Source organism: Phocaeicola sp. ICN-14070 (genome assembly GCF_037892625.1).
In the GTDB taxonomy this organism is placed as follows: Bacteria; Bacteroidota; Bacteroidia; order Bacteroidales; family Bacteroidaceae; genus Phocaeicola; species Phocaeicola plebeius.
Window position 1 is genome coordinate 57,672 of record NZ_JBBKBF010000007.1, and the last position, 57,671, is coordinate 115,342.

The following is a 57,671-nucleotide window of genomic DNA, read 5'->3' on the forward strand; positions in this document are numbered from 1 at the left end:
TACACTCTTTAGCTATTACTGCCTCATTCAACACAGTTTGTATAGAAGCAATAGCCTCATTTAAATCTGTTTCTGCCACTCCGCTTTTTCCTCCCAACTCTCGAAAGAAATCAAGCACATCATACGAAAAATACTGAAAAGTACCCACTCCATACTGCTGTACGTTCTGCATGGACACAGAAGAAAGCGCATCCTGCCACTCAGAAAGCTTTGCTTTTACTGCACTGGCCAAATTTTCCATTTGACTACAGTCCATCACTGCACATGTCCCCCAGGCATTGTTTACTTTATTGAAAGAAATAAATTCATGGCACACAGCAGAATAATCTATATTCTCAGAATACAGATAAGAGAATACCTGCTTATAAGGAAATCCTAAGGCCGGAGTCTCCATTACGGAAGCAATACAATATGAAGTGACCTCTTTCAATTCATAGCCCACTTCTGCCGTACCCATCATGCAGGCATCGAACAATACGAAATCAAGTTTTTCCGAAAAACTATTCTTCAACACACCTACCAAGTCCGGAATATCTATATTGTAACCATCGTCATCACCAAAGGCTTTTGACTGCACAGAATTACCCTTCATCCAACCTGAAGCATGCGAACCTAGAATAAGACCATAACTGTCAGAAGGAGCAATCTTCTGCATGTCCTTAAGAACTTCTTCCATGACAACCGGATCAGTAGCTATCTGGCTGTTCATCGTATATTCTTTCTTCTGTGCTACCTGGCATACAGACTCAAACGTCAGCTCCGTCCCTGTCACGGCTGGAAGGTTATTGATATTGCCACGCCCATCCGTATCAAAACATAGCAACGTGGGTACATCCAAATAACTGCTATATTCCTGCGGACGATAAAATACCAGTAACGTACAGGAATCTTTTATTTCAGCCAATGCCATGTACATATCCACCACATTGTCTTGTAGATTCCCCTCCAAAGATTTAGGACTATTTGAAATCAGATATGCCAGCACCGTACGTCCGGAACGTTTCGCAGGCTGTTGTTCCGGAATTTCATTAGAACAAGCAGCCAGCACAACCACCAGCAGGGTGTAAAGCCATTTCTTCATCTGCATTATTCAAAATCAGGCTTCTCAAACTTAAATTCTGCATTCACATCCTGAAGGAACAATGAACCACCCTTGGTATATTTTTCCTTCAATTTCTTCAGTTCCTTCTGCACGTTTTTCTTTTTACGGCTGAAAAACATGAAGCAAGTACGGTTCTTCCCATTCTGCTTCTGCTCCAAATAGTCTTTCAACTGGATGCTGTACAGCGCACGGCCCACCAACAATCCTTTATCATCTACAGCAGCACTGTCCAGATACTGCACGTCAGTAAAATACACCAGTGAATCAGTAAATGAAGCAGAAACGCCTGCCAAATAAACTCCATATTTGTTCTTATCTTTTGGCCGCTTGCTGAATGCAGAAGCAGCAAATACCATCATTAACAGAAAACAGAAAAACTTTGTATAACGCATAATTCATCAATTTATGGGGCAAAAGTACACAATTATGCGTAAAAACCGAAAGAAGACATATAAATTAACAAAGAAAAAGCCTTTCTACATACAAAAAGAGATGTATCAAGGTCTGAGCTAACCTTCATACATCTCTTCTGTTTTTTTGGAAATCAATCTCTACCTTATCCCAAATAAGATTTGAGCAGCTTACTACGAGAATTTTGTCTTAATCTTCTAATTGCCTTTTCCTTAATCTGACGAACACGCTCACGTGTGAGCCCAAACTTGTCGCCGATTTCTTCCAACGTCATTTCCTGCGTGTTAATACCGAAAAACATCTGGATAATATCCTTCTCTCTTTCGGTTAGCGTAGAAAGTGCTCTGTCAATTTCCCTCGAAAGTGATTCATTTACTAAGGAGCGGTCGGCCATAGGAGAATCATCGTTCACCAGCACGTCCAGCAGACTGTTGTCCTCTCCTTCCACAAAAGGAGCATCCACTGAAATGTGACGACCGGAAACCTTCAGCGTATCCGAAATCTTGTCTACCGGGATTTCCAACTCGTCGGCCAGTTCTTCCGGTGAAGGACGACGCTCGTTTTCCTGCTCAAATTTGGAAAACGCCTTGCTGATTTTATTCAGTGAACCTACCTGGTTCAACGGCAAACGCACAATACGCGACTGTTCAGCCAGTGCCTGAAGAATAGACTGACGAATCCACCAAACGGCGTAACTGATAAACTTGAATCCACGAGTTTCATCAAACTTTTCAGCAGCTTTAATCAAACCCAGGTTACCTTCGTTAATCAAGTCAGGCAAGCTCAATCCCTGGTTCTGATACTGTTTGGCCACAGACACCACAAATCGCAAATTAGCACGCGTAAGCTTCTCCAAAGCAATACGGTCACCCTTACGGATACGTTGAGCGAGTTCTACCTCCTCTTCTACAGTAATCAAATCTTCACGACCGATTTCCTGCAAATACTTATCCAAAGAAGCACTCTCTCGGTTAGTGATACTTTTAGTAATCTTTAACTGTCTCATTCTATATAAAATGATTTGGGTACAAAAGTACAAAATTAATTTTATTTAGGCGGTAGATTTCCAAAGAAAGAATCTATAAATTTCTTAAACAGACAAACCTACTCTCTTTTTGTTAACCATCTGCCATAAAAGACAACAGACTAAACCGTCTGATTGTTCATCTTCATGAAAAATACAAGGCAAATAAACATCAAAAAGGCGCTTCGGCAATCGAAACGCCTTTTCTTTCCAATTCTTTTTACCTTAGTAATATCTTTTATTCAGCTTGTGACAAGTCTACCGCATAGTTGGCACGTCTTCCTGAAGGATAAACTCCCGTCATGAACAGTACCTGATCGGGTGACTGAGAAGCCTCTTTCATTACACTTTCCAAATCTTGTACGGTGCGCAACTGCTTGCCGTTGGCTTTCAGAATAATGAAACCTTTGCGAATACCGCTGTCTTTCATTCTTCCGTTATCAATGCCGGTCACTTCAACTCCATAGCCTAAGTTCAACTGTTTCTTCAGTTCATTAGGTACGGCACGGAAGGCTGCTCCCAGAAGTTCCATATCTGCCTGTTTTACCACCTTGGTTGTTCCCTGAGAGTTCTTCAACGTAATGGTAAAGGTCTTTTCTTTCTTGTCGCGCAATACGGTAACTTTCACCTTGTCACCCGGACGATACTTAGCCAGCAAGCCTTGAAGGTCGGCCATCGTCTTCACCTTACTGTCATTCAACTTCAGGATGACATCGTTCTTCTGCAAGATTCCGTCGGCAGAACCACCTTCGGTTACCTCTACTACCTGTACACCTTCGGTAGCTCCCAGTTCCTTCTGCTCTTTTCTGATTTCATCCGGATACCTTTCATCACCCATGTCACGACCGCCGATACCCAGCAAAGCACGCTGTACGGTACCATATTGTTTCAAGTCGGTTACTACCTTTGTCATGATACTTACCGGAATAGCGAAACCATATCCTGAATAAGCACCGGTCGGAGAATACAACATGGCATTGATACCTACCAGTTCACCTTTCGCATTAACCAACGCACCACCACTGTTACCCTGATTGATAGCCGCATCGGTCTGGATGAAAGATTCTACCTGATTAGCTCCCAGTCCACGAGACTTCGCACTTACCACACCGGCAGTCACTGTAGAACCCAAGTTGAACGGGTTACCTACTGCCAATACCCACTCACCGACTTTCAGGTTGTCAGAGTTACCTACCACGATAGCCGGGAAATCATCTCCTTCAATCTTTACAAGTGCCAGGTCAGTAGTCGGGTCAGTACCGATGACACGACCTTTCATTTCGCGTCCGTCGTGCAACTTCACATTGATTTCATCTGCTCCGTCAATCACGTGGTTGTTCGTTACGATGTAACCATCCTTTGAGATGATGACACCCGAACCGAAACCTCTCTGTTCCGGAGTCTGTACTTGCTGCTGACGTCCTCTACCGTCACCGAAGAAGAAGTCAAAAATATCCGGTTGTCCCTGAATAGTCTGTATCTTGCTGCGCTGGATAGACATGATATGTACGACGGAATTCAACGTACTCTCTGCCGCTTTGGTCAAGTCTACCGGCTGCATGCTGGAAGCATCGAACGCTGCGGTACGTAAAGGAGATGCTGTTTCAAAACTTTCATAAAAAGAAGTATTATCCTGATTTTTCTCCATCATGGCATACGCTGTAACCCCTGCCACTCCGGCACTCAAAGCAACGACTGCCACAGAACCAATCGCAAACTTAGTTATTGTTTTCATACCTTCTATTGTTTTAAATGTTAATTTCGGCGTTGTTTTAACTTTTCATTTGCTAAAGTAGAACAAAATCCATACGATTGTACTCTTACCCTATTCTTTTTTCCGTCTTTTAACAATGAAAACAAGGGTATTAACCGCAGTTAACTGGCATATCTGACAAATTTACATTCATTACCAGTGAAATAGTGACAACGCTGACAATTCGTCCGGCCCGTTCTGACAGCTCCCCAAACACCCGAATCAAAAGAATCCTGACAATTATAGCACAAATTCCGTTTATTTGCGTACCTTTGCACGAAGAAAGCAGTCGGTCGGTCTGTCGCTGGTACATTATTATATAGTAAAAGAGGAAAGTCCGGGCAACGCAGAGCATCCTACTTCCTAACAGAAAGCTGTCCGTAAGGGTAGAGTAATGCAGAAGAAAATAACCGCCTCCACCCGGAGGTAAGGGTGAGAAGGTAGGGTAAGAGCCTACCAGCCGTATAGCGATATGCGGGCTGTGCATCTTAGGAGTTGTAAGGTCATGTAAACCGGCATTAACGAGGGTTGCTCGCCCCACGTCGGAGGGTGGACCGCTAGAGCCTGTCGGTGACGGCAGGAGTAGATAAATGACAGACTCCCCTGCTTGCAGGGTGACAGAACCCGGCTTATAGACCGGCTGCTTTCTTTTTCATTAAAACCAATCCACCATGAACGCACGACTCAAATCACTGATTCACTTTCTGGACGACGGTATCTGGCGCATCCGGGAAGAGGAAGTTTCTCACCTCCAATGGAAAGTATACACCTGTCTTAAGATTATTTACTTATCCATCAACCAGTTTATCAATGACCGTATTGTGGTGCGTGCATCAGCGCTGACCTACAGCACCCTGCTTTCCATCATCCCCATCCTGGCCTTGCTTTTCGCCATAGCCAGAGGGTTCGGATTCGACACCTTGATTGAATCACAGTTCCGCAGCGGAGTAACAGGTGCGCAGGCTGAACTTGTTATCAGCTGGATTAATTCCTATCTGGAACATGCACAAAGCGGAGTTTTCATCGGTGTGGGGCTCATTATGTTATTAGGAACCGTCCTGCTGCTGATTGACAATATCGAACGCAGTTTCAATGCCATCTGGCAAGTAAAGAAGCCACGCGGTCTGTTCCGGCAGATCACCGACTATTCTTCTTTGATTCTGCTGCTACCGGTACTGCTCGTTATCTCCAGCGGTCTGTCCATCTTCATGAGCACCTATGTCAAAGAATTGCAGAACTTCATGGTACTGGCCCCGGTTCTGAAATTCTTCGTCCGCCTTATCCCCTATGCCCTCATCTGGGGAATGTTCATCGGACTTTACACATTCATGCCCAACACGAAAGTCAAGCTGGCACACGCCTGGCTACCGGGTATTCTGGCAGGAAGTGCTTTCCAAGCCTTTCAGTATTTCTACATCAATAGCCAGATATGGGTTTCTAACTACAATGCCATCTACGGAAGTTTTGCCGCCATTCCTCTGTTCCTTTTGTGGACACAAATATCCTGGAGCATCTGTCTGTTCGGAGCCGAAATGAGCTACATCAGCCAGAACATATCCACCTTCAACTTCGGAAAGGAAACAGCCAATATCAGCCGACGCTTCCACGACTTTTTCTGCACCATTATTTTGAGTTCTATCTGCAAACGGTTCGCCACTGGCGGCCGGCCTTACACGGCAGAAACCCTGAGCAAAGAACACAAGATTCCAATCCGTCTGACAAAAAGTATTCTGTATGAATTGCAGGATATGCGACTGATTTATGAAGCCGGTGTCGGCGGAGAAGAAAAATCCTGCGACCCTCAATATCTCCCTGGAATTGACATCCACCGGTTAAGCGTAGGCACCCTCCTCAGCCAGCTGGATGCCAACGGAGCGGAGGACTTCAAAATTGACCCGGGACATTATTCTACAGCCTGGCAAACCCTGATACAGGCCCGCAAAGAATTTACAGAAAAAAGCAGCGAGGTACTGCTCAAAGATCTATAAAAAAACGCAAGGCGCAGCTTTCGGAAATCGTTCCAAAAAGCTGCGCCTTGAAGTTATATAATTCGAAAGTATCACTCTGTAAGCTGCATCATGCGGCTCAGGTACTTACCGATAATATCAAATTCGATATTTACCACACTGCCCACCTTGATTGTATGGAAATTGGTATGCTCGTAAGTATAAGGAATAATCGCTACCTGGAACGTATCCGACGTAGGATTGCAGACTGTCAGGCTGACACCGTTCACCGTGACAGAACCTTTGTCTACCGTAAAGTATCCGCGTTTTGCCATCTCCTTGTCGAAGTTATACTTAAAGGTGAAATACCAGCTTCCCTGCGCATCATCAACCGCCGTACAGACTGCTGTCTGGTCCACATGTCCCTGCACGATATGACCGTCCAGCCGTCCGTTCATCATCATGCTGCGTTCCACATTCACCTTGTCGCCTACAGCCAGCAGACCGATATTGGAGCGTTCAATGGTTTCCTTCATGGCCGTTACCGTATAAGTACCGTCCTGGATGCTGACTACCGTCAGACATACCCCGTTATGTGATACACTCTGGTCAATATTCAGCTCATCCACAAACGAACATTTCAATGTCAGGTGCAGGTTTTCCTGATCCTTTACCACCTTCACGACTTCTGCATATTCCTCTACTATTCCAGAAAACATAATCTTATGGTTTTAAAAATATAAACTGTGTCATTTCTTTTTCGACTCGGGAATCGGGCTGCTCCATACGGTTTCTCCGCCGGAAGATACGACCGAAATCACTCCGCCTGCGTAATCTTCAATGTAGCTGTTGCCCTTCACCAACATGTCTTCCGCCATGTGAATGGCCTTTTCAGGAGTCTTGATAGAAAACCCCTTATTGTCGCTCGAACTGCCGTCCGAGAAATAAATATCATACGTTGTCATGTTTCTTCATTTTCTTAATTGCAGGCGCAAATATATCAAATTCCTCATAATACCCGCAACAGATATACAAAAAATTTCCTGCAAGAAAAATGCATAAAAAAAGAGAAAACAAACTGCGTTGCTTTCTCCTGCGAGCGGAAAACGAGACTCGAACTCGCGACCCTAACCTTGGCAAGGTTATGCTCTACCAACTGAGCTATTTCCGCAAAATTTCAAAACTAAATGGAGCGGAAAACGAGACTCGAACTCGCGACCCTAACCTTGGCAAGGTTATGCTCTACCAACTGAGCTATTTCCGCAAAATGTAGTGCCCAGAACAGGACTCGAACCTGCATGCCTCTCGACACACGCACCTGAAACGTGCGCGTCTACCATTCCGCCACCTGGGCATTAGGCCTTTCGACCTTCGCGCAACAAACGCTTGAGCGGAAAACGAGACTCGAACTCGCGACCCTAACCTTGGCAAGGTTATGCTCTACCAACTGAGCTATTTCCGCATTTTCGGTGAAGGAAATGAGACTCGAACTCACACGACATAACTGTCACCACCCCCTCAAAGTGGCGCGTCTACCAATTCCGCCATTCCTCCAAAAAGAAAAAGAAAAGAATTGTTTTCGTGGTGCCCAGAACAGGACTCGAACCTGCATGCCTCTCGACACACGCACCTGAAACGTGCGCGTCTACCATTCCGCCACCTGGGCATTGCTTTTTTCGCGCAACTCTTTTCTTTCACTGAGCGGAAAACGAGACTCGAACTCGCGACCCTAACCTTGGCAAGGTTATGCTCTACCAACTGAGCTATTTCCGCATTGTTTCTACAACCGTTCATCATTTTCCCGATTGCGAGTGCAAAGGTAGTCCTTTTTTCGAAACTACCAAAATTATCGACTATCTTTTTTTGAAAAAAGTGACAAATTTCTTTGGCTTCACAGGCCCCATTAAGGTATCTGCCTACCCTTTTTCCGATTAAAACTCCTTGTAAATGAACGTTTCAAAAGGCTCTTAGAACTGTTTCAAAAAGCATATTTCAACGGCCTAAAAACACAAGGACATTTGACTGAAAACGTACTTGCGTTTCAAATCAAACGTCCTTGTATTTTGACTCAAACGCACTTGCGTTTGAATCAAAACGCTTAGGCCTTTTTTCACGAATACCTAAGCGTTTAAAAAAAGACTATTTTACCATCCAAATTAGCACATCCGGTCACGATAATCCTCGTAATGGAAAGTGCGATATACTTCCAGTTCTCCATCGGCATGGAGCAGGGCTATCGAAGGATGATGGATACCGTTGAACATATTTGTCTTGACCATCGTATAATGAATCATGTCTTCAAATACGATTCGCTCTCCTACCTGCAATTCGTGGTCAAACTTCCAACTGCCCATATAATCACCACTCAGGCAACTGTTTCCTCCCAAGCGGTAGACATGGTCTTCCCGAGCCGCCGTTTTCACCGCCTCAGCCGGAAGAGATTCGGCATTACGCACCCGCGGCTGATAAGGCATCTCCAGACAGTCGGGCATGTGGCAGGTAAAGCTCACATCCAGAATGGCTGTCCGTATCCCCCGGCTTTCTACTACATCTACCACCGATGCCACCAGCGGACCAGTCTGCCAGGTGAAAGCCGAACCGGGTTCCAGAATAATCTGCAGATGCGGATAGCGTGATTTCAATCCCTGCAACAAGCGAATCAAATGGTCTACGTCATAATCGGCACGTGTCATCAGGTGACCTCCACCCAGATTCAACCATTTCAACTGAGGAAACCAGCGACTGAATTTTTCCTCGATATGCTGGAGCGTGCGTTCCAGCTCGTAGGAATTCGACTCACAATGACAATGACAGTGGAAACCTTCAATACCTTCGGGCAACTGCTCCGGAAGCAGGTCGGCCGTTACACCGAAACGTGTACCCGGCGCACAAGGGTTATAGAGCTCTACTTCCACCTCCGAATATTCGGGATTGACACGGATGCCGCATGACACATGCTCCGGATAAGCCTTTGCCATCGGATAAAAACGCTCAAACTGCGACAAGGAGTTGAATGTGATGTGACTGCTGTACTTCAGGAATGCAGGAAAGTTCTGCGCGGTATAGGCCGGCGAATAAGTATGCGCCTTGCTGCCGAACTCTTCGAAAGCCAACCGTGCTTCGTATTCCGAACTGGCCGTGGTGTAACGGATGTATTCCCGAAAAATAGGGAACGACTTCCACATGGCAAAGGCTTTAAATGCCAGAATAATTTCCACTCCCGCCGTATCGGCCACATGCTTAATCAGCGTCAGGTTCTTTCTCAATAAATCTTCTTCCATGACATAGCATGGAGAAGGTATCTTATCCCAGTCTTTTATCATTCTTTTTCTCTGTTATTTAGCGTTTGAATCAATTATCTTAAAACGGGCAAATTTCAGCAGCAACTGTTTCACGCCGGCGTGCTGGAACTGTACGGTGGCTTTGCAGTTGTCTCCGTTGCCTTCCACCCGAGTCACTTCCCCTTTGCCGAAGCGTTCATGCTCTATCCACATGCCGGCAGAAAGTCCCCCTGCCGACGGACCGGCCGGAGCTGCCGAAGGACTCGCATCAGGTATACGGCGAAGCGTACGAGGAGGTACAAAACGATGAGGTTCTTCCGGCATCGGTCCGCCATCAAACATAGACGGCCCCGTTTCGCGGGGTTCGCGTTCGTAAGATGCACGGCTGGCTTCTTTCCGGAAGCGGCTGGCCTTTTCTTCGATGCGCGTACCCATCAGTTCCTCCTGCGGCACCTGCAGGTAACGCACGTCAATATCTTTCAAGAAACGGCTTGGATTACAGAACTCCATCTTTCCGTATTTGAAACGGCTCTTGGCGTATGACAAATAGCAGTGGTCTTCAGCCCGTGTCACTGCCACATAAAACAGACGGCGCTCTTCCTCGAGTGCCCGATAGGAAGCAGATGACAGCGGACTCGGGAACAGATTTTCTTCCAGTCCCACCACAAACACATTCGGAAACTCCAGCCCCTTGGCGGAGTGAATGGTCATCAGTGTCACCTTCGGCTGTGCTTCTCCCTGATCTTCATCCTGATCGGTCAGCAAGGCAATCTCTGAAAGATAATCCGACAAAAGCACATGTGGGCTTCCTTCTTCCTGACGGCCGTCGCAGAAATCGCGCATACCGTTCACCAGTTCCTCTATATTTTCCTGACGGCTCATGTTCTCCGGCGAACGGTCCTGATAAATCTCAGCCATGATTCCCGAACGTTTCACCAGTTCCATACCCAACGTATAGGCATCCTGCTCACGAGCCAAAGTAACGAATTCCGAAATCAGGTCGCGGAATCCCTGCAACTTGGTATAGGTTCCTTTATTCAGTTCCACTCCGTAGCTCAGCGGTTCGCAAAGCACTTTCCACAAACTCACCTCACAACGTCCGGCTGCTTCGGTCAACTTGCCCAATGTGGTATTCCCAATTCCTCGTGCCGGATAGTTGATGACACGCTTGAAAGCCTCTTCATCGTGCGGATTCACCGCCAGGCGGAAATAAGCCACCACATCCTTCACTTCCTTCCGCTGATAAAACGAAAGTCCTCCATAAATACGGTAGGGTATACTGCGCTTGCGCAAAGCTTCCTCAAAAATACGGCTCTGTGCATTCGTACGATAAAGAATAGCAAAATCATGATAGGCATATCCCGACTTGGCATGCAACTGCGCAATCTTGTTGGTCACGATTTCTCCTTCTTCCACATCGCTATAAGCCGCAAACACGCCGATAGGTTCCCCCTTGTCTTTCTCGGAGAATACTTCCTTCTGAATCTGGTCGCGGTTTTTCGCAATCAGGCTGTTCGCCGCATTCACGATGGTCTGCGTGGAGCGGTAATTCTGCTCCAACTTAAACAACCGTGCATCTTTGTATGTACGGGTAAAATTCAGGATATTATCAATGTTGGCTCCACGGAAAGAATAGATACTCTGGGCATCATCACCTACCACACACACAAACTGGTGTTTCTGCGTAAGCTGGAGTACGATGCTGTGCTGTGCAAAATTCGTATCCTGATACTCATCTACTAAGATGTAACGGAAACGCGCCGCATATTTATCACATATATCCGGACGAGTGCGGAACAACAAATAGGTGTACAGCAGCAGGTCGTCAAAGTCCATCGCGTCACTCTGCCGGCAGCGGTTCCAGTAACGCAGGTAGATTTCATGCAACAGAGGCACCTTCGCAGCCCGGTCAGCTTCTATGAGTTCGGCATTTGCCGCGTATGCCTCCGGCAACACCAGGTGATTCTTGGCATTGCTGATGCGGCCCTGCACCATCCCCGGCTTGTAAACCTTATCGTCCAGGTTCATTTCTTTTATGATAGTTTTCACCAGACTTTTGGAATCCGTTGCATCGTAAATTGTAAAATTAGGAGTAAAACCCAGCGCCTCAGCCTCGGCCCGCAATATCCGTGAAAAAATAGAATGGAAAGTCCCCATCCAAAGATAACGGGCACGTTCCTGCCCTACCTGACGGGCGATACGCTCCTTCATTTCACGAGCAGCCTTATTGGTAAAGGTCAGTGCCAGAATGGACCACGGCTCATAACCGTTGTCCAGCAAATAGGCTATCTTGTATGTCAGCACGCGAGTCTTTCCGGAACCGGCTCCGGCAATCACCAGCGAAGGGCCTTCGTTGTACAATACCGCCTCGCGCTGACTTTCATTCAGTTCATTCAAATAGTCTGTCATACAGGTCAAAATAAATCCGCCACAAAGATAGCACAAATCCGTCAGTGTCCTAACACTTTTTTCGACTCTCCCCTTAAACAATTTTCCCCTTTGAGATGTTATAAGTTGGTACAGTAAAACAATTACCATCGTATTAAGGTTATAAAGAAAGGGAGGCTTACCGACTGTCAAATCCGGCAAAGCCTCCCTCTTTTATTTATGTATCTATAAAATCAATTCTTGAAACTATGAATCGGAGCAGGAATTCGTCCACCACGGTTCACAAAAGCTTCACAGCTGAAACGGTTGACCGGCATTACCGGTGCATAGCCCAGCAATCCACCGAACTCTACCGTATCGCCCACTTCCTTTCCTACTACCGGAATGATTCTCACCGCCGTCGTTTTCTGATTGACCATACCAATGGCCGATTCATCGGCAATCATTCCTGAAATGGTTGCAGCTGAAGTACTACCCGGAATGGCAATCATATCCAGCCCTACAGAGCATACACACGTCATGGCTTCCAGTTTTTCGATAGTCAAGGCCCCAGCCACAACCGCATCAATCATTCCCTGGTCTTCACTGACCGGAATAAACGCACCACTCAGTCCGCCCACATAAGAAGAAGCCATTACGCCACCCTTCTTCACCTGATCGTTCAGCAAGGCTAAGGCAGCCGTTGTTCCCGGTGCACCCGGATATTCTAATCCGATTTCCTGAAGAATCTCTGCCACACTGTCACCTACTGCCGGAGTTGGAGCCAACGAAAGGTCGATGATACCAAACGGCACATTCAAACGGCGAGAAGCTTCCTGTGCCACCAGCTGCCCCACACGCGTAATCTTGAACGCCGTGCGCTTAATGGTTTCACAAAGCACCTCAAAACTTTTGCCACGAATCTGTTCCAGGGCATATTTCACCACACCCGGACCGCTGACACCCACATTGATAACGGCATCCGGTTCTGAAACGCCGTGAAAAGCACCTGCCATAAACGGATTGTCATCCGGAGCATTGCAAAGCACCACCAGTTTGGCACAACCTAAAGAGTCGCGTTCTTTCGTCATTTCCGCCGTTTCCTTGATGATTTCACCCATCAGTTTCACTGCATCCATGTTGATACCGGTCTTAGTTGAGCCTACATTCACAGAACTACAAATACGTTCTGTACAAGCCAAAGCCTTCGGAATGGAACGAATCAGCAACTCATCGCTACGACTCATACCTTTCGATACGATAGCCGAATATCCTCCGATAAAGTTTACACCCAGTTCGCCCGCAGCCTTATCCAGCGTCTTGGCAATCTGCACGTAATCATCCGGAGTCTTGCAAGCCGTTCCTCCCACCAGTGCAATAGGCGTAATCGAGATACGCTTGTTTACGATAGGAATTCCAAATTCCTTGGAAATATCCTCACCCGTCTGCACCAGATTCTTTGCCAGACCGGTAATCTTATTATATATATTCTGACAAAGCACCTCCAGGTTACTGTCCGCACAATCCAGCAGGTTAATACCCATAGTAATGGTACGTACATCCAGGTTCTCCTGCTCTATCATCTTGTTGGTTTCAAGAACCTCAGTTATATTAATCATACCGTTTCCCGTTTTTATTAGATACGATGCATTTTGTCAAAGATTTCTTCACGCTGGCATTTGATCTGTACCCCAATGCCAGAACCGATATTCGCCAGTTCGCTCACTGCCTGTTCAAAAGGCTTTTCCAGCTTGGTCATATCCACAATCATCATCATTGTGAAATACTCCTGCACGATGGTCTGCGAAATATCCAGAATATTCACTTTATTTTCTGCCAGATAGGTACACACCTGAGCAATGATACCTACCGTATCCTTACCCACCACTGTAATAATAGCTTTGTTCACCATTGTTTCTAAAATAAATTGTTGTTTATGCCCCACAAAGGTAGACAATTCTTTCTATGTGTCACCTTTTCAAAAGAATTATTTTCAAGAAAGTTGTGTTTCCACAAAAAGCATGACACTTTGCAGACACTATTTCGATTTCTTTACAGGCCTTTTGCCTTTGCTTCGTTCCAGATGGCATCCATCTCTTCCAGCGACATATCCTTCAGATTCTTTCCTTCCTTAATGGTATGCGCTTCCAGGTAATTAAAGCGACGGATAAACTTCTGGTTTGTCCGCTCCAGCGCATTGTCCGGATTGATTTTATACAAGCGGGCCGCATTAATCAGGCTGAACATTACATCACCAAATTCGGCCTCTGCCTTTTCTTTGTCCATCTGACCTACCTCTGCTTCAAACTCGCCTATTTCTTCCTTCACCTTGCTCCATACCTGCTCACGCTCTTCCCAGTCAAACCCTACATTGCGGGCCTTGTCCTGAATGCGATACGCTTTAATCAATGAAGGAAGGGCATCGGGCACCCCGCTCAATACAGACTTATTGCCATCTTTTTCCTTCAACTTAATCTGCTCCCAGTTTTCAGACACTTTTTCTGCCGTATCCGCCTTCACTTCGCCAAATACATGCGGATGGCGGAAAATCAGTTTGTCGCACAACTTATCGCACACATCCTTGATGTCGAAATCACCTGTTTCACTGCCAATCTTGGCATAGAATACCACGTGAAGCAATACGTCGCCTAATTCCTTGCAAATATTTTTCTTGTCGTCCTTCATCAGGGCATCACAGAGTTCATACACTTCTTCAATCGTGTTCGGACGCAAACTTTCATTGGTCTGTTTACGGTCCCACGGACATTTCACCCGTAACTCGTCCAGCACGTCGAGCAGGCGTCCGAACGCTTCCATCTTTTCTTCTCTTGTATGCATGATTTTCTATTTTTCTGTTTTACCCTGCAAAGGTACAACAAAAAAGCAAATCCTATTTCACTTCCACCTGCCAGTTTATTTCCAGCGGGTTGTTTTTCATACGCCACACCACGGGCAGAGACGGATTGTCCCATATCCACATCTCACCCCCTTCATGACGGTCTACCACATGCAATAACGGACGTCCGGCATTCTTTTCCGATTCATCGGCTACACGGTCATACACCGTCCGGTTAAACTCCATACTTCCCTTTTCTTTCAACTGCTGCCATGCACTCTGAGGTAACACATACGCTGTTTCCAAAGATGAGAGCGTCAGGTGATTTCCATCCTTCGGCTGTAGGAAACACAACTGCTTTCCGTTTTTCAAGGCTTCCGGTGTCATGGTGTAACTGCCCGACTGCCAATGCAGGTTGCGTTCAATACCCCAGTTCATCTGTATATTCTCTCCCTGCTGACAGAAAACTACCTGATAACGGCGTGTCTGACCATGCAACTTGAACACAAACTTCAATGTATCCGATACGGCAGTCTGTGCAGACAGCATGCCCGTGCTCCACAGACATGCCGTTAAAAATCCAAGTAAATATCTTTTTTTCATACGCATCTTATTTATCCAATCCCAGTTCCTTTCCCCAGCTTCCGGGCTTCTTTCCCATTTTCAAAATCAGCTCACCTCCGGCCATTATATCCTTGTGACGCAAAACAGAATATGGATAGTCTTTTCCATTCAATGTCACACCCTGGATATAACAGTTTTTATCCGAAAGTCCTTCGGCCACGACCTTAAACTCTTTTCCTCCTTCCAGATGGAAAGTCGTAGAGGTCAGTAGCGGTGTATGAATCAGGTAATAATCCTGTCCGGCATTCGGATACAAGCCTATCATGTGGAATGCCAGCCAAGAAGACATGGCACCTGAGTCATCATTACCCGGCAAACCTACCGGACCGTCGTTATAGTTCTTTGCAATAATCTCACGGATACGGTCGCTTGAGCGCCAGGGTTTACCCAGCCAGTGATACAGACAAGGTGTCAGGAAAGACGGTTCGTTGTTCACATTGAAGAAACCTTTATCAAAGAAAATATCCAGTCGTTTTTCAAAATCGGCTGCCCCGCCACATTTCTCTATCAGCCCCGGCACATCGTGCGGAATGCTCAACGAATATTCCCATGAACTGGCTTCATAGAAGAACATGCTCCACCAAGGAGTGTACCATGGTCCTTCGAAGGTAACCGGTGTGTATTTAAACTTTGGCTGCATGCGAGTGGAATGACCGAAAGGAATAGAGTCCAACCAGTTTCCTTCCTTGTCGCGCGGCATGATAAAGCCTTTCGCCCCTTCATGTTCGTAGTCACCACGCCACAAGTTTTTCCAGTTTTCCGACTGCTTCAAATAACGCTGATACAGGTCTTCTTTACCCAAGCCTTTAGCCACCAATGCAATGGCATAATCACAATAAGAATATTCTACTGTGCGGTTACCTGCACGGTCAATGCCGTGAGGTATGTAGCCTAATTCCAGATAAGGAATCAGTCCGCCTCGGCCTTCTGCCTCTTCATTTCCACCGGGAGGCACCGTAGCGTCCTTCAGCATGGCTTCCAATGCTAGTTCATAATCAATTCCTTTTAATCCTTTCACAAAGGCATCGGCAATTACAATTTCCGCATTCGAACCACCCTGTGTACGACCGTTGCTGTTACCGCTACGCGCATCGGGCATATAACCATCACGTTTGTAAATATTTACCAGCGAACGTACAATGTCGGCCTCCCGTTTCGGGTCAATCAAGGTAATCAAAGGAGAAGAGCTACGATATGTATCCCAGATAGCATAAAAATCGTCGTAATAAGGTTCCGGATCACTCCACAGCGGATTCTCGCCCGTACGGTCTACTGGCATCAGCATGGTGTGATACAGTCCGGTATAGAACATGCGCTTCTTTGCAAGCGGAGTCGACGGATTGATTTCTATTTTCTGAAGAAGTTGCTCCCACTGTCCTAACAAATCCTGATGCACCTTTTCAAACGACCAGTGAGGAATTTCAGAATGCGCATTGATTTTTGCCTTCTGCATACTCAGGAAAGAAATACCCACCTTCAACTGCACCACTTTGTCATTCTTCGCAAAACGCAACAAGGCACCTGTCTTTTCTGCAGAGTCATACTGCGACTGTGCCTCCGTAATACGGTTTCCTTTCCAGGTAAGCGACTGCACAAACGGACGGTCTGTCTCCGCATAGAAATATACCGTATAAGCCTTTCCGTTGTTCCATCCGCCACGAATACGTGTATAACCAGCAACTTCATGGTCGGAAAGCACCTGAATTTCAGAACCAACAAACTGCTGAGCCTCGCGTGCATCCGGCACCGGATTTTCTCCCAAGAAGAAACCTGCATCCACTGCCAGCGATTTCAAAGAATCTTCCGGATACGTAAAACGATAGAAAGAAGCGCGATTGGCAGTAGTGATTTCCGTACGGATACCATTCTGCTTGAACTGCGTATCATAATATCCTAACCGGATGGTTTCATACTCACGGTAGTCATAATGGTTGACCCGGTCCATACCATTTCCAAACGGAGTAACCAGTACATTTCCATACTTGGGACCTCCCCCCGTACCACTGACATGCACCTGAGCAAATCCGTCTACCCGCTCCGGCATAGGTAACCATCCACTATTAGGAGAAGGTGTACAGTCAGGCGAAGGCTTTACCATGCCATACGGACACGACGGCCCGATAAACACACGTCCCAGTCCCTCGGAACCGATACGAGGGTCGACATAAGAAGAATACTCATAAGAATCTACGGAAGTTTGTCCTTCCACTGTTCCTACTCCAATGAACCCCAGTAGAAACAAGCATATTGATTTTGTGTTCCACATAAGTAATATAGTTTCAACAAAAGTTTAAGCAAACATTTAATTCTCATTTTAGGCAAAAGTTAAGAGAAACACCCAGCCTAAAGAGGAAAATAATGCAAACTAAGAGGGAAATAGTACACTTCAGGAAGTTAATCGCCTGTGATTGTATCTTTTTCCAGGTCAATCACAAAATTCTGACAAGGCTCTCCATTCAGAAAAGCAAGGAAAAGCGTACCCAAACCTTTCACCATCTCCACTTCGGCCGAACGGAACGTAGAAATACGCGCACGGTCAAACAGATAACGATAAACCGCCAAACGAGTCCTCGGAATATCTTCCAAAGCCAGACGTTCTGCATAACGCAGACGATATAAATCCAGAACCAAATCTTTCATACACCAGTCAGTCCAGTCGGCATCATCCGACTTCTCTTCTCCCGACACGGCTTCCAGCATCTGGGCACCGGTAAAATCCAGGCAGGCCCGCCAGGATTCCGGAAGGTCACGCGGAATGAATCGCAGACGAACCAAATCACGAAACTGATAATCGCAGAATTCTCCATACGTACGGGCAGAAAGAATTTCTTTATTCCATACAGGTGAATGTCCTTTCAGACTATCCGACTGGTATTCTGCCCGATACAAAGGAAACAGACTATCGAATCCTGGCACCGTGTCCAATGCTACCGTTTCCACCCGAAACACCTCATCGCTTTCAATGGTCAGAATCTTATAGGCCGGTACATAGGTCGCAATTGAAGGGACCTGTATATTATATAGGTGTTTCCCGTCTTTTCCTTCCCAGATACCAGTATCATTCACGTGCATGTGTCCGGCAAAATGCAGACGCAGTCCGGCTTGCAGAAAAGCCTCACTCACTTCGGCTTCCGGCACACGGTGCAGATCGAACCGGCGGTCGCCCCACATCTGACGTACAGACTCCGACACTCCGTCATTGAAGTCGACCAACGGATAATGTGAAAATGCCACCAGTGTCTTATGGCGCTTCTGTGCTTCCTCTACTACCTTTCGCACCCAAGGCAACAAAAACGGTTTGTGTTTCAGCACAAGGTTGCATCCAGCACTGGAACCTTGATAGCTCCACTTTCCATCCTTCATTTCTTTTGGAAGATAAACTCCCCCGTCAATGGCCAGCAGCCAGAGTCCGTCTACCGGTTCTACCAGGTAACTAGCATCCGTAGCCGTCAGCGAATCGCACAGTGTGTAGGTCCGCTTGCTCAATACACTTTCACGGCAAGCATCCTCGTAAGAATACTTGTCATACGTATAAGAAGTAAAAGGACTTTCCCAATAACAGTCGTCCTTCCGAGGGAAAAAGCCAAAATCGGCATAGCATTCCATCTGCGACACATAACCGGCACACGAATCCTCACGCGTCACACGGCTTCCGTCTGCTGCCAGAAAATGCGCATTCTTTTGCATCAGCCCCAAAGGAAGAGCCGGATCATGATTACCTGTAGTCACAAAAAAGCGCATACCTTTTCTTTGCGTGTACGAATGCAATATATTCTTTATTTTTTGTTGATTGAAGAACTGCCCGTTATCGGTTAAATCACCCGGCAACACAACCCAGCGAATATTCCTGCGAGCCACGTCATCAAGAGCCGCCAGAAGCGCATAATAATTTTCATTAAACAAACGGGTGGACTGTACCTGTACCTCCATGGAACGCACTCGTTCGGCATGACCGTCCACATCTTGAATATGTGCATCCGATATAAATGCAATCTGTGTCTGCGCATTTCCCAACAGCGTAATTCCCCACAAACATGCCACCAAGCACAGCTTTATCATTTTACTCATAAATACGTACTTAAGAATCTCTTACAAAGATAGTGATTTTATCAAAAAGGAGACTCTCCATTCTTCCTTTTAAAACAGCATCCTATTCTTGACATACCTTTGAAATATTTTCTTAACCACAAAGAATCTTTTACGTTTCTTACAGCAAAGCCTTATGTTTTCCCGACGGAAAACGTATAGCTCCACCCGGAAAAACATAAGGCTCTCACAAGGGAGACATAAAACACCCTGCTTCATTTCTCCCTACATACAAAGGGGATTATAAATCAATGATTCGGACACTGATGTTCTCCACCCTCATGATGATGATCGCAACCTACGCCAGAATCCTGTATCTTTCCAGCCAGATAGGCCTCAGCCACTTCCATCACTGAACCATGGCATCCTCTGATTACCTCTATGCCACAAGCTGAAAGTTTGGCCAGCGCACCGGCTCCCATATTGCCGGCCAACATCACGGTCACCCCGTCAGCCTGTAATTTAGAAGCAATATCCGACTTACATCCACAACCCTGCGGAGAAGGGAGCACTTGCGTACGAGCTATACGGTTCTCTTCGTCTACCGTAAAAATGGTGTAAAACTCACAATGACCGAAATGGTCGTCTATCAGACCGTTTCTTGTAGGTAAAGCTATCTTTTTCATACGCGCTTAATTTGATAATTTATTGGTGCAAAGGTAAAGAAAAAATGCCTGTACTTACACTATCGGGCCAGAACAAATGAAGTTTTCGGGCAAAGCCCCCTAAAATCCAAGTAGTTTTATTATTTTTGCAGCCGATTATACGATAAACATAAATAATAAAGATATTATAACCATGGAATTAGCAAGTAAGTACAATCCCGCTGACGTGGAGGGAAAATGGTATCAGTATTGGCTGGATCACAAACTTTTCAGTTCTAAACCCGACGAACGTGAACCTTACACCGTCGTCATTCCTCCCCCTAACGTGACGGGAGTGCTCCACATGGGACACATGCTGAACAATACCATCCAGGATATTCTTGTAAGACGTGCCCGCATGATGGGAAAGAATGCGTGCTGGGTACCGGGTACAGACCATGCATCCATCGCTACTGAAGCAAAGGTGGTAAATCGTCTGGCTCAACAAGGCATCAAGAAAACAGACCTTACACGTGAAGAGTTCTTGAAACATGCATGGGCGTGGACAGAAGAACACGGAGGCATCATTCTGAAGCAGCTCCGCAAACTGGGCGCATCATGCGACTGGGACCGTACGGCTTTCACCATGGACGAGGCCCGTAGCAAGAGCGTAATCAAAGTGTTCGTAGACCTTTATAACAAGGGACTGATTTACCGTGGCGTACGTATGGTAAACTGGGACCCGAAAGCACTGACTGCCTTGTCTGACGAAGAAGTAATCTACAAAGAAGAGCATAGCAAACTGTATTACCTGCGTTATTACGTAGCTGATGACGACATGAGCGGTGAAACAGGAGCTGAAGGTGAAATCGTACACCGCGACGCACAAGGTCGCCGTTATGCCGTAGTAGCTACTACGCGTCCGGAAACCATCATGGGTGATACGGCGATGTGTATCAACCCGGCAGACCCGAAGAACCAGTGGCTGAAAGGCAAGAAAGTTATCGTTCCGCTGGTAGGACGTGTGATTCCGGTTATTGAAGACAGCTATGTAGACATTGAATTCGGTACAGGTTGTTTGAAAGTTACTCCGGCACACGACGTGAACGACTACATGCTGGGAGAAAAATACAACCTTCCTTCTATTGATATTTTCAATGACAACGGTACACTGAGTGAAGCTGCCGGATTGTATGTAGGTATGGATCGCTTCGACGTACGTGCGCAGATTGAAAAAGACCTGGATGCAGCAGGATTGCTGGAAAAGGTAGAAGCTTATACGAATAAGGTAGGTTTCTCTGAACGTACCAACGTAGCCATCGAACCGAAACTGTCTATGCAGTGGTTCCTCAAGATGCAGCACTTTGCCGACATGGCATTGCCGCCGGTAATGAACGACGAGTTGAAGTTCTACCCTGCCAAATATAAGAATACATACCGCAACTGGCTGGAAAACATTAAAGACTGGTGTATCAGCCGTCAGCTGTGGTGGGGACACCGTATTCCGGCTTACTACTTGCCGAAAGGTGGTTTCGTAGTAGCTGAAACTCCGGAACAGGCATTGGAACTGGCTAAGGAAAAAACCGGAGATGCAAACCTGAAGATGGAAGACTTGCGTCAGGAAGATGACTGCCTCGACACCTGGTTCTCTTCATGGTTGTGGCCGATTTCATTGTTCGACGGTATCAATAACCCGGGCAACGAAGAAATCAAGTACTACTACCCGACTGCCGACCTAGTAACCGGACCGGACATCATTTTCTTCTGGGTAGCACGTATGATTATGGCTGGCTACGAATACATGGGCGACATGCCGTTCCGCAACGTATACTTCACCGGTATCGTACGCGACAAGATTGGCCGTAAGATGTCAAAATCACTCGGTAACTCACCCGACCCGCTGGAACTGATTGAACAGTTCGGTGCCGACGGAGTGCGTATGGGAATGATGCTGGCTGCTCCTGCCGGAAACGATATTCTTTTCGATGAAGCACTTTGCGAACAAGGACGTAACTTCAACAACAAGATATGGAATGCCTTCCGTCTGGTAAAAGGCTGGCAGGTAGCCGACATCGAACAGCCGGAATATGCCAAACTGGCCACTGAATGGTTTGACTCTATGCTGGCCAAGACCGCAGAAGAAGCAAACGACCTCTTCGGTAAATACCGTCTGAGCGAAGCGTTGATGGCTGTATATAAGTTGTTCTGGGACGAATTCTCAAGCTGGTATCTGGAAATGGTGAAACCTGCATACGGACAGCCTATCGACAAGGTAACCTACGAAAAGACATTAGCATTCTTTGAAACCTTGCTGAAACTGCTCCATCCGTTCATGCCGTTCATCACAGAGGAGTTGTGGCAGCACATTTACGACCGTCAGCCGGGCGAAAGCATCATGACCCAGACGCTCGTAAAAGACATGCCTTACAACGAAGCACTGATTGCACAGTTTGAAGCTGTGAAAGAAGTAATCAGTGGCATCCGTACCATCCGCCTGCAGAAGAACATCGCACAGAAAGAAGCGTTGGCACTTGAAGTAACTGGAGAAAATCCGGTAGCCGGCTTTGGTTCTGTAATAGCCAAACTCTGCAACTTGTCAGAAATCAAGCAGGTAGAAACCAAGTCAGAAGGAGCTGCTGCCTTCATGGTGGGTACTACAGAATATGCCGTACCATTAGGTAACCTGATTAACGTAGAAGAAGAGCTAAAAAAACTGGAAGCTGACCTGAAATATCAGGAAGGATTCTTGCAAAGCGTAATGAAAAAGCTGAGCAACGAAAAGTTTGTCAGCAAGGCTCCGGCCAATGTCATTGAAATGGAACGCAAGAAACAGGCTGATGCAGAAACGAAGATTGCAGCATTGAAAGAAAGCATTGCTGCATTGAAGCGTTAAGCTACTTGTTTCCCTAAAAATAAAACCCTTCCTAAATAGCTGACAGTTATTTAGGAAGGGTTATCTTTTAATAAATCAGAACAATACAAGACCTACAGACAGGGCGCTGAACTCAGGACCGTACGCCGTATCAAGTATCTTACAAGGACTATATTTTACGTAAAATCCAATCGTCTTATAACCTATAGATGCCTGAATATCTATTGTCACCGGAGTTTGATGGATGTTGCTATCGGTCAGCTTAAATTCCTGTCCATCCAATTTATACCTCGTTTTCAGACTGGCATGTGTATTGAAATTGACAATTGCTCCCAGACTGAAGTTGAAATTATTCTTTGTTTCATGAGTAAGCATGACAGGAACAGCCCAACTGAAAACTTTGATACGTGAAAACTGAATGTCGGCTTCTTCTGGATAACTACCGATGTACATATCACTACCCGCATCTTTTATAAAACGCTGCCTGCTGGTCATCCGGTAATTGCGCCAGCTGCATGCCACTCCGATAGAAAGAGAAGTTTCCGTAGCCCACGGATAACACTGCCATCCGAGAGTAGGAGTAGTAACCTCCCATGATGATCCCATGCTGACATCCATATTTTCAGGAGCTCCCTGCACGCAGGAAAGTCCTATCTTAAAATCTTTCAGCACAAACTCATTACGCTTATGCCTTTTTTCCGACGTGCGTTTTCTAAAAGGAATATTAAAATCCCAGTTGCCGCTGCGCTCCTTTGTTACCGAAACATCCGAAGGAGATATTTCCACTTCACGAGCATAACGGAAACCCGGATTATCTTTCTTTCCATTGATTTCCACAAGGAAGCGATTTCCAGACTCAGTGATTGTCACCCGTTCGGGATTCTCCACACTCATGACATTTTCCACCTTCAGTGAATCTCTACTTTCGGCATATCCGCCAGTTGCAGTCAGCAGAGTGACTGCAAGCAAAATCATTTTCTTCATATCTTATCGTATCTTGTTTGTTTGCATTTCATTTGAACATCTGTTTCAGTTCTTCCAGAGTAACTTCTCCTTCCATGTATACCACCGTCACTTCAGCCTTCTTTTTGCTGCCAGGCGCGACCAAAGTATTCCGATAGAATAAATACCTGTAATTGTCATCCCGTGGCGGAAAACAGTAAAAACCGTAATATAATTTCTTACCCACTCTGCCCTCCTCCTTATCAACTGCCGCTAGAGCATCCCGACTGACAAACTCCTCTATTTCTTCCGACACAGCCGGAGCATCAGTGACTGTCAAGCTGCGAAACAAGGTCAGATGATACTTTTTCAATTCTTTCCCTTTGATAAGCACCTCTACGGCACGTTTGTCATGCTTAAAGCGACTTTCAAACAAGGCGTCTACATGCATACCTTTCTGTGCATACCCAGACAACACAGACAGCATGATTATCCATAATATAACCCATCGTTTCATATCATCTTGTCATTAATTATCCATTGATATAGTATCATTTTCTTCCAACGTCTGAAACAAATCCGACAACTGCATTTCGACAGTTTCCTCCGGTGAATAGTGACGAACCTTTTCCACAGACTTCAAAGCCTCGGAAAATACAATTTCCTTGTCGGTACAACGTTCCCCGTTAATATAAGCCACACACACATTGGTTCTTTCCGTCAGCTGCCAAGTTGTAATCAGAACAATGATTCCCATAACCGCAGCTGCTACATAATGCCACATTCGTACACTGCGTGTATGCGGTCGATTGTATATGGAACGTCTTGTAACAAAATATCCCATCACAGCACGAAGTTCATCGAACTCCTTGCCTTGTGCAGCAGGAGTAGCTAAAAAACGTGCCAGTGCTTCTTCTTCAGCCTCACTCGTTTCAGCCTCAAAGTAGCGGTTTGCCAGCTCTTTCCACTGTTGAAAAGTTCGTTCGTTGTTTTTCATCGCTCCATTTGTTTTAAGTAACATTCTCTAATTTCTTTTCTCGCTCTCGATAGTTGCATACGTACTGCTGCCTCCTGCATACCCAATATGCCGGCTATTTCATTATATTTCTTTCCTTCATATTCTTTCATGTGCAGAATCTGCTTCTGAAGTGGCGTCAATCTAGATTCAATAATACGCTCAACCATACGGAACTGCTCTTCCTTTTCCAACACCTCGGCTGCTGAATCGGAAATAGATTCATCTCGATTTTCGTCCAGCTCCACCGTAAGCAAATGATTCTTTTTACGCAAAGTATCGATACACAGATTCTTTACCGTAACAACTGTAAGCGCCTCTGCCTCTTCACGCGAATCGATTCGGTCTGCATGCTTCCACAGACGGAAGAAAGCCTCCTGCAACGCATCGTCAGCATCCTCTCTGCTAGGAAGGAGGCGCATTGCCAACTGGAGAAAACTTTTTCTCAAATCGGTGAAAGTTGATATCAATGTTTCTTTACTCATGCTTATTAGAATCGTCGTAGAAGTCATTTCTCAAAAAGGTAAACGTAAAACTATATCTTTTGTAACAAAAAAAGACACAAAAATCTTATCTTTTATTCTCAGGACAAATAAAAGACAAGACAAAATGAGTACACAATCATCTACAACAGAATCTGGTCAAACAATTGATTACCCCCAAAAGTCCACCATATTTCCGAACTGACATATTTTCCTTTGAGGAATATAAATGAAATTCTGTCAGCTAAAACTGACAAATGAAGCAGACGATTTGTCAGTCTTTGCCAAAGCAATTGATTTACATCAACAAAACAACAGAAAAATAAAATTACATGCTATAAAACATGTTTTTCAAAAAAAAGGCATTACCTTTGCAGTGTAATAAAACGAACGAAGGAACCTGAAAGGGTTCTGGAGGAAAGGATAAAAAGATTAAGGATAACAACAATAGGTAACAAAGATTTGAAAGGTCCTCTGCGAAGAGCACCTCGAAGAACAATAACTAAACTAGAGATTAAGATACAATAGGTACTAACAAAAAGCAAATGAAAGGATAACAGTTATGAAAAAGGTAACAAAGATTTTCAAGAAGATTGCAAATGCAGATCCTATGATCTGGGGGTACGTCATGTTGAGTGAAAACGCTCACACGAAGTAACCCGCTGCCGATGACCGGCGGATTTATTATGATTAGAAAACGAAACAATTGACAATAGAAAGTCCGGAAATCTATTTTCTGACCATGTGCAGAAGGTAAGATTTCCGGACTTTTTTTATTTCTTGACGATATAATCTCTATCGAATCGGTTGTAACTTGATAATCTCCCCTAATTCAGGAATTATGACCGGCATACCGCGCTTCTTGGCTTCTGCCGCAAACACATGAGGAGGATCGAACAAAGGTTCATCCGAAAGGTCAAAAGTGCCATAGTGCATTGGAATTGTAACCTTTGCATGCAAATCTGCCGAAGCAGTCAATGCATCGTATGGAGATATATGATTCGGCTTCATAAACCAGCGAGGCTTGTAGGCTCCAATTCCTACCATGCAATAATCTATATGAGAAAAAAATCCTGCAATTTCTTCAAAATGCCGGGCATATCCAGTATCTCCACTATTATAGATGGTAATACCATCTCCCTGAATCATAAATGAGCCCCACAAACGCTCTCCTCCATCGCTTACACCACGCTTGCTCCAATGCTGGGCAGGCAAAAAGGTCAAGCGGAAATCGCCATCGACATACTGTTCATACCATGCAGCTTCTATCACTTCCAGATTAGGGAACCAGCTTTTTATCAAAGCCCCCGTATTCAAGCCACAAAAGAACTTAAGTTGAGGATTATCTGCTACCAGACGTGCTACACTCGGTTTATCCAGATGGTCAAAATGATCATGACTAATAAGCAGATAGTCTATCTGACGAAAAATAGACGGATCGGCAGGGAATTGACTTCGGCGTTTGACAAACGGAATACTTCCATATACAGGATCAATCATCAAACGCTTTCCACTCAATTGAAGAAAAAAAGAGTTATGCCCCAACCAAATCAATGAATTACCCACCACTTTCTCCAGAGAGGTGAGATAATGCACTTTAGGATTCCATTTGATTGTACGCTTTTCTTTCCGCTGGGGATTAGGAGAGAACCGCCATTTCAGGACACTTCCCATCCCCGGTTTCCAACGGTGCTGACGGTTAAAAAATTTGCCATTCACAGTCGGATTCCCTCTCCAATGAGGGTGTATGCTTCGCAACCCCTCATTGCGGCGGAATGTGATTCGCTCTCCCATTCTAGCGGAATTTAACGTTCCAACAAGTCCTTCAAAAAGGCATCCAATTCTTCATCCAACCCTTTTAGCAGCTCATCATTCAGCAACAAGGTCTCATCTTCGTCCACAAGAAGCAGTTCGGCTACCGTTTCTTTGTCTTCGTCAACCAGCACAAAAGAGTAAGGCTTCATCAGACAAAGCTTCTCCAGTTTTCCGCTCTCTTTCAGCGCCTCAACCTCAGCACGAAGAATCGGTTCTACTACAGTATAGAAGTCATCACTCTCATATTCTACCCACTCATTGATGATTGTACGCGACAATTCCTGATCGTCATCGTCGAAAATAATCAGCTCACCACTTTCTGAGTTTGGTTGCAAATGAATATCTGTAACGACCGTTTCATCTCCTTCTGATGCATACCGGCAAAGGGCAGTTTTCAGAGCCGAGACTATTGAAGCACGTGATTGTTCACTCATTTTCATAGGCTATATTCTTTTTATGTACTCAAATGTACAAAAAAAATGAATCGGACAAGATATTATTAATTGATTTTGTTTCCAAAACGAGCCATTTGAAGGTTCAGCAACTGAAAATCTTTGGCGCGTTCCTGCAATACTGTAGAATAAAAGAGTGCAGCACGTTCTTCTTCCGAACCTTTAGATGCACAACTTTTTGCTTTTTCAATCCAAGAAACAGCCTCATCCATCACCCCCTGTACCTCACAGGCTAAAGCCATATTGAAAGCAGCGCGTGATTTCAATTTTCCCTTTTTCAATGAGTCGTATAAATTCTTCCACAAACGGCCTGCTTCCTGCCAGTCTCCTTCTCGTAGTGAAACTGCTGCATCACGCATGTCGGGATTTCCTCCATCAAAATAAATTCGTTCTACATTCTTCCAATGAGGAACTAACTGGTTAACAAGCGTAATACCGGTATGTTGAGAAGCTTCTTTCACTACATCATGGTCAGATAACATAGGAGTTAAATCCCATAACATACTATCCACCTTACTGATAGTTACCACAGGCATTACCCTAGAAGGAATGTATGCACGCACTACCGGACGGATTTTCAAATCAAAAGCAGCAAAAGGGGAGATTAAACCCGGATAGTAGATTTCTTTCTTTCCGGTCAACAATTGAATTCTGTCCACTGAAAGAATCATATCGACCCCAAGTACTTGAGTTAAACTGTCTACTACCGGTTGAGGGAGAATTTCTCCTCCTGTCAATTCCTGCGTAATTGCTGAATCTGAAATAACTACCTGATAGAAATAATGACTATCAGCCAGTCCTCCAGCCAAACTTTCCGACAAAACCTTCCCATCTCCTTCCAATCGGCCCAATGTCAATAAATCCTTTTTAGGGAAAGGTATAGCAGGAGCATGGTTCACTACTGCCACCGTACGAACCTGCTCAGGAAAAGTAACCTCTGCGGGATATAACTGATCAAACGTAAAAGGCTGAAGTCCTCCACAAGAAACCAGCATAGTAGCTGCTAAAAGGATTCCGGCCATAATGTATTTCTTCATAATTCACTACTTTTTTGTTCGCAAACAAAAATAATAAATAAAAAAGACACGGATTCCATCGTTTTCACAGATTATTCTAAATTAAGAAATAAAAATCTGCAAACGGTGAAAACCGTGTCTTAAATATCTCAATCAAGTGCTTAATCAGGCATTTTTCCCGTGACAGTTTTTATATTTTAATCCGCTGCCACAAGGACATGGGTCATTGCGACCGACTGTCTTTTCTGAGCGATAAGGCTCTTGCTTCTGTTCACGAGTATCACGACCTGCTGCTTCACGCTGGTCTGGGTCAGTCAAATCCTGCTTTTCTTCACGATACTGCTGGCGGGGAGCCTGAGGTTCAGGAGCGGCTTCACGCACTTGTTCCGGCTCCTGCACCGGTATCTGACCACGCATCAATACAGAAATAGTGTTGTTGTTAATCTTGTTGACCATGTTATCAAACAGATTCACAGATTCCAGTTTGAAAATCAATAGTGGATCTTTCTGCTCATAACTTGCGTTCTGCACAGAATGCTTCAGTTCATCCAGTTCACGCAGGTTTTCTTTCCATGCATCATCAATTGTATGCAACAAGATGGCTTTTTCGAACGACTTCACAATTTCTTTTGACTCGCTTTCGTATGCAGCTTTCAAGTTTACTGAAATGTTGTACATACGCTTACCATCAGTAATAGGTATCATGATATTTTCATACATGTGTCCCTGAGCCTCATATACCTGTTTGATAACCGGATTAGCAATCTGAGCCATACGTTCAGTCTTACGTTTGAACAATGCCATAGCTTCCTGGAAAGTCTGTTCTGCCAGATCGTCTTTCTTCTTGGAACGGAAATCTTCTTCAGTAAACGGAGCTTCCATAGCCAGAACCTGAAGAATTTCCATCTTGGCATCATCATAAGTCGGCTGCTGTACGGCATTGTAGCAACGTTCCCAAATCATATCTACAATATCCATTCCGATACGTTCTCCCATAAGCGCATGACGACGTTTGGTGTAAACCACTGTACGCTGCTTGTTCATCACGTCATCGTATTCCAACAGACGTTTACGGATACCAAAGTTGTTTTCTTCCACCTTCTTCTGTGCACGTTCAATGGAGTTAGAAATCATCTTGTGTTCAATCATTTCTCCTTCCTTAAATCCTAACTTATCCATCACAGTAGCAATACGGTCGGATGAGAACAGACGCATCAAATCGTCTTCCAAAGAAACAAAGAATACAGAAGAACCCGGGTCACCCTGACGTCCGGCACGACCACGCAACTGGCGGTCTACACGACGTGATTCGTGGCGTTCTGTACCAATAATAGCCAGACCACCGGCAGCTTTCACTTCTGCACTCAGCTTAATATCGGTACCACGACCGGCCATGTTCGTAGCAATAGTTACCGTAGAACTCTGACCTGCCTTCGCTACAATTTCAGCCTCCTTCTGGTGTAACTTCGCATTCAATACATTATGCTCAATCTTACGCAGGGTAAGCATCTTGCTCAACATTTCAGAAATTTCTACTGAAGTAGTACCTACCAGCACCGGACGACCAGCCTGTACCATCTTCTCAATTTCTTCGATTACGGCTTTATATTTCTCACGTTTCGTTTTATAAACGCGGTCGTTCATATCAATACGGGCAATCGGACGGTTTGTAGGTATCACCACTACATCCAGCTTATAGATATCCCAGAACTCTCCTGCTTCTGTTTCTGCAGTACCGGTCATACCGGACAATTTATGGTACATACGGAAGTAGTTCTGTAAAGTGATAGTTGCAAAAGTCTGTGTAGCAGCTTCTACCTTCACACCTTCCTTCGCTTCTACAGCCTGATGCAGACCATCACTCCAACGACGGCCATCCATGATACGTCCTGTCTGTTCGTCGACAATCTTTACCTGACCATCCATTACCACATAGTCCGTATCTTTTTCGAACATGGTATATGCCTTCAACAGCTGGTTGATAGTATGTACACGCTCTGCTTTAATGGCGTAATTGGTCATCAGCTCATCTTTCTTAGCCAGACGTTCTTCATCAGAGAGCCCTTTCTGATTTTCAAGTTCAGACAGCTGAGCTGCAATATCAGGAAGTACGAACAAGGTAGGATCCTGTGAGTTACCAGTAATCAGATCTACACCTTTATCAGTCAAATCTACACTCTTCAGTTTTTCATCGATCACAAAATACAAAGGTTCTACCGCTTCCGGCATACGCTTGTTATTCTGTTCCATGTAGATTTCTTCTGTCTTCAGCATACCAGCCTTGATACCCGGTTCACTCAAGAACTTAATCAACGGCTTGTTTTTAGGCAATGCCTTGTGGCTACGAAAAAGGGCGAGGGAACCAGCTTCCTGATCTTCCTTCTTATCTGAAGCAATCAAACGTTTGGCATCGGCCAAATACTGGGTAGCCAGTTTACGCTGCGCTTCTACCAGACGTTCTACCAACGGACGAAGCACTTCAAATAATTGCTGGTCGCCTTTAGGCACCGGACCTGAAATAATCAACGGCGTACGTGCATCATCAATTAAAACAGAGTCCACCTCATCGACAATGGCATAATTATGCTTGCGCTGTACCAAATCCTTCGGAGAAACGGCCATATTATCACGCAAATAATCGAAACCGAATTCATTGTTGGTACCAAAAGTAATATCTGCCATATAGGCACGACGACGAGCTTCAGAGTTAGGCTGATGCTTGTCAATACAATCTACACTCAGTCCATGGAACATATAGAGCGGGCCCATCCACTCAGAGTCACGCTTTGCCAAATAATCGTTGACAGTTACCACGTGTACTCCATTACCCGTCAAGGCATTCAGGAACACCGGAAGCGTTGCTACCAAGGTTTTACCTTCACCGGTTGCCATTTCCGCAATCTTACCCTGATGTAATACCACACCACCAAACAACTGTACATCGTAATGTACCATGTTCCAGGTCATTTCGTTCCCACCCGCTTTCCAATGGTTTTTCCAAATAGCTTTGTCACCTTCAATGCGGACAAAGTCACGTCCCTGGGCAGCAAGTTCACGATCAAAATCGCTAGCTGTTACTTCCAGTTCTTCATTTTCTGATAAACGGCGAGCTGTATCTTTTACAATAGAAAAAGCAGTCGGCAACACTTCACTAAGTGCTTTCTCGTATTTTTCCAGGACTTCTTTCTCCAACTTATCAATTTGAGAGAAAATAGCCTCACGTTTTTCAAGGTCAGTAGATTCAATTGTTGCTTTCAGTTCTTCAATCTTTTTATTCTCCTCTGCGGCTGAATCCTTGATAAACTTCTTCAATTCTTCTGTTTTCGCACGTAGTTCATCGTTCGTCAACTTGGAAATTTCCGGATAAACGGCTTTTACCTTTTCTACCCACGGCTGAATTTCCTTCATGTCACGAGTCGCCTTGTTTCCGAACAGCTTGCTTATAAATTCATTAAATCCCATTGTATATTTCTTTTTATTATTTACTAATTAATTATTTTTTAATCCTACCGCTACAAAGATAGGTAAATTACGAATTATTCGCATAATATTTATTTACGAATATTAATCATTGGAGCATCTGAGCAAGCATTTGGCGCCCGTATGCGCATAAAATGAGCTAAAGTAGGTACAATTGAAGTAATTTTCACCGGAGAATAAAGCTTTTCAGGCTTTACATCAAACCCCATAAACACAAGAGGAGCCGCAGTATATGCTTCACGAACGACCTCTATTTTCTGAGAATATTCGTTGACTACGGACCATCCAGGCATTACTTCTACATAAATATCACCCGAGCAATTTGGATTATATGTATTTCGAATTTTTCCAATCTTCGGAGTCCATGCCCCCAAAAGTAAACGCTGTGCTGAATAAGCATTCTGTACCCCGCTCATTTGCACCACAAACTCCGAAGAACGGGTCATAACTTCCACCAAATTCAGTTTACGTTCTTCTATCAACTTATGATTCAAATAAATCTGTCGGTCATAATAGGTCTCCACATATTGACCTTGCCCATAAAGAGCCATTAAATACATGTTCAGCAAAGCTACACAGCGCTTAATATGAAATTCTCCACCAGGAATCCTGTATTTAACCGGATCCACAGGTTCCGGATCGGTATAACCCGTAGAAGTGATGAAGAACAAAGTATTACGAAGCCCGATTTTACGGTCTATCAAATCCAACAAATCTCCAATACTATTATCCAGACGGACATACATATCCTGTATTTCCATCGCATATTCCGTATTGGGTTTGTGATCATAATTTCCTGCATAATAAGACAAGGTCAATAAATCCGGAGCTGCGTCCTGACCAATTTGTGTATTGCTTAAACATGCATTCACCAAACGATTTACCTCGTCATTTATATATGGGCTTGTTTTAAACTTCTTATATTTATCCAAACGCTCATCAGAGAAATTATGCTTAAAGCTAAGTTGCTTGGTTTCAGTAGTGATATACTGATAAGAAGTTACCGGCAAATAAGGAAGCCATTCCAAGTTGTTGATACGAAAATCAAGCCCCTCCTTGTCATTATAATTGCTCACCCACAACGGGCAATCACCATAGTAAGTCGTGCCAGCCCATTTCCCTGTTTCATCATTCAACCAAAAAGCGCCATTTGCTGCATGCCCGGCAGCTAAAACAGCCATTTCACGAGTCGGTGCAATAGAATAGACTTCAGCCCGCCCCTGAGTAGCAACCTTCAATTCATCCGACAAAGTAGAGCAACGTAACAACTTAGCCGAAGAATTTTCAGAGGTGTATACTCCCATAAAGTCCTGGTCATCTACAGATTTTATAATCCGTAAAGACCCGCGGTCCATCCACCGGTTAGAAGGTATACCATTATAATAAGGTGTAGTGCCTGTATAAATCGAAGCCGTCGCCGACGAACGGTCCACATTAATAAAATCATATTCCGCATTGGTATATATACGCCCTTCTTTTAAAAGGCGTTTAAACCCTCTTTCCCCATACAATGCAGAAAAAGCTTCTATGTAATCTGCCCTCAACTGATCAATCGTCAACCCCACCACCAATCTTGGGACCGGAGAAGGAGCTTGCGCCTGAATTCCAGAGATGACAAATACAGTCAATAAAGATGTCAGTATACGTTCTTTCATTACTTTTTATTCAATACTAATACATGGCTTGCAGCATTTACCAGCAAACCGAGTGCCAAAGGTAATACTGTTAAATTAAAATCTTGCGGTAAAAACGGGAATAGCACCATAAAAAGTGTTAAATACACCAGATTGCAAGTATGATACAGGTCTTTTTTATGTTTTAACTCACGATAAATCATAAAAGGCAGATAAAACAATGGCAACGGATTAAACAAGAGCAGCAACCAATTTGAACCTACAGTCGGATGAGAAGAAATGAAAAACAAGAAAGCAATAATACAGCCGGCCATTCCTTGAACTGCATACAATAATATATCCCACCCCCAGAAGATCATTTGCTTCCTCCACTGGAAGAATCCGATAATTACATTCAAAAGCAAGAATAAAGCAGCGGCTATCATCGGGGTTATCTTCCTGGATGATTCTGTGTCCAATTCTGCATCTACAATTTTTTCCTCACGCAAAACCAAAGGCCGCCTGACACCATCAGGAGTTTGAATATATGCATCCTGAGCAAAATAACGCATATAAAACGGAGCAAACATTTGCTGCCTTATATCTATCGGCTTATCAGCTTCCGCTCCAAGACACAAATCTATAGCTAATTCATCCCACGGAGACCCTTTGGTAAATTCATGCACAATTCCTCTGAACGTTTTATGCCAACTTACGGAAGGATACACGACTTGTCCCTGAATGCTTTTTTCTATCTGATCACGAGCACGGGTCGTACAATTATCATAGAAATAATTATAACGATAAATTCTGTTTTCCGGAAGATAATTGTCCTGAAGCAATTTCAGCAACGACATTTTCTCCGAATATGTCAAATTCAGGATCTGCTGATAAACCGAAGAGCCCCTGAATGCATATTCCGATTCAAAATAAGGATAAGGTGTAATTCCTAACTGGTAGTCTGTTTCACCTTTTACAAAGCGATATACAAAATGCGGCGTATTGAAACTAAACATTCCATAATTAAACACCAAATCCACGCCTCTGGAAAAATTCTGATAACGAATAGCTGTATGACCAAAAAGTGCATAGATTTCATTACCCGGCGCACAAGTCAGCAAACTGAACTGAATGCTATCAGCTTGCGGCATTTTTTCCACATTATCCGAGATTTCTCCCCTAACCCTTACCGGAGAGAAAAGGCAACTTATCAAGACCACCCAACACAGAAAAACAAGCTTCTTTTTCATAAACAAATACAAATATCACCAGACACCGGTATATCCTGAAGTATCTGAATAATTCATAATATTTTTTTTCGCATGCAAAAATACACGGATTCTACCATAAGAGCGAAATAAATAATCAGTTTTATTGATGTGCATATCCAAAATTTTATCTTACTTTGCAGGCGAAACAAAGAAAGAAAACGTGAATCTAGTAATTGATATTGGTAATACTGTAGCAAAACTGGCAGTATTTGATGGTGATAAAGTGGTGGAGGTTTTAAGAGGGTCCAATCATTCGCTGGACTGGCTGTCAATGTTATGCAACAAATATCCAATCGAAAGAGGTATCATAGCATCGGTTATCACACTCAGTAACACCATACGACGCCAATTGGCGGGAGTGCCATTTGAAATCATTGAGCTGAACCACCTGACTCCTATTCCCATCCGTAATTTATACAAAACGCCCGAAACTTTGGGCATGGACCGACTGGCAGCCGTAGTGGGTGCCAACTACCTTTCACCCGGAAGAAATCTGCTGGTAGTAGATGCAGGAACTGCACTGACCTACGAGTTTATAGATGCAGAAGGGAATTACTGGGGAGGAAATATTTCACCCGGAATATACACTCGTTTTAAAACACTGAACGCCTGTTGCGATAAACTTCCTTTAATTGAAAGAAAAGGCGAGACACCCGAATTTGGATTTGACACGGAGACTGCAATCCGTGCCGGAGTCATCAGGGGAATAGAATTCGAAATCATTGGCTACATCACCCTGCTGCAAAAGAAATATCCCGACCTTTTGGTTTTTTTAACTGGAGGAGATAAATTTTCTTTTGATACAAATTTAAAAAGTATCATCTTTGCAGATAGATTTTTAGTATTGAAAGGTTTAAACAGAATATTGAATTATAATGTTAAGTAAGAAAATACTTGTTGGTTCATGGCTTTTAGCTAGCTCTACAGTGGTGTGTGCGCAAATAAGCACTAACTCACCTTATACACGTTATGGACTTGGGGACTTGTTCGACCAGAGCTTTACAAACAATGCAGCAATGGGAGGAGTAGGTTATGCACTCCGGACACCCGAGCATATAAATGCCATGAATCCAGCTTCTTATACGGCTGTCGATTCTCTTTCTTTTATTTTTGATGCCGGAATGTCTTTAAAAAGTTCCAACTTTCAGGAAGGGAAATACAAAGCCAATGCCAAGAACTCCAGCTTCGACTATATCGGAATGCAGTTTCGCTTGCATCCTAGACTGGGCATGACGATTGGATACACTCCTTTTTCTACAGTGGGGTATAACTTTACCCGTTCAAAAGAAATAGAGAATAGCAGCGATGTTACCATATCCAATAATTTTTACGGAGATGGAGGATTGCAGCAAATTTTTGGAGGTGTTGGATTCAAGATTCTGGATAATTTATCTATCGGTGCTAATATCGGTTATTTATATGGTAAGCTCAATTACCAGACGACAGCCAGTCTCAGCAACGGTGGCGACCAGACCATAACCTACAATACGGTATCTATCAGCAGTTATAATGCAAGCTTTGGTCTTCAATATACCCAGCCGATAAACAAACAAAATGAATTGACTTTAGGTCTTACCTATAGTTTAGGACATACCCTAAACGGACATGATACCCAAGGAACACAGATTACTAACGGAACTAATTATTCTGTCGTAAACCAGCAACAAATAGATGACTCTTACGGAATACCTCATATATATGGAGGAGGTTTAGCCTGGAAACATAAAAAGAATCTGACAGTAGAAGTGGATTATACGTTGCAAAAATGGAGCGGAGTAAAATACAACAATCGGACAGATTTATACCAAAACCGCTCTAAAGTAGCCATCGGAGCTGAATTTTTACCCAAGGAGTTTGGAAGAAGCTATTTTAGCCGTATACGCTATAGAGCGGGTGCCTATTATGCGAACTCTAATCTCCAAATTCCAGTGTCACAAAATATGACAGACGGTCCTAAAGAATACGGTGTCAGTGTCGGATTGGGCTTGCCTTTAAAGCTATACCAACGAAACAGTGTATTAAGCATTACCGGACAGTACATTCATGCCAATCCTTCTGTAAGCGACATGCTATCAGAAAATCGATTTGTCTTAAAGATTGGATTGACATTCAACGAACACTGGTTCATGAAATGGAGAGTAAATTAATATGAAAATAAACACAATGAACAACTAATCTTACATACGATGAAAATGAAAATGTTTACAATGCTGTGTGCTTTATCTTTGGGTACCACAGCAGCTTTCGCTCAGAAAGGTGTAGAAGACGGATCTCGTTTCGGACATGGAGAAGACAGTATCCGTTGTTTGCAGAACATCAGTATTTACAGTGAATACGTAAAGACTGACAACTTTACAGATGCATACAAGCCTTGGATGGCTGTATTTACAGAAGCACCTTTAGCTCAGGTTAGTACTTATACAAACGGAGCTAAGATTTTGCGTGCTTTAATTGCCAGTTCTAAAGATGCTGCTCAGCAGAAAAAGTATCTGGATGAATTGATGGCTGTACATGACCAACGTATCAAGTACCTTGACGGATTGAACCAGTTGGTAAGAACTCCGACCACAAAAGGCTCTATCCTCGGAATGAAAGCCCACGATTACATTGCGTTCTCCGGAGCAAACATAGATATAAATAAGGCTTATCAGATGGTCAAAGAAGCTGTTGACCTGGAAAAGGCAGCCTCAGATTATTTCATGTTCCAGGATTTGATGGATATTTCTGCCCGCAAATTGAAGAGCGATGACACTCACAAGGAACAGTTCATCCAAGACTACCTGACTGCTTCAGGCTATGCCGATGAAGCTTTGAAAGCTGCGACAAAAGAAAGAGACAAAAAGTTGTTGAAAACAGCAAAAGACAATGTGGATGCATATTTCATCAACAGTGGTGCAGCAAGTTGTGAAAACCTGCAGGCTATCTATGGTCCGAAAGTAAGCCAGAACAAGACAAATCTGGATTACTTGAAACAGGTTATCAACGTTATGCAGATGTTGAAATGTACAGAAGAAGAAGCTTATTTCGTTGCTTCCGAAGCTGCTCATGCCATTGAACCTACAGCCGCTACCGCAGCAGGATGCGGATACATGTATTACAAGAAAGGTGACATGGATAAGAGTGTGCAATATTTTGACCAGGCCATTGAACTGGAACAGGAAGCAGACAAAAAAGCGGACTATGCATATAGCGCAGCAGTAGTATTGTTCAGCAAAAAACAGTTGAGCAAGGCTAAACAATATGCAAACAAAGCTATCTCTTTCAACGGAAGCTACGGAAAAGCTTATATCCTGATTGCACAGATGTATGCATCAAGCCCGAACTGGAGCGACGAAGCAGCTTTGAACAAATGTACTTACTTTGCAGCCATCGATAAATTGCAGCGCGCAAAGAGCGTAGATCCTAGCGTAGCAGAAGAAGCTCAGAAGCTGATCAATACATACGCCGGACATACTCCGAAAGACGAAGACCTCTTCTTCCTTGGCTTGAAGAAAGGTAACTCGGTAACAATCGGTGGATGGATTGGTGAAACAACAACCATCAGATAAGTATATGTCAACCAGACTAAAAAAGCACATATATAAATTATTTATCAACATAACAGTTGCCACATGGGCAACTGTTATGTTTCTTTTTGTTCCTGCATGCGGAAACAAAGAGAAACCTACTGCTGCAGCCGTAAAAGAAGGAGATTCTCTTCCCGACATGCGTACTACAGGAGTAACCACCCTCGTGTCTGACTCAGGAATGATCAGATACAAGATTATTACAGCTGAATGGCTTATCTACAGCCACCGGAATCCTCCGTTCTGGGCGTTTGAAAAAGGAATCTATCTGGAGAAATTCGACAGTCTTTTCCATGTAGATGCAAGTATCAAAGCCGACACAGCTTATTACTACGAGCCCAAGAAACTATGGGAACTACGTGGAAACGTCCATATTCAAAGCCAAAGAGGCGACAAATTCGACACGGAACTAATGTTCTGGGATCAGGACAAAGAGAAAATCTATTCTGATAAATTTATCCGAATCGAACAGGTTGACAAGGTACTGACTGGATACGGTTTTGAATCCAATCAGCAAATGACCGAATACCAAATCTATAACAACACGGGAATCTTTACCGTTGAAGACAATGCTGTCCAGGCAGACAGCACACAAACTTCCAAATAAAACTATTAGTATGGAGCTTATCATCCAACTACTTATATCTATGGTGTTTTCAGCCTATTTTTCTGGTATGGAAATCGCCTTTGTTTCTTCCAACAAATTACGTTTTGAAATGGAAAAGACGAACAATGTATCGTCTTACATCCTTTCCGTATTCTACCGGCACTCTAATAATTTCATTTCCACCATGTTGGTAGGAAACAACATTGCATTGGTCATCTATGGTATTTTGATGGCTCAACTTATTGAACATTATATACTGGCAGATGTGATTTCAAATCAGGCACTGCTTGTTCCTATAGAAACCGTAATTTCCACATTGATTATTCTTGTCACCGGAGAGTTTCTTCCCAAAACGCTCTTCAAGATTAATCCCAACGCTACTCTGAAATTTTTCAGCGTGCCTACATTTGCATGCTACATCATACTCTACCCCATCAGTCGTTTTTCATCGTTGCTTTCAAGCGGTATTCTTCATCTTGTGGGGGTAAAGACAAACAAAGAAGACCGGGAAAAAGCATTTACCAAGGTCGATTTGGATTACTTTATTCAAAGCAGTATCGAAGAAGGCAAAGAAGGAGAAGAAATAGACAATGAAATTAAAATATTCCGCAACGCACTTGATTTCTCCAATGTCAAAATACGTGACTGCATGATTCCACGAACGGAAATCATAGCTGTGGATTTTGATACTCCGCTCACTGAACTCAAAAAGGTATTTATTGAAAATGGTATCAGCAAGATAATCGTTTATAAAGAAAATATCGACAACATTGTGGGATACATTCATTCATCTGAAATGTTCCGCAGCAACGACGAATGGCAAAACGGTATTCGTAGCATCCCCTTTGTGCCTGAAACAATGGCTGCCCACAAACTGATGCGAATTTTCAAACAGCAAAAGCGTTCACTAGCTGTAGTAGTAGACGAGTTTGGAGGCGTTTCAGGTATCGTGGCACTGGAAGATTTGATTGAAGAAATCCTAGGCGACATTGAAGATGAACATGATACCACATCCATCGTCGCCAAGCAGATATCGGATAACGAATACATTTTCTCCGGAAGAATAGATATAGAAAAAGCCAATGAAACCTTTGGCCTGAATCTGCCTGAGAGCGAAAACTACCAGACCATCGGTGGACTTATTCTGAATGAATGTCAAAGCATACCCAAAGTAAACGACGTCATTCAGACTGAGAATTTTACCTTCAAAATTATCAAAGTAAGCGCCAATAAAATAGAATTGGTCAAACTGTTTACCACGAAATAAGCATTTTTTTGAGAGAAAATAGTGACTAAACAGTATTTTTTGTATCTTCGTGCGCTAATAACAGAACTATAAAAACAATAAACAAAAAAATAATAACTTTAAATGGCAACTTTACAAAAAATTCGAAGCAAAGGACCTTTGTTGGTCATCGTAATCGGTCTTGCCCTTTTTGCATTTATTGCCGGTGACGCATGGAAAGTACTCCAGCCGCACCAAGGTAAACAAGACGTAGGAGAAGTGAACGGGGAAGTTCTCAGTGCACAAGATTATCAGAAAATGGTGGACGAACTCAGTGAAGTCATCAAACTGACCAATGGATTGAATTCGCTGACAGAAGACCAGTTGAACAATGTGAAAGATCAGGTATGGCAAAGTTATGTCAACAACAAGCTGATTGCTGAACAGGCAGAAAAATTAGGCTTGAAAGTGACAGACGCTGAAATACAAAGCATCATTGACCAAGGTACCCACCCGCTGCTGATGCAGACTCCTTTCCGCAACCCGCAGACTGGTATGTTCGATAAAGATATGCTAAAGAAATTCCTGGTAGATTATGCAAACCTGAATGCAAGCCAAATGCCTGCACAGTATGTAGAATACTATCAGAAAATGGGTGCTTTCTGGCAGTTTGTAGAAAAGACTTTGGCACAAAGCACTTTGGCTGAAAAATACCAGAACCTGGTAACAAAATCTTTAATCTCTAACCCTGTAGCTGCTGAAGATGCATTCAACTCACGCACAGAACAGAGCGACCTGTTGTTAGCTGGTGTTCCCTACAGCTCTATCAATGATTCTACAGTTCAGGTTTCTGACAGTGAAATCAAAGACCGCTACAACGAAAAGAAAGAACAGTTCAAGCAGCTTGTAGAAACACGCGACATCCGTTACATTGACGTAAAAGTAGTTCCGTCTGATGCAGACCGTAAGGCTGTAGAAAAAGAAGTAACTGAGTACAGCAACCAATTGGCTAGCACAACAGCTGATTTTGGTACTTTCGTTCGTTCTACAGGTTCTTCAGTAAACTACTCTGATGTTCCGGTAAGCAAATCCGTATTCCCTGCAGACGTAGCTTCACGCCTTGACTCTACAAATGTAAACGAAGTATACGGTCCTTACTACAATCAGACAGACGATTCATTCAATGCATTCAAGTTGCTTGCAAAAGTTTCTTCTCCTGACTCAATCCAGTTCCGTCAGATTCAGGTATATGCTGACACTGAAGAAAAGACAAAAACACTGGCCGACAGTATTTACAATGCATTGAAAGGTGGTGCTGACTTCGCAGCCGTAGCTAAGATTTACGGACAGACAGGTGAAGCAACTTGGGTAAATGCACAGAGCTGGGAAGGTTCTGAACTGGATGCAGACAACAGCAAGTTCATCAACACATTGTTGAACCAGCCTGTAAACGAACTGGCTAACCTCAACATGGGACAAGCTAACCTGATTCTGCAGGTAATGAACAAAAAGAGCATGCAGACTAAATACAAAGTAGCTGTCGTTAAACGTGAAGTAGAATTCAGCAAAGAAACTTACAATGCAGCATACAACAAATTCAGCCAGTTTGTAGCACAGAACACTACTATCGACTCAATGGTGAAGAATGCAGAAGAAAGCGGTTATACACTGATGCCTCGCACAGACCTTTCAAGCGCAGAACACTATGTAGGTGGCGTACGTTCTACTCGTGAAGCACTGAAATGGATTTTTGCTGCGAAACCAGGTGAAGTTTCTCCGCTGTATGAATGTGGTGAAAATGACCATCTGATGGTAGTTGCTCTTGACAAGATTCATGAAGCCGGTTATCGCGACATCAACTCAGTAGCTGAAATGCTGAGAGCTGAAATCCGCCGCGATAAGAAAGCTGAAAAGATTATGGAAGAAATGAAGAAGTATAACTCCATTGCTCAGGTGAAGGGAATGAAGGATGCTGTAAGTGATTCTGTAAAACACGTTACATTCAGTGCTCCTGCTTACATTTCAGTTACGCGCAGCAGCGAACCGGTTATCGGTGCTGTAGCTGCTAAGACAGCTGCCAACAAGGTAAGCGCACCTATCAAAGGTAATGGTGGAGTATACATGATTCAGGTATACGCAAAAGAAAAAGGAAGCGAGAAGTTTGATGCAAAACAAGAAGAAACTACATTGACTAACATGGCTGTGCGTATTGCAGGTAACCAGTTAATCAATGACTTGTATCAGAAAGCAAAAGTTGCAGACCAGCGCTACCTCTTCTTCTAATACTTAGTTGAATAAGAATCCTAAATAAAAACAGACCGTTTTGATGCTTTCACATTCAAAACGGTCTGTTTTTTATTTTAAAAAGCGAATGATTCTCTTTACACTCCCGCATCACTCAACACCACATACACCTGATAATGCGTGGTTGCCTGTACCGGAGTCAGTGGCAAATACCCTTGAAGGATACGCCCATCTTGAGCAATCTTTAACGGATAGGCAGATAAACACCTGTGATGATTTTCCAAAGCCTCCCCCTCAGCCCCGTAATGTTCCACCACGTATTGCCCCGAAGAAGAAGGAGAAACATAACGATCAAAAAACAGGCGAGACACCACTCCCATATTCATGCGAAGATTGATTTCCACACACGGATGCACCACATACCCTCCTGCAACGCGGCAAATCATCATATCTACTCCCAAATACCCTTCATAATCATCCTTCAGCAACCGTTGAAGCGCGGAAAGCAGACAGCTTCTTACTTCATGTAAAATCTCCCGAGATACATACGCTGACAACCGATGCTCAATTTCTGTATTCGATAACAAAAGATTAAGCTTGTAATTTCCATGGGCATCTGTTTCAAACAAAGAATAACCAGCAAAACGGACTCCATTCTGCTTCTCCACATAAAACTCCATCGCAAAATCAACCGCTTTATCATAAATGGGTTCCGCCATCACAGCTCCCTGTACCCTCAGAATACGTGCGGCCCACCCAGCCAGTTGCGTATTCCAACTGGCAGAAGATACTTTCAGCAGTCCTCTCCCACTTCCCGACCATGGAGCTTTCAATACCAATTCTCCTCTTTCCTGCAGAAACGCTTCCAGTTCAGACAGAGATACACAGGCTTTCATCTCCCCGCAAGTCCCGTCTATTTTCAGTAATTCAGGCAATACCTCCAGACAACGCTGACGAGACGAGAGAAAACGGAAACGCCTGACAGCTTCCTCCGAAGGCAAAAAGCATTCTTCTACTCCTTCCTGTCTGAGCCGATGCACCAAGGCAGGTGTCCATCCCCAAGGAATATAACGAACTGAAGGCCATTCTGCCGTCCAAGCAGCACGTGGCAATAACTCATCGAGCCTTCTTTCCACCTCCATGCTTCCTCCACACACCTCTCTCAACTGCTTCTGCAAAAGAGATACAAGAGCCATATTCTCCACCTTCACACAATTTCCTTCTTCAGCAAACCACCATGGAAGAACAGATAAATCCGCAATCATACGCATAATCTCTGCAGGAGACTTATAATAAGGAGTGAAAGCGGCCATCGCCATATCATAATCCGGATTAAACAAATATACGTTCGGAAACATGCTTTTTCAATTAAAACCCTACAAAAATACGAAAAAACAGCTCCGTATTTCCAACTTCCTCCTCTTCATCGTCGAAAGAAGAATATTTTTTCTCTGAGAGTTTTCTCCCGGAAAAACAAATTCGCAAAAAATCAATGAAAAATATTTCAAACTTAAACCTAAAATAGGGTAAAAACAAGTAATTTTGCACTACGGAAAATATAAAAGAAGAAAGCACACCTTTTTGTGCTTAAGAACAGCTAAAAGAAAGTATATTTGCATATCGATAAAACAAAAAGAAAGACAATACAGCTAAATACAATACAAAAAGACACTACAACTAAAAGTAAAGAGTTTTAAACATTAACTAAAAACACGAAAGCAATGAAAAGAATGCAACTTACCGGAATCGCACTGCTTTTAATGACAGGCATTCCAGTCATTTCAATGGCACAAAACAAAGTAGAAGCTGATATTGGAGCTGACCTTGTAAGCGGATACATCTGGCGTGGACAGGATTTAGGAAATGTGAGCATCCAACCTTCTGCTTCCGTATCCTACAAAGGCTTCTCCCTTTCAGGCTGGGGTTCTGTAGGACTGGATAAAGAAGATACCAAGGAATTCGACCTTACTTTTGGATACAGTACAGGAGGATTCAGCGTATCTGTCACTGATTATTGGTTTGATGGCGGTCCTGAGTATTTTCACTATGGTGCCCACAACACTTCACATGTGTTCGAAGCACAAGTAGGTTACGATTTCGGTCCCTTAGCCGTGAACTGGTATACAAACTTTGCAGGAGCTGATGGCGTAAAAGCAAACGGTGACCGTGCTTATTCTTCCTACTTCAGCATCGCAGCCCCCTTCAAGTTAGGTGGTCTGGACTGGTCGGCAGAAATAGGTGCTACCCCATGGGAAACCAGTTTCTACAACAATGGGGCAAGCGGATTTGAAGTTTCAAATATATGCCTCGGAGCCAGCAAGGAAATCAAAATCACAGATTCCTACTCGCTTCCCGTATTTGCACAGGCCATTTGGAATCCAGCCACAGAAGGAGCCTACTTTGTGTTTGGCATAAGTTTCTAACCCAAAAGATATACTACAATACAAATACAATACAACATCAATAGGATTAGTGATTTCAAGAGGCAAAAAAGATTATATAGGATAACAAACAATACAAAATACAAATACAATTTATTATGAAAAAGATTGAGGCAATCATCCGTAGAACCAAATTCGAAGAAGTAAAGGAGGCATTATTGGCCGCCGACATCGAATGGTTCTCCTACTATGAAGTAAGAGGTGTCGGAAAGACCCGTGAAGGTCGTATCTACCGGGGAGTGGTGTATGACACCAGTTCCATAGAACGCATCCTGATTTCCATTGTAGTACGTGACAAAAATGTGGAGAAGACCGTACAAGCTGTCATGAAATCGGCCCGTACCGGAGAAATCGGCGACGGACGTATCTTTATCATCCCCGTGGAAGACTCCATCCGCATCCGCACCGGAGAACGGGGCGACATCGCCCTCTACAATGCCGAACAGGAGAAATAAAAGTTTTACAAGCTACTATACAATACATTTACAACTAAAACGAATTGATATATGGATACAACTATGATACTGGATTCAGGGAATACGGCCTGGATAATCGTGGCCACCCTGCTCGTTCTATTGATGACTATTCCGGGCATTGCCTTGTTCTATGGCGGACTGGTCAGACAGAAAAATGTCTTGAGCATCATCATGCAGAGTCTGCTCATCGTAGGAGCAGTCAGCATACTCTGGGTAGCGTTCGGCTACAGTTTCGTATTTGGCAGCAGCCTGATGGAGACTGACAGCGTCTGGAGACATTTCATCGGTGGTTTCGACAAGCTCTTCCTGCAAGGAATCACTACTTCCAGCCTGACTACAGGCCGGATTCCGGAACTGATGTTCGTACTCTTCCAGTGTATGTTTGCCGTCATTACTCCCGCCTTGATTCTGGGAGCTTTTGCGGAACGGGTCAAGTTTGCCGGTTTCCTGATGTTTACAGTGCTTTGGAGCATCCTGGTGTACATACCGATGGCCCACTGGGTATGGGGAGGAGGTTTTCTCCAGCAGATGGGTGCCATCGACTTTGCCGGTGGAACCGTGGTACACATCAATGCCGGCATCGCAGCCCTGGTCATGGCCATACTGATAGGGAAACGGCGCGATTATAAGATTGGACATCCCATGGCTCCGCACAACATCACCTTCGTCTTTATGGGAACCGCCTTTCTGTGGCTGGGATGGTTTGGCTTCAATGCCGGAAGCGGCCTTTGTGCCGACGGTATCGCCGCCAATGCCTTTCTGGTGACACACCTGGCTACCTGTGTGGCTGCGCTTACCTGGATGGCTATCGACTGGATTTACAACAAGAAGCCGACTACCGTAGGTGCCTGTACGGGTGCAGTATCAGGACTGGTAGCCATCACACCCGCTGCCGGAAGCACCGGTATTCTGGGAGCCTTCTTCATCGGACTGATAACCCCGATAGTCTGTTTCTACATGGTAGCCGTCATCAAGCCAAAGCTGAAATACGATGACACTCTCGATGCTTTCGGTGTGCACGGAGTGGGCGGTATCATCGGTTCTATCCTGACCGGTGTCTTCGCCACCCGTTTCATTACAGGCGAAGAAGGGGCGGAAGGAGCCCTTTACGGTGACTGGCACCAGCTGTGGATACAAGTGGCAGCTACTTTGATTTCCATCGTATTCAGCGCAGTCATGACTTATCTGCTGTTCAAGGTCACAGACAGGATGATAGGCATCCGGGTAGACAAACGGGTAGAGGAAGAAGGGCTGGATATTTATGAGCATGGGGAATCAGCCTACAACCGATAATGATTCTTTGCTGCCGGAAAAGCAACTGTCAGGCTTTTCCGGCAACACAAAAAGACAAATAACAGAATAACTGAATAACAACTAACGAAAAAATTGAAGTATGATGACAAGTTTAAGATTCAATGTCGTTGAAAAAGCGTTTCAGGCCAAGCCGCAACCCGTGGCTGTACCTGACGGCCGTCCGAGTGAATATTTCGGGAAATACGTGTTCAACCGTGAAAAAATGTTCAAGTATCTGCCCAGCACCGTTTATGCCCGACTGGTGGATGCCATGGACAACGGGGCACCAATGGACAGGGACATTGCCGATGAAGTGGCCGCCGGAATGAAACGATGGGCTGGAGAACTGGGAGCCACCCATTATACCCACTGGTTCCAGCCGTTGACAGAAGGAACTGCCGAAAAGCACGATGCATTCGTGGAACACGATGGGAAAGGCGGCATGATGGAAGAATTTTCCGGAAAGCTGCTCGTGCAGCAGGAGCCGGATGCCTCTTCCTTTCCGAACGGTGGAATCCGTAACACCTTCGAGGCTCGCGGATATAGCGCATGGGATCCTTCATCACCTGTGTTCGTAGTAGACGACACCTTGTGCATTCCAACCATCTTCATTGCCTATACTGGTGAATCACTCGACTACAAAGCTCCGCTTCTGAAAGCCCTCCGTGCAGTCAACAAAGCAGCAGTAGACGTTTGCCACTATTTCGACCCGAATGTAAAAAAAGTGATGGCTTACTTAGGATGGGAACAGGAATACTTCCTGGTAGACGAAGGTTTGTATGCCGCACGTCCGGACCTGTTGCTGACAGGACGTACGCTGATGGGACACGAAGCCTCCAAGAACCAGCAGTTGGAAGACCATTACTTCGGTGCTATTCCCACCCGTGTGGCAGCTTTCATGAAAGACCTTGAAATCCAGGCACTCGAATTAGGTATTCCGGTGAAGACACGCCATAACGAGGTAGCTCCTAACCAGTTTGAATTGGCTCCGATTTTTGAGGAGTGTAACTTGGCCGTAGACCATAACATGCTCATCATGTCATTGATGCGGAAAGTAGCCCGCACACACGGCTTCCGTGTACTGCTGCACGAAAAACCGTTCAAGGGTGTCAATGGTTCCGGTAAGCACAACAACTGGTCACTCGGTACAGATACCGGTACCCTGCTGATGGCTCCGGGAAAGACTCCGGAAGAGAACCTGCGTTTCATCACGTTCATCGTCAACACCCTGATGGCTGTGTACCGCCACAACGGATTGCTGAAAGCTTCCATCATGAGCGCTACCAACGCACACCGTCTGGGAGCCAACGAAGCACCTCCCGCCATCATCTCTTCCTTCTTAGGCAGCCAGTTGAGCAAAGTACTCGACCACATGGAAGACAGTTCAACCGACGAACTGATTGCCTTAGGAGGTAAACACGGTATGAAACTCGACATTCCGCAGATTCCGGAACTGTTGATTGACAATACCGACCGTAACCGTACTTCACCATTTGCCTTCACCGGCAACCGCTTTGAATTCCGTGCCGTAGGTTCTGAAGCCAACTGTGCCAGTGCCATGATTGCCCTGAACACGGCCGTGGCCGAACAACTCACCGAATTCAAGAAGGAAGTGGACGAACTGATAGAAAAAGGCGAACCGAAGATTTCGGCCATCATTCAGGTAATCCGTAAATACATCAAGATTAGCAAACCTATCCGTTTCGACGGCAACGGATACAGCGACGAATGGAAAGAAGAAGCAGCACGCCGTGGTCTGGATTGCGAAACCAGCTGTCCGGTCATCTTCGACCAGTATCTGACAGAAGACAGCGTACGCATGTTCGAATCTGCCGGTGTCATGACCCGCAAGGAACTCGAAGCACGCAACGAAGTGAAATGGGAAACCTATACCAAGAAAATCCAGATTGAGGCTCGCGTTTTGGGCGACCTGGTAATGAACCACGTAGTTCCAGTAGCCATTGAATATCAGAGCAAACTGATTGACAATGTCTACAAGATGAAGCAAATCTTCCCTACAGAAGAGGCCGAAAAGCTGTCTGCTGAAAACATGGCCATCATCCGTAAGATTGCAGAACACACTTCTTACATCAAAGAACACGTAGATACTATGGTAGAAGCCCGAAAAGTAGCCAACAAGATTGTAGACGAACGTGCAAAAGCCATCGAATATCACGACAAGATTACTCCGATGCTGGAACAGATTCGCTACCACATCGACAAGCTGGAACTGATTGTGGATGATCAGATGTGGACATTACCCAAATACAGAGAACTGCTGTTCATCAGATAATCCATCCCCTAAAGGATTATCTCTTATTTCTTATTGGTTGTTTGAGAAAGAGGCTGCGACCGTGAAGGTCGTGGCCTCTGTGTTTTCTTTTTGGATTGTTAGCTGAAAAGGCTTATCTTTCCACAATCATAGCCTGACAATCCTTTTGAGTTAAGAAACCCCAAATTTAATTTATTCAGTTGATTAATTCGGCTTTCTTTCCTTCCTTTAAAAATCTTTTTATGAGTACACTGTTCAGTTAACCAATGGTGTACTTTTCTATTGGTATTTACAAATATATGGAACATAATTATGAGTAAACTGTACAAACCCGGCAGTTTGAAAGAACTGAGGGAGCTAGTGAACAATGAGACTGTTTGCCTCGGCGACATCGATACATCTCTAATAACGGATATGAGTTGGCTGTTCTGCGATTCAAAACGTACCGACTTCGACGGACTGGAAACGTGGGACACATCGCACGTCACTACGATGGAGCGAATGTTCCTCAGGGCGAAATATTTCAACCATCCCATAGGAAACTGGGACGTTTCGTCCGTAACGAACATGGAATGCATCTTTTGCGGCTGCAGCAATTTTAATCAGCCGTTAGAGGATTGGGACGTATCGTCCGTAACAAATATGGAGTCGATGTTCGGCTGCTGCAGCAGCTTTAATCAGCCGCTTAATGATTGGGACGTCTCAAAGGTCCAAAAAATTTCATGTATGTTCTGCGAAGCCGAGAAGTTTAACCAGCCGCTCGACAAATGGGATACATCGGAAGTCCGTGAAATGGCGTGGATGTTCGCCGGCTGCACCAAATTTAATCAGAATATCGGCATGTGGGATACATCGAACGTAATAAGGATGGAAGGGATGTTTGAGGGGGCGGTCTGTTTCAACCAGCCGCTGAATGATTGGGACGTCTCGAACGTGCGGTATATGTTACGCATGTTCGACGGTGCAAAAAGCTTCAATCAGCCGCTCGACCGCTGGAACGTGAGCCGCGTAGAAGATGCCGAACGTATGTTTAAAAACGCACGCAGTTTCAGCCAGTCGCTCGATATGTGGCTGATACCGCGGTTCTGCGACATAAGCAATATGTTCCTGTACGCTCCGAAATTCACCGACGTCAAGACGTTGACGCTTTGCTTCCACCTTGCTACCAAAAAGAACTGCCGCGCAAGGCTGAAAGAAAAACTGGACAAGCTCCACCCGGCGGAAGTATACACGGAACTCTCACGCTACGGCAGCGAACACACCGCGGAATATATGCGCGAACTTGAAGCGGCCCATCCGGAGCTGATAGGTTCCGTCCGCACCAATGTGGGAGACGTGAAGTGCAAGCCCCGCTCCAAACGCGAGCTGATAGAACTTCTGGACATGGGTGCAAAAATGCCGCTCGCCAATATCGACACATCTCTGATAACCGACATGGAAGGCCTCTTCCGAAAGTCTAAACGCAGTAACTTCGCCGGTATCGAGACATGGGATACATCAAATATAGTAACGATGAAGCACATGTTTGCCAGCGCAATCTACTTCAACCACGACATAAGCAGCTGGGATGTCTCTAACGTACGGGATATGTCCCACATGTTCGAAGGAGCACACAGATTTAATAAGCCACTTGAAGCCTGGGACGTGTCATCTGTTACGGATATGAGTTTCATGTTCAACGAAGCCGAACGCTTTAACCAGCCTTTACGGAAATGGAACGTGGTCAGCGTAACAGACATGAGCAACATGTTCTCCTGCGCAGAGCACTTCAACCAGCCGCTCGATGGCTGGAACGTTTCAAAAGTTCACAGTATGAAGTACATGTTCTACCGTGCCTTCTCCTTCAATCAGAATCTGAACTCGTGGAATGTCTCCAGCGTTACTGACATGTGCTACATGTTCGATATGGCAAAGAGCTTTAACCAGTCTGTCGGTGCATGGAACGTATCAGCCGTCACAAATATGAGAGAGATGTTCGTGCGCGCATCAGCATTTAACCAACCTCTGAACGATTGGAATGTCTCGAACGTACAAAACATGCGTGAAATGTTCTGCGAAGCGTCGAGCTTCAACCAGCCGCTGAACGACTGGGACGTCTCAAATGTGCAAGATATGCGCGAGATGTTCTCCAAAGCCTCGAGCTTCAACCAGCCGCTGAACGATTGGAATGTCTCGAACGTACAGAATATGTACTGTATGTTCAACGAAGCGAAAAGCTTCAATCAGCCACTCGACCGCTGGGACATCTCCAATGTCAAGGATATGGCCTATATGTTCTGCGAAGCGACCTCGTTCCGATATCCGATAACGGCGTGGTCACTGCACAACCAGTCTACGCAAGGTATGTTCCTCAGGCTGCCTGGTTACTGCGACATGGAGTCGCGCGTCATGTGTCTCACCCCTCATGACGATAAAGCACTGAAATACGACCTGGAAGATATGATACAACAATTCGGAGAAAAGGCGGTTCATGACGCACTGCGGCTTTACGGTGCCCAATACGGTATTAAAGAGGATTAGATGAAATCTAATCCGTCAACACTTTCCGACAAGGATTCCATGTAATCTAAAATCAATTCCTGACCTCATCATATCAAAACATTAATTTTACAATACGTTGATGTTGATAGATAGTTTTCTGACTTCGCATCACTCTAAAAGGGTGACGCGAAGTCAGAAAATTCAAACTTTTAATAGTTCTTGTTTTTGAGATAGATAACAGCGAGTAGTCCAAGTAATATCACATATAAATATTCAGCGGTCCAATATACAGAAAGAGATGTACTGAAATAGCTTATTGACCATAAATAAATCTGATAAGCTACAATAGTTACAGTCTGAAATATGAAAGTGATACGCGTAGCACCGGTTCCGGTTACAGCATTCATATATACATAACCAGGTAAGGCAAAAGCATAATTCAACAGGGCTACTATAAACGGTAAACGAGCCATCTGTATTAAGTTTCCATTTCCTGAATAAATATAAAAAATATAATTGCTGAAAATAATACAAAGAACAATAAGGGGGAAACCTATAGCATATCCTAAACGAATAATTCTGTTACATAATGGGATAACCAGATGCTTTTGTCTTGCTCCCAACAGATTACTAACCAATGAACCGGTAGTTGCCGCCAATGAATTAACTATCACAAAAAACAGAGTAGATATACTACGTATGACATTCGTTGCCGCCAACTCAATCTCTCCCAAGTGTTCAATGGCTACGAAGAAAGCAAACCATGAAGCCACCCCTATAAACGGGGTGAACATACTCCAAATAGAAACTTGACAGACATGGCGCAATATATTTTTATCAAACTGCCAGTTCAGGCCATAAACCTTTCTGTCCATTTTTCGTAAAACATGGATAGACAATATTACCAATGAGCATAATTCTGCAAATGAAGATGCTATTGCAGCACCGGCTATTCCCATATCGAAATGAAATATAAGAAGCCAATTACAAGGTATATTTACCAATACGGCAGTAAAGGCAGCTGTGTTCAAAGGCTTTGTTAGTGTGATACCGACCAGGAAAGACCGTAACGCAAGAAATGGAAAAGAAAACATCAATCCCCAAATGCGCCAGTCCAAATAGTTAATAACCGCAGAATATACTTTCTTTGATGCAACCAGTTGGATTAGAATCATGGGTGAAAAAACTTTCGAAATAGTACACAACAAAACTGCCAAACCCACCATGAAAAGCAATCCCTGAAAGAAAGTCTTACCAGTTTCCTGATAATGTCGCTCACCATTACGCCGTGCAATTACCACTTGCAACCCCAAACTGAATCCGAAGCCGAGCATGTAAATGGTAAGATACCAGATTCCGGCAAGTGCAGATGCTCCTAATTCTATTTCACCTACATGACCTAAGAAAATGGCATCAGTTATATTTATAAGTTGTTCGATAAGAATGCTCATCATAACCGGAAAGTTGATGAGCCATATATTTTTATACGTATAATTCATTGTTCAACATGATAAAATACTACAAGTCATGTCAACCGATGACACAACTTATTTATAATGTAATAATTTGATATAATGGCAAAATAGAGAGATACAGACTTATATCACAAACCTATATATTATTAATAGCCTGTATTGAGAATGCTATTATTATGCACAGCTATATGCACACTTGCCATTTCATAGTGTTGAACAATCTTTATTTTTAGCATCTATGTCACAAAGGTAATGAAAATAGAGACAGATTGATACTTTTTGTATTCTTATAATCTCCCATTATCATTCCATTCCCCATAGAGAAGCCCTTTTCGTGTATTCTCTATAAACTTATTCAAGCGGCTTTCAAAAAGTTTTGGCTGATTCCTCTTGATTTGAATGGTATCAATTCTTACCCGTTTATATAAATCCGGTAACTGACAGAAATTATTCCATACTACAGAATCGGATTGTAATCTTTGCAATATATCCTTATCTATGGTAAAACCTTGCGGTGACATGTCCGGCAGAACGGCTCTTCCAGCATCTTTCATCAGCCCTAACCGTTCCATTCTGCGACATCTTTCCTTGTTGAGCTCCGACCAATTACTTCGTGGCTTTCGTGGGCAAAGCTTCTGGGCTGTTACGCCATCCGCCATTTTCTTTGTAGTGCTGTCTATCCAGCCGAAGCACAGCGCTTCTTCTACAGCATCAATGTACCAGAACGTATCATCATCCACAGGCCTTCCACGCTTCACCACTACCCAGCATTCCGTTTCCTTTTTATGGTTCTGCATGAGCCATTCACGCAATTCGGCTCTTGATTTTGCATCCAGTAAATTATGTATTTCCATCTCTTGTTGTTTCAATTTGCACCTTACAAATTCATTATCTTTCAAGATTAATTATTATTTTCAAAATTCAAAAATAACGAAATATCTTCAATATTTTTGTACATTGTCTAACTGAATACCGAAAAGCAATGACAGAGGGATTCAAATTTTACAAGCCATGCCAATTATTACAAGATTACGTCAGATATTATTGGATATTTGAAAGTAATCAGCCGATAAAGACTTACACCTTCCCAATCGGTTGCCCCCAACTCATATTTCATAAGAAATCAGCTTTATATATTCCGGAATTAAACACAAAGCAGGATCGACTGACTATTAGTGGACAGGTGAATTTCTCATCCCATATCAGTGCAGAAGATAGTGTCGAAATGATTGTAGTTGTATTTCATCCTTATGCCATGAGTGCTTTTCTTAATATTCCCATTTCTGTATTCTACAATCAGGAAGTCTCCGGTTATGGACTGGAGAACAAGAAATTAAATTGTCTTGCGACGAGAATTTTTGATTGTGACGATAATGACCTCTGTATAAGTCTTATCGAACAATGGTTATTCTCACAACTAAGAACCAACTTTACCACAAAACGTGAAGTGGATATAAACCGGATTGCGGCAGTCGTTCATCAAATGTATTCTACTCCCAATACTCCAATCTCAGAACTGGCATCTATTGCCTGCCTGAGCAAGAAACAATTTGAACGCATATTTTTTACGACAGTCGGGATGAATCCGAAAGAATATGCACGAATCGTACGTTTTCAGAAGTCCCTTAAGCTTATGCAGAATCAGACTGAAAATATCAGTCAAACCCAGATAGCCTATCAATGCGGTTATTCAGACCAATCGCATTTCATAAGAGAATTCAGGGAATTAAGCAGATATACCCCCTTATCACTGATAAAAATATGCGAGCCATATTCCGATTTATTTACTACTCCAATATAATGTCTCTTTTATTCTATCCGTAATCAAAGGCCTGTTTTATTTTTGTGCTCTAATTTAAAGTACACACAAAAATGAGAGAAATAAACCCCGCCTTAACGACACGTGCATACGCATACAAAATGTGGATGCAGGCCCCTATGCCAATGGTCACATTTTTCAAGACACTTGATGTAACTAATCTTGTAAGAATCAGTAAAAAGAAAGGACTAAAACTGAACATGCTGATGTGCTGGTGCATTGGTAAAGCAGCTTCCGGCATCAAGGAATTCTATATGCTTCCAGTTGGCAAAAAGCTGATTCAATATGATACAATCGCTGTTAATACAATTGTAACAAACAAGAATGGAGAGGTAAGCTCATGCGACATACCTTTTTCTGAAGACCTGAATCAGTTTAATCACAACTACCTCCAGCTAACCAAACAAGTGGCCGAAACCTGTCAGAACCACGATTTAACGGAAAGCATGGTTATTGGTACTTCTGCGCTCGTGAACTACGAGATAGACGGTGCAGTTGGCATGTACAGCGGTATTTTCAATAATCCATTCCTGATATGGGGAAAATTCAAAAAACGTTTTTTCAGAAAACACCTGACCGTGTCATTTCAGTTTCATCATACACAAATGGACGGAGCTCATGCTGCCCAGTTCTTGGAAAAGCTTCAACATGAAATAAGCTCAACACACTTGTAACCACAAAAGTAGTCTGATAAATCAAAGAATCTGCTTGCACATGACGAAATTTGTCAGTTCCAACTGATTGGCTCTGCACTTTTGTGACTTAACTACTTTGTAGCCCTTTTGTTCAAAGAACGGTTTTGCAGTCAGACTGACCTCCGAGGTAATTTCATCAACTCCATACGCTTTGCCCATCTTTTCCACTTCCGAAAGCAACAGGGTAGCTACTCCCCTGCCCTGCATATCCTTGTGTACAAACATGGAATGTAAATACCCCTCTTTATTCATAGAAGAGAAACCAGCCATCTTACCTTGTTCATCAAAGGCCCCAATAAAATGATGTTGAGACAAAAGTTTTTTCCAGTGCAACAAGTCATCACCACAAGAAGCCCAGTCTGCTACCTCTTCTTTTGTATAGTCCCTCAAATTCACATTAAGCACAGTAGAGCGGAACAAATGCTGCATTTCCAGAATGTCTTTTTCTTTAAGCGGACGAATGTTATAGTTAGGCTTTAACCATTTAATGACTTTACACGGATTGCCCACAGCAACACAATGTGCCGGGATAGATTTTGTAACTACACTTCCCGCACCTATTACACTTCCCCGACCAATAGTCACTCCTGCAAGAACAATACTTCCACCACCAATCCACACTTCATCTTCTACCGTAATAGGCAAGGCTTTCGTTCTAAAAAACAATTCTCCAGAGTTTTCATTCCAGTCCTCTACAAAACGCTCTTCAAAACCCACAGGATGAGTGGCTGTATAAAACTGTACGTGAGGAGCTATCAAAACTTTACTACCAATGTAAATATAGTTCTCATCCATCAGCGTACAATTGTCATTGATGATTGTTTTTTCACCAATAAAAATATGTTTTCCACACTGACAAGTAAAATTTCGGCCAATACTGGAATGTTTTCCGACTTTGCCCAGCATGCGAACAAACAATGCAGTTCTTTCTTCTTCTGACAAGGTGATATTATCAAGCATTGATAAAAGTTCCCTTGTCTGTATAATCATATTCAAAACCTCAGAATCCAATCTATTACAATACTCACCAGACAAAAAACGTTGATAATTACTCGCTTCTTTCGTTATATCTCTCACCATAATAAATTCCTCCTCAGTTTCCTTCATAATTGTAAATCCAAGTTTTAAATACATACGAACAGCATAATTAGCCTTTTGAACGGAAAGAGAAACATGATGATAGCCTTTACTTTCCAGCAGTTTCATCATCTCCTTCATCAGCTGTCTGCCCATCCCTTTATTCCGATATTCTTTATATAAAGAAATGGAAAGTGAAGGAGTTTCATCATCCACATGACCATAATCATTCATAATACGTGTCCACACTGCCCCAACCACCTTACCATCATACTCGACAACCAAGCAGCAATCATCTTGTTCCTTGCCAAAGTCCTGAATATATAGCTTCAGCTCAGGCAAATCCACCACATCCCTTGGCAGAGGTTCAACTCCTTCAGGAATAAAAATCGCTTCATAAAGAAAATCCCTCAACAAATGGATTTCCTCTGGATACAAAGGACGAATAATATAGTCTACCACACTATCCATAGTTTCAATGATTCATTTTTTCCCACTCTTCTTTTGTCAACAAAGTAAAATGTTCTGTCCGCACATCACCCAATGGAGAAGGTTTGCCCTCTTCCGTATGATGAAACTTGAAACCACATTTATCCATTACTCGGCGAGATTTGGTATTCCCGTCATAATAACCACACCACACTCGTTTTACTCCCAGTTCCTCAAAACAACGCCTCAACAGGCGATTGACGGCCTCCGGAATCAGCCCCTTTCCCCAATAAGGGACTCCAATCCAATAACCTATCTCTGCATCTCCTTCCTGCATGTCAGCGCTGTGTACGCTGTCTCCAAACATAATGCCCACACTGCCAACAGGTTCATCGGTTTCTTTCAACACTACCGCATAAGTTTCCGGTGCTGAAAGAATATCACGTATCACCTCTCGGCTGTTTTCTACAGACGTGTGCGGTGGCCAACCGGCAATCGGCCCTACAGCCGGGTTTTTGGCATATTTATAGAGTGGAAGGGCATCTTCCTCACGCCACGGTCTGAGTATCAGTCTTTCTGTTTCCATAATTATGTGCGGT

45 protein-coding genes, 7 tRNA genes, 1 other RNA gene and 2 pseudogenes (1 of these 55 only partly in view) are annotated in these 57,671 nt (G+C 43.9%); 16 read left to right on the forward strand and 39 right to left on the reverse strand.

The annotated features are described in order from the left end of the window. The 4 genes from WKT20_RS03670 to WKT20_RS03685 form a co-directional block, all read right to left on the reverse strand. Positions 1-1,081: the 5' portion of a clostripain-related cysteine peptidase gene (locus WKT20_RS03670; RefSeq protein ID WP_340416851.1), read on the reverse strand. 188 nt of this gene lie to the left of the window's left edge; only the first 1,081 of its 1,269 coding nucleotides appear in the window; the start codon lies at positions 1,079-1,081; the stop codon falls past the left edge of the window. 5 nt (positions 1,082-1,086) lie between these two features. After that, positions 1,087-1,494, reverse strand: coding sequence for a hypothetical protein (locus tag WKT20_RS03675; protein ID WP_181976265.1), 408 nt, complete (start codon positions 1,492-1,494; stop codon positions 1,087-1,089). A 164-nt stretch (positions 1,495-1,658) separates the two neighbouring features. Further along, the gene (locus WKT20_RS03680; protein WP_007561648.1) at positions 1,659-2,519 is read right to left on the reverse strand and encodes a sigma-70 family RNA polymerase sigma factor; all 861 of its coding nucleotides are present in this window, start codon (positions 2,517-2,519) and stop codon (positions 1,659-1,661) included. A gap of 256 nt (positions 2,520-2,775) precedes the next feature. Further along, positions 2,776-4,272: a trypsin-like peptidase domain-containing protein gene (locus tag WKT20_RS03685; RefSeq protein ID WP_340416852.1), complete on the reverse strand. Its 1,497-nt coding sequence runs from the start codon at positions 4,270-4,272 to the stop codon at positions 2,776-2,778. Between the two features lie 303 nt (positions 4,273-4,575). Between WKT20_RS03685 and rnpB the strand changes: the two genes are divergently transcribed. Together rnpB and WKT20_RS03695 are read left to right on the forward strand one after the other, a co-directional pair. Next, positions 4,576-4,938: RNase P RNA component class A (gene rnpB / locus WKT20_RS03690), an RNA gene on the forward strand. A 23-nt stretch (positions 4,939-4,961) separates the two neighbouring features. Next, a complete protein-coding gene (locus WKT20_RS03695) occupies positions 4,962-6,278 on the forward strand; it encodes a YihY/virulence factor BrkB family protein (protein ID WP_117700548.1) in 1,317 nt (438 codons plus the stop codon). 71 nt (positions 6,279-6,349) lie between these two features. Here the strand turns inward: WKT20_RS03695 and WKT20_RS03700 are convergent, their stop codons facing one another. The 18 genes from WKT20_RS03700 to WKT20_RS03785 all read right to left on the reverse strand — a co-directional run bounded on the left by WKT20_RS03700 (position 6,350) and on the right by WKT20_RS03785 (position 20,056). Continuing rightward, complete coding sequence (locus tag WKT20_RS03700; protein WP_340416853.1) at positions 6,350-6,955, reverse strand: riboflavin synthase; 606 nt, start codon at positions 6,953-6,955, stop codon at positions 6,350-6,352. Between the two features lie 30 nt (positions 6,956-6,985). Then, entirely contained in the window at positions 6,986-7,201 is a 216-nt protein-coding gene (locus WKT20_RS03705; protein ID WP_007561644.1) for a hypothetical protein, read from the reverse strand. Positions 7,202-7,334: 133 nt separating this feature from the next. Further along, a tRNA-Gly gene (locus WKT20_RS03710) sits at positions 7,335-7,407 on the reverse strand. Positions 7,408-7,424: 17 nt separating this feature from the next. Beyond that, a tRNA-Gly gene (locus tag WKT20_RS03715) sits at positions 7,425-7,500 on the reverse strand. A 9-nt stretch (positions 7,501-7,509) separates the two neighbouring features. Next, a tRNA-Leu gene (locus tag WKT20_RS03720) sits at positions 7,510-7,590 on the reverse strand. Between the two features lie 35 nt (positions 7,591-7,625). Continuing rightward, positions 7,626-7,698 (reverse strand) — tRNA-Gly (locus WKT20_RS03725). Between the two features lie 8 nt (positions 7,699-7,706). Continuing rightward, positions 7,707-7,790: transfer RNA gene (locus WKT20_RS03730), tRNA-Leu, on the reverse strand. Between the two features lie 28 nt (positions 7,791-7,818). Next, positions 7,819-7,902: transfer RNA gene (locus WKT20_RS03735), tRNA-Leu, on the reverse strand. 34 nt (positions 7,903-7,936) lie between these two features. Then, positions 7,937-8,009, reverse strand: a tRNA-Gly gene (locus tag WKT20_RS03740). Between the two features lie 383 nt (positions 8,010-8,392). Further along, positions 8,393-9,559, reverse strand: coding sequence for a carboxynorspermidine decarboxylase (gene nspC, locus WKT20_RS03745; protein WP_409072358.1), 1,167 nt, complete (start codon positions 9,557-9,559; stop codon positions 8,393-8,395). Positions 9,560-9,571: 12 nt separating this feature from the next. Next, positions 9,572-11,926, reverse strand: coding sequence for an ATP-dependent helicase (locus WKT20_RS03750; protein WP_340416854.1), 2,355 nt, complete (start codon positions 11,924-11,926; stop codon positions 9,572-9,574). A gap of 212 nt (positions 11,927-12,138) precedes the next feature. Then, positions 12,139-13,503 carry a PFL family protein gene (locus WKT20_RS03755; RefSeq protein WP_007561637.1) on the reverse strand — a complete coding sequence of 455 codons (1,365 nt, stop codon included), beginning with the start codon at positions 13,501-13,503 and terminating at the stop codon, positions 12,139-12,141. A gap of 17 nt (positions 13,504-13,520) precedes the next feature. After that, positions 13,521-13,793, reverse strand: coding sequence for an ACT domain-containing protein (locus WKT20_RS03760; protein WP_040312982.1), 273 nt, complete (start codon positions 13,791-13,793; stop codon positions 13,521-13,523). A 143-nt stretch (positions 13,794-13,936) separates the two neighbouring features. Next, the gene (mazG, locus tag WKT20_RS03765) at positions 13,937-14,722 is read right to left on the reverse strand and encodes a nucleoside triphosphate pyrophosphohydrolase (RefSeq protein WP_178288009.1); all 786 of its coding nucleotides are present in this window, start codon (positions 14,720-14,722) and stop codon (positions 13,937-13,939) included. A gap of 52 nt (positions 14,723-14,774) precedes the next feature. Beyond that, a complete protein-coding gene (locus WKT20_RS03770) occupies positions 14,775-15,323 on the reverse strand; it encodes a hypothetical protein (protein ID WP_223805027.1) in 549 nt (182 codons plus the stop codon). A gap of 7 nt (positions 15,324-15,330) precedes the next feature. Beyond that, on the reverse strand, positions 15,331-17,610 hold the full coding sequence (locus WKT20_RS03775; protein WP_340416855.1) for a GH92 family glycosyl hydrolase: 2,280 nt from the start codon (positions 17,608-17,610) through the stop codon (positions 15,331-15,333). A gap of 128 nt (positions 17,611-17,738) precedes the next feature. Beyond that, entirely contained in the window at positions 17,739-19,412 is a 1,674-nt protein-coding gene (locus WKT20_RS03780) for a metallophosphoesterase family protein (RefSeq protein WP_340416856.1), read from the reverse strand. 266 nt (positions 19,413-19,678) lie between these two features. After that, entirely contained in the window at positions 19,679-20,056 is a 378-nt protein-coding gene (locus WKT20_RS03785; protein ID WP_117700542.1) for a NifB/NifX family molybdenum-iron cluster-binding protein, read from the reverse strand. A 172-nt stretch (positions 20,057-20,228) separates the two neighbouring features. Here WKT20_RS03785 and WKT20_RS03790 point away from each other — a divergent pair, with 172 nt between their 5' ends. Beyond that, positions 20,229-22,907 carry a valine--tRNA ligase gene (locus tag WKT20_RS03790; protein WP_270652969.1) on the forward strand — a complete coding sequence of 893 codons (2,679 nt, stop codon included), beginning with the start codon at positions 20,229-20,231 and terminating at the stop codon, positions 22,905-22,907. A 75-nt stretch (positions 22,908-22,982) separates the two neighbouring features. Here WKT20_RS03790 and WKT20_RS03795 read toward each other — a convergent pair whose 3' ends face one another. The 10 genes from WKT20_RS03795 to lnb all read right to left on the reverse strand — a co-directional run bounded on the left by WKT20_RS03795 (position 22,983) and on the right by lnb (position 34,852). Continuing rightward, complete coding sequence (locus WKT20_RS03795; protein WP_340416857.1) at positions 22,983-23,870, reverse strand: hypothetical protein; 888 nt, start codon at positions 23,868-23,870, stop codon at positions 22,983-22,985. Positions 23,871-23,898: 28 nt separating this feature from the next. Beyond that, positions 23,899-24,345 carry a DUF6108 family protein gene (locus tag WKT20_RS03800; RefSeq protein WP_117700539.1) on the reverse strand — a complete coding sequence of 149 codons (447 nt, stop codon included), beginning with the start codon at positions 24,343-24,345 and terminating at the stop codon, positions 23,899-23,901. A gap of 12 nt (positions 24,346-24,357) precedes the next feature. Further along, entirely contained in the window at positions 24,358-24,825 is a 468-nt protein-coding gene (locus tag WKT20_RS03805) for a hypothetical protein (protein ID WP_117700538.1), read from the reverse strand. Then, positions 24,822-25,328: an RNA polymerase sigma factor gene (locus WKT20_RS03810; protein WP_117700537.1), complete on the reverse strand. Its 507-nt coding sequence runs from the start codon at positions 25,326-25,328 to the stop codon at positions 24,822-24,824. The genes WKT20_RS03805 and WKT20_RS03810 overlap by 4 nt, the downstream gene beginning before the upstream one ends. Positions 25,329-26,120: 792 nt before the next feature. After that, positions 26,121-27,119, reverse strand: a complete 999-nt coding sequence (locus WKT20_RS03815) for an MBL fold metallo-hydrolase (RefSeq protein WP_340416858.1) — start codon at positions 27,117-27,119, stop codon at positions 26,121-26,123. Between the two features lie 11 nt (positions 27,120-27,130). Then, positions 27,131-27,580, reverse strand: coding sequence for a hypothetical protein (locus WKT20_RS03820; protein ID WP_117700534.1), 450 nt, complete (start codon positions 27,578-27,580; stop codon positions 27,131-27,133). 59 nt (positions 27,581-27,639) lie between these two features. Next, on the reverse strand, positions 27,640-28,629 hold the full coding sequence (locus WKT20_RS03825) for a DUF6340 family protein (RefSeq protein ID WP_117700533.1): 990 nt from the start codon (positions 28,627-28,629) through the stop codon (positions 27,640-27,642). A gap of 144 nt (positions 28,630-28,773) precedes the next feature. Continuing rightward, positions 28,774-32,070, reverse strand: a complete 3,297-nt coding sequence (gene secA, locus WKT20_RS03830) for a preprotein translocase subunit SecA (RefSeq protein ID WP_340416859.1) — start codon at positions 32,068-32,070, stop codon at positions 28,774-28,776. 89 nt (positions 32,071-32,159) lie between these two features. Beyond that, a complete protein-coding gene (locus WKT20_RS03835; RefSeq protein WP_340416860.1) occupies positions 32,160-33,743 on the reverse strand; it encodes an alkaline phosphatase family protein in 1,584 nt (527 codons plus the stop codon). Then, positions 33,743-34,852, reverse strand: coding sequence for a lipoprotein N-acyltransferase Lnb (gene lnb / locus WKT20_RS03840; protein WP_340416863.1), 1,110 nt, complete (start codon positions 34,850-34,852; stop codon positions 33,743-33,745). Before lnb ends, WKT20_RS03835 begins: the two co-directional genes overlap by 1 nt. Positions 34,853-35,132: 280 nt before the next feature. On the opposite strand from lnb, the gene WKT20_RS03845 reads away from it, so the two are divergent. From WKT20_RS03845 to WKT20_RS03870, 6 genes are all read left to right on the forward strand, one after another. Next, entirely contained in the window at positions 35,133-35,858 is a 726-nt protein-coding gene (locus tag WKT20_RS03845; protein WP_117670939.1) for a type III pantothenate kinase, read from the forward strand. Then, positions 35,848-37,119, forward strand: a complete 1,272-nt coding sequence (locus WKT20_RS03850) for an OmpP1/FadL family transporter (protein ID WP_340416861.1) — start codon at positions 35,848-35,850, stop codon at positions 37,117-37,119. The genes WKT20_RS03845 and WKT20_RS03850 overlap by 11 nt, the downstream gene beginning before the upstream one ends. 39 nt (positions 37,120-37,158) lie before the next feature. Further along, positions 37,159-38,520, forward strand: a complete 1,362-nt coding sequence (locus WKT20_RS03855; RefSeq protein ID WP_118025965.1) for a tetratricopeptide repeat protein — start codon at positions 37,159-37,161, stop codon at positions 38,518-38,520. Between the two features lie 4 nt (positions 38,521-38,524). After that, complete coding sequence (gene lptC, locus WKT20_RS03860) at positions 38,525-39,145, forward strand: LPS export ABC transporter periplasmic protein LptC (RefSeq protein WP_118025966.1); 621 nt, start codon at positions 38,525-38,527, stop codon at positions 39,143-39,145. A 10-nt stretch (positions 39,146-39,155) separates the two neighbouring features. After that, complete coding sequence (locus tag WKT20_RS03865) at positions 39,156-40,412, forward strand: hemolysin family protein (protein WP_304126338.1); 1,257 nt, start codon at positions 39,156-39,158, stop codon at positions 40,410-40,412. Between the two features lie 102 nt (positions 40,413-40,514). Next, positions 40,515-42,653, forward strand: a complete 2,139-nt coding sequence (locus WKT20_RS03870; protein ID WP_118025968.1) for a peptidylprolyl isomerase — start codon at positions 40,515-40,517, stop codon at positions 42,651-42,653. A 98-nt stretch (positions 42,654-42,751) separates the two neighbouring features. On the opposite strand, the gene WKT20_RS03875 is transcribed toward WKT20_RS03870, so the two are convergent. After that, positions 42,752-43,972 (reverse strand): hypothetical protein, encoded by a 1,221-nt coding sequence (locus WKT20_RS03875; RefSeq protein WP_118211995.1) that lies wholly within the window; start codon positions 43,970-43,972, stop codon positions 42,752-42,754. Positions 43,973-44,335: 363 nt separating this feature from the next. Between WKT20_RS03875 and WKT20_RS03880 the strand changes: the two genes are divergently transcribed. The 5 genes from WKT20_RS03880 to WKT20_RS03900 all read left to right on the forward strand — a co-directional run bounded on the left by WKT20_RS03880 (position 44,336) and on the right by WKT20_RS03900 (position 51,616). Further along, entirely contained in the window at positions 44,336-45,037 is a 702-nt protein-coding gene (locus WKT20_RS03880) for a hypothetical protein (RefSeq protein ID WP_118025970.1), read from the forward strand. Positions 45,038-45,153: 116 nt separating this feature from the next. Beyond that, complete coding sequence (locus WKT20_RS03885; RefSeq protein ID WP_022054501.1) at positions 45,154-45,510, forward strand: P-II family nitrogen regulator; 357 nt, start codon at positions 45,154-45,156, stop codon at positions 45,508-45,510. Between the two features lie 51 nt (positions 45,511-45,561). After that, positions 45,562-46,824, forward strand: a complete 1,263-nt coding sequence (locus WKT20_RS03890) for an ammonium transporter (RefSeq protein ID WP_022054500.1) — start codon at positions 45,562-45,564, stop codon at positions 46,822-46,824. A 103-nt stretch (positions 46,825-46,927) separates the two neighbouring features. Beyond that, positions 46,928-49,117, forward strand: a complete 2,190-nt coding sequence (locus WKT20_RS03895; protein ID WP_304231102.1) for a glutamine synthetase III family protein — start codon at positions 46,928-46,930, stop codon at positions 49,115-49,117. A gap of 291 nt (positions 49,118-49,408) precedes the next feature. Next, on the forward strand, positions 49,409-51,616 hold the full coding sequence (locus WKT20_RS03900; protein WP_259320925.1) for a BspA family leucine-rich repeat surface protein: 2,208 nt from the start codon (positions 49,409-49,411) through the stop codon (positions 51,614-51,616). Positions 51,617-51,786: 170 nt separating this feature from the next. Here WKT20_RS03900 and WKT20_RS03905 read toward each other — a convergent pair whose 3' ends face one another. Both WKT20_RS03905 and WKT20_RS03910 read right to left on the reverse strand, forming a co-directional pair. Further along, positions 51,787-53,076: an MATE family efflux transporter gene (locus WKT20_RS03905; protein WP_118025971.1), complete on the reverse strand. Its 1,290-nt coding sequence runs from the start codon at positions 53,074-53,076 to the stop codon at positions 51,787-51,789. Between the two features lie 263 nt (positions 53,077-53,339). Further along, positions 53,340-53,906, reverse strand: coding sequence for a YdeI/OmpD-associated family protein (locus tag WKT20_RS03910; RefSeq protein ID WP_117670921.1), 567 nt, complete (start codon positions 53,904-53,906; stop codon positions 53,340-53,342). 128 nt (positions 53,907-54,034) lie between these two features. Between WKT20_RS03910 and WKT20_RS03915 the strand changes: the two genes are divergently transcribed. Then, positions 54,035-54,853: a helix-turn-helix transcriptional regulator gene (locus WKT20_RS03915; RefSeq protein WP_117670919.1), complete on the forward strand. Its 819-nt coding sequence runs from the start codon at positions 54,035-54,037 to the stop codon at positions 54,851-54,853. A 71-nt stretch (positions 54,854-54,924) separates the two neighbouring features. Further along, positions 54,925-55,545: a CatA-like O-acetyltransferase, family 2 gene (locus WKT20_RS03920; protein WP_117670917.1), complete on the forward strand. Its 621-nt coding sequence runs from the start codon at positions 54,925-54,927 to the stop codon at positions 55,543-55,545. 21 nt (positions 55,546-55,566) lie between these two features. On the opposite strand, the gene WKT20_RS03925 is transcribed toward WKT20_RS03920, so the two are convergent. The 4 genes and pseudogenes from WKT20_RS03925 to WKT20_RS03940 form a co-directional block, all read right to left on the reverse strand. After that, positions 55,567-55,995: a GNAT family N-acetyltransferase gene (locus tag WKT20_RS03925; RefSeq protein ID WP_259320935.1), complete on the reverse strand. Its 429-nt coding sequence runs from the start codon at positions 55,993-55,995 to the stop codon at positions 55,567-55,569. Positions 55,996-56,049: 54 nt separating this feature from the next. After that, positions 56,050-56,646 (reverse strand): annotated as a pseudogene (locus WKT20_RS03930) (sugar O-acetyltransferase); the annotation flags it as partial. A 21-nt stretch (positions 56,647-56,667) separates the two neighbouring features. Beyond that, positions 56,668-57,114 (reverse strand): annotated as a pseudogene (locus WKT20_RS03935) (GNAT family N-acetyltransferase); the annotation flags it as partial. Positions 57,115-57,118: 4 nt separating this feature from the next. Continuing rightward, positions 57,119-57,658: a GNAT family N-acetyltransferase gene (locus WKT20_RS03940; protein ID WP_409034943.1), complete on the reverse strand. Its 540-nt coding sequence runs from the start codon at positions 57,656-57,658 to the stop codon at positions 57,119-57,121. Positions 57,659-57,671 lie beyond the last annotated feature (13 nt).

Coding starts and splice junctions, on each gene's coding strand:
- WKT20_RS03790 (WP_270652969.1), top strand. CDS start 20,229: ATGGAATTAGCAAGTAAGTACAATCCCGCTGACGTGGAGGGAAAATGG.
- WKT20_RS03835 (WP_340416860.1), bottom strand. CDS start 33,743: ATGAAAGAACGTATACTGACATCTTTATTGACTGTATTTGTCATCTCT.
- WKT20_RS03695 (WP_117700548.1), top strand. CDS start 4,962: ATGAACGCACGACTCAAATCACTGATTCACTTTCTGGACGACGGTATC.
- WKT20_RS03895 (WP_304231102.1), top strand. CDS start 46,928: ATGACAAGTTTAAGATTCAATGTCGTTGAAAAAGCGTTTCAGGCCAAG.
- WKT20_RS03780 (WP_340416856.1), bottom strand. CDS start 19,412: ATGAGTAAAATGATAAAGCTGTGCTTGGTGGCATGTTTGTGGGGAATT.
- WKT20_RS03680 (WP_007561648.1), bottom strand. CDS start 2,519: ATGAGACAGTTAAAGATTACTAAAAGTATCACTAACCGAGAGAGTGCT.
- WKT20_RS03810 (WP_117700537.1), bottom strand. CDS start 25,328: ATGAGTAAAGAAACATTGATATCAACTTTCACCGATTTGAGAAAAAGT.
- WKT20_RS03805 (WP_117700538.1), bottom strand. CDS start 24,825: ATGAAAAACAACGAACGAACTTTTCAACAGTGGAAAGAGCTGGCAAAC.
- WKT20_RS03880 (WP_118025970.1), top strand. CDS start 44,336: ATGAAAAGAATGCAACTTACCGGAATCGCACTGCTTTTAATGACAGGC.
- WKT20_RS03905 (WP_118025971.1), bottom strand. CDS start 53,076: ATGAATTATACGTATAAAAATATATGGCTCATCAACTTTCCGGTTATG.
- WKT20_RS03825 (WP_117700533.1), bottom strand. CDS start 28,629: ATGAAGAAATACATTATGGCCGGAATCCTTTTAGCAGCTACTATGCTG.
- nspC (WP_409072358.1), bottom strand. CDS start 9,559: ATGATAAAAGACTGGGATAAGATACCTTCTCCATGCTATGTCATGGAA.
- WKT20_RS03685 (WP_340416852.1), bottom strand. CDS start 4,272: ATGAAAACAATAACTAAGTTTGCGATTGGTTCTGTGGCAGTCGTTGCT.
- WKT20_RS03675 (WP_181976265.1), bottom strand. CDS start 1,494: ATGCGTTATACAAAGTTTTTCTGTTTTCTGTTAATGATGGTATTTGCT.
- WKT20_RS03705 (WP_007561644.1), bottom strand. CDS start 7,201: ATGACAACGTATGATATTTATTTCTCGGACGGCAGTTCGAGCGACAAT.
- WKT20_RS03885 (WP_022054501.1), top strand. CDS start 45,154: ATGAAAAAGATTGAGGCAATCATCCGTAGAACCAAATTCGAAGAAGTA.
- WKT20_RS03770 (WP_223805027.1), bottom strand. CDS start 15,323: ATGAAAAAAAGATATTTACTTGGATTTTTAACGGCATGTCTGTGGAGC.
- WKT20_RS03785 (WP_117700542.1), bottom strand. CDS start 20,056: ATGAAAAAGATAGCTTTACCTACAAGAAACGGTCTGATAGACGACCAT.
- WKT20_RS03775 (WP_340416855.1), bottom strand. CDS start 17,610: ATGTGGAACACAAAATCAATATGCTTGTTTCTACTGGGGTTCATTGGA.
- WKT20_RS03890 (WP_022054500.1), top strand. CDS start 45,562: ATGGATACAACTATGATACTGGATTCAGGGAATACGGCCTGGATAATC.
- WKT20_RS03900 (WP_259320925.1), top strand. CDS start 49,409: ATGAGTAAACTGTACAAACCCGGCAGTTTGAAAGAACTGAGGGAGCTA.
- WKT20_RS03865 (WP_304126338.1), top strand. CDS start 39,156: ATGGAGCTTATCATCCAACTACTTATATCTATGGTGTTTTCAGCCTAT.
- lnb (WP_340416863.1), bottom strand. CDS start 34,852: ATGCCGCAAGCTGATAGCATTCAGTTCAGTTTGCTGACTTGTGCGCCG.
- WKT20_RS03870 (WP_118025968.1), top strand. CDS start 40,515: ATGGCAACTTTACAAAAAATTCGAAGCAAAGGACCTTTGTTGGTCATC.
- mazG (WP_178288009.1), bottom strand. CDS start 14,722: ATGCATACAAGAGAAGAAAAGATGGAAGCGTTCGGACGCCTGCTCGAC.
- WKT20_RS03940 (WP_409034943.1), bottom strand. CDS start 57,658: ATGGAAACAGAAAGACTGATACTCAGACCGTGGCGTGAGGAAGATGCC.
- secA (WP_340416859.1), bottom strand. CDS start 32,070: ATGGGATTTAATGAATTTATAAGCAAGCTGTTCGGAAACAAGGCGACT.
- lptC (WP_118025966.1), top strand. CDS start 38,525: ATGTCAACCAGACTAAAAAAGCACATATATAAATTATTTATCAACATA.
- WKT20_RS03855 (WP_118025965.1), top strand. CDS start 37,159: ATGAAAATGAAAATGTTTACAATGCTGTGTGCTTTATCTTTGGGTACC.
- WKT20_RS03755 (WP_007561637.1), bottom strand. CDS start 13,503: ATGATTAATATAACTGAGGTTCTTGAAACCAACAAGATGATAGAGCAG.
- WKT20_RS03920 (WP_117670917.1), top strand. CDS start 54,925: ATGAGAGAAATAAACCCCGCCTTAACGACACGTGCATACGCATACAAA.
- WKT20_RS03850 (WP_340416861.1), top strand. CDS start 35,848: ATGTTAAGTAAGAAAATACTTGTTGGTTCATGGCTTTTAGCTAGCTCT.
- WKT20_RS03875 (WP_118211995.1), bottom strand. CDS start 43,972: ATGTTTCCGAACGTATATTTGTTTAATCCGGATTATGATATGGCGATG.
- WKT20_RS03915 (WP_117670919.1), top strand. CDS start 54,035: ATGACAGAGGGATTCAAATTTTACAAGCCATGCCAATTATTACAAGAT.
- WKT20_RS03750 (WP_340416854.1), bottom strand. CDS start 11,926: ATGACAGACTATTTGAATGAACTGAATGAAAGTCAGCGCGAGGCGGTA.
- WKT20_RS03800 (WP_117700539.1), bottom strand. CDS start 24,345: ATGAAACGATGGGTTATATTATGGATAATCATGCTGTCTGTGTTGTCT.
- WKT20_RS03795 (WP_340416857.1), bottom strand. CDS start 23,870: ATGAAGAAAATGATTTTGCTTGCAGTCACTCTGCTGACTGCAACTGGC.
- WKT20_RS03925 (WP_259320935.1), bottom strand. CDS start 55,995: ATGCAGCATTTGTTCCGCTCTACTGTGCTTAATGTGAATTTGAGGGAC.
- WKT20_RS03820 (WP_117700534.1), bottom strand. CDS start 27,580: ATGAAAATGAGTGAACAATCACGTGCTTCAATAGTCTCGGCTCTGAAA.
- WKT20_RS03815 (WP_340416858.1), bottom strand. CDS start 27,119: ATGGGAGAGCGAATCACATTCCGCCGCAATGAGGGGTTGCGAAGCATA.
- WKT20_RS03910 (WP_117670921.1), bottom strand. CDS start 53,906: ATGGAAATACATAATTTACTGGATGCAAAATCAAGAGCCGAATTGCGT.
- WKT20_RS03700 (WP_340416853.1), bottom strand. CDS start 6,955: ATGTTTTCTGGAATAGTAGAGGAATATGCAGAAGTCGTGAAGGTGGTA.